At 48.3% G+C, this 56,633-nt stretch carries 57 protein-coding genes and 1 tRNA gene (2 of these 58 only partly in view); 32 read left to right on the forward strand and 26 right to left on the reverse strand.

What is annotated here, in order from left to right:
- A protein-coding gene (locus SK35_RS00285; RefSeq protein ID WP_048215262.1) for a winged helix-turn-helix domain-containing protein crosses the window boundary here: on the reverse strand, positions 1 to 49 show its start. Its footprint begins 725 nt before the window's first position; 49 of the gene's 774 nt are visible here — the first part of the coding sequence; it begins with the start codon at positions 47 to 49; the stop codon falls past the left edge of the window.
- A gap of 577 nt (positions 50 to 626) precedes the next feature.
- Between SK35_RS00285 and SK35_RS00290 the strand changes: the two genes are divergently transcribed.
- On the forward strand, positions 627 to 1,244 hold the full coding sequence (locus tag SK35_RS00290) for a helix-turn-helix transcriptional regulator (protein WP_048215263.1): 618 nt from the start codon (positions 627 to 629) through the stop codon (positions 1,242 to 1,244).
- Between the two features lie 75 nt (positions 1,245 to 1,319).
- On the forward strand, positions 1,320 to 4,124 hold the full coding sequence (gene misL / locus SK35_RS00295; RefSeq protein ID WP_048215264.1) for an intestinal colonization autotransporter adhesin MisL: 2,805 nt from the start codon (positions 1,320 to 1,322) through the stop codon (positions 4,122 to 4,124).
- A 114-nt stretch (positions 4,125 to 4,238) separates the two neighbouring features.
- Here the strand turns inward: misL and SK35_RS00300 are convergent, their stop codons facing one another.
- Positions 4,239 to 4,613, reverse strand: a complete 375-nt coding sequence (locus SK35_RS00300) for a Rap1a/Tai family immunity protein (protein WP_048215265.1) — start codon at positions 4,611 to 4,613, stop codon at positions 4,239 to 4,241.
- Between the two features lie 334 nt (positions 4,614 to 4,947).
- On the opposite strand from SK35_RS00300, the gene SK35_RS00305 reads away from it, so the two are divergent.
- Positions 4,948 to 5,277 carry a hypothetical protein gene (locus tag SK35_RS00305; protein WP_048215266.1) on the forward strand — a complete coding sequence of 110 codons (330 nt, stop codon included), beginning with the start codon at positions 4,948 to 4,950 and terminating at the stop codon, positions 5,275 to 5,277.
- 87 nt (positions 5,278 to 5,364) lie between these two features.
- Here SK35_RS00305 and SK35_RS00310 read toward each other — a convergent pair whose 3' ends face one another.
- Complete coding sequence (locus SK35_RS00310; protein ID WP_048215267.1) at positions 5,365 to 5,655, reverse strand: SymE family type I addiction module toxin; 291 nt, start codon at positions 5,653 to 5,655, stop codon at positions 5,365 to 5,367.
- 128 nt (positions 5,656 to 5,783) lie between these two features.
- On the opposite strand from SK35_RS00310, the gene SK35_RS00315 reads away from it, so the two are divergent.
- The 3 genes from SK35_RS00315 (at position 5,784) to SK35_RS00325 (ending at position 8,733) form a co-directional block, all read left to right on the forward strand.
- The gene (locus SK35_RS00315) at positions 5,784 to 5,969 is read left to right on the forward strand and encodes a YlcI/YnfO family protein (protein ID WP_048215268.1); all 186 of its coding nucleotides are present in this window, start codon (positions 5,784 to 5,786) and stop codon (positions 5,967 to 5,969) included.
- A 94-nt stretch (positions 5,970 to 6,063) separates the two neighbouring features.
- Positions 6,064 to 7,098, forward strand: a complete 1,035-nt coding sequence (locus tag SK35_RS00320; protein WP_048215269.1) for a DNA cytosine methyltransferase — start codon at positions 6,064 to 6,066, stop codon at positions 7,096 to 7,098.
- 15 nt (positions 7,099 to 7,113) lie between these two features.
- Positions 7,114 to 8,733 carry a TIGR02391 family protein gene (locus tag SK35_RS00325; RefSeq protein WP_048215270.1) on the forward strand — a complete coding sequence of 540 codons (1,620 nt, stop codon included), beginning with the start codon at positions 7,114 to 7,116 and terminating at the stop codon, positions 8,731 to 8,733.
- Between the two features lie 151 nt (positions 8,734 to 8,884).
- Here SK35_RS00325 and SK35_RS00330 read toward each other — a convergent pair whose 3' ends face one another.
- From SK35_RS00330 to SK35_RS00365, 8 genes are all read right to left on the reverse strand, one after another.
- On the reverse strand, positions 8,885 to 9,205 hold the full coding sequence (locus tag SK35_RS00330) for a TA system toxin CbtA family protein (RefSeq protein WP_048215271.1): 321 nt from the start codon (positions 9,203 to 9,205) through the stop codon (positions 8,885 to 8,887).
- A gap of 20 nt (positions 9,206 to 9,225) precedes the next feature.
- The gene (locus tag SK35_RS00335) at positions 9,226 to 9,543 is read right to left on the reverse strand and encodes a type IV toxin-antitoxin system YeeU family antitoxin (protein ID WP_031607426.1); all 318 of its coding nucleotides are present in this window, start codon (positions 9,541 to 9,543) and stop codon (positions 9,226 to 9,228) included.
- Between the two features lie 21 nt (positions 9,544 to 9,564).
- Positions 9,565 to 10,035, reverse strand: coding sequence for a RadC family protein (gene radC, locus SK35_RS00340; protein ID WP_015703840.1), 471 nt, complete (start codon positions 10,033 to 10,035; stop codon positions 9,565 to 9,567).
- A gap of 68 nt (positions 10,036 to 10,103) precedes the next feature.
- Positions 10,104 to 10,925, reverse strand: coding sequence for a DUF932 domain-containing protein (locus SK35_RS00345; RefSeq protein ID WP_048215273.1), 822 nt, complete (start codon positions 10,923 to 10,925; stop codon positions 10,104 to 10,106).
- Positions 10,926 to 10,996: 71 nt separating this feature from the next.
- Positions 10,997 to 11,446 (reverse strand): hypothetical protein, encoded by a 450-nt coding sequence (locus tag SK35_RS00350; protein WP_048215274.1) that lies wholly within the window; start codon positions 11,444 to 11,446, stop codon positions 10,997 to 10,999.
- Between the two features lie 243 nt (positions 11,447 to 11,689).
- Positions 11,690 to 12,493, reverse strand: a complete 804-nt coding sequence (locus SK35_RS00355) for a hypothetical protein (protein ID WP_048215275.1) — start codon at positions 12,491 to 12,493, stop codon at positions 11,690 to 11,692.
- A 19-nt stretch (positions 12,494 to 12,512) separates the two neighbouring features.
- Positions 12,513 to 12,947: a hypothetical protein gene (locus SK35_RS00360; protein WP_048215276.1), complete on the reverse strand. Its 435-nt coding sequence runs from the start codon at positions 12,945 to 12,947 to the stop codon at positions 12,513 to 12,515.
- A 402-nt stretch (positions 12,948 to 13,349) separates the two neighbouring features.
- Positions 13,350 to 14,504: a hypothetical protein gene (locus tag SK35_RS00365; RefSeq protein ID WP_244586125.1), complete on the reverse strand. Its 1,155-nt coding sequence runs from the start codon at positions 14,502 to 14,504 to the stop codon at positions 13,350 to 13,352.
- Positions 14,505 to 14,873: 369 nt separating this feature from the next.
- Here SK35_RS00365 and SK35_RS00370 point away from each other — a divergent pair, with 369 nt between their 5' ends.
- The 9 genes from SK35_RS00370 (at position 14,874) to SK35_RS00405 (ending at position 23,473) form a co-directional block, all read left to right on the forward strand.
- Complete coding sequence (locus tag SK35_RS00370; RefSeq protein WP_023181603.1) at positions 14,874 to 15,077, forward strand: helix-turn-helix transcriptional regulator; 204 nt, start codon at positions 14,874 to 14,876, stop codon at positions 15,075 to 15,077.
- Between the two features lie 349 nt (positions 15,078 to 15,426).
- Positions 15,427 to 16,458 carry a YagK/YfjJ domain-containing protein gene (locus SK35_RS00375; protein ID WP_048215278.1) on the forward strand — a complete coding sequence of 344 codons (1,032 nt, stop codon included), beginning with the start codon at positions 15,427 to 15,429 and terminating at the stop codon, positions 16,456 to 16,458.
- A gap of 367 nt (positions 16,459 to 16,825) precedes the next feature.
- The gene (locus tag SK35_RS27095) at positions 16,826 to 16,948 is read left to right on the forward strand and encodes a putative zinc ribbon protein (protein WP_435896773.1); all 123 of its coding nucleotides are present in this window, start codon (positions 16,826 to 16,828) and stop codon (positions 16,946 to 16,948) included.
- 213 nt (positions 16,949 to 17,161) lie between these two features.
- Complete coding sequence (locus SK35_RS00380; protein ID WP_053071028.1) at positions 17,162 to 18,745, forward strand: hypothetical protein; 1,584 nt, start codon at positions 17,162 to 17,164, stop codon at positions 18,743 to 18,745.
- Positions 18,746 to 18,813: 68 nt separating this feature from the next.
- A complete protein-coding gene (locus SK35_RS00385) occupies positions 18,814 to 18,984 on the forward strand; it encodes a hypothetical protein (RefSeq protein WP_156174787.1) in 171 nt (56 codons plus the stop codon).
- Positions 18,985 to 19,422: 438 nt separating this feature from the next.
- On the forward strand, positions 19,423 to 20,802 hold the full coding sequence (locus SK35_RS00390) for an FRG domain-containing protein (protein WP_157920876.1): 1,380 nt from the start codon (positions 19,423 to 19,425) through the stop codon (positions 20,800 to 20,802).
- A gap of 350 nt (positions 20,803 to 21,152) precedes the next feature.
- A complete protein-coding gene (locus SK35_RS00395; RefSeq protein WP_048215279.1) occupies positions 21,153 to 21,866 on the forward strand; it encodes a hypothetical protein in 714 nt (237 codons plus the stop codon).
- Complete coding sequence (locus tag SK35_RS00400) at positions 21,853 to 22,398, forward strand: ImmA/IrrE family metallo-endopeptidase (protein ID WP_053071030.1); 546 nt, start codon at positions 21,853 to 21,855, stop codon at positions 22,396 to 22,398. The genes SK35_RS00395 and SK35_RS00400 overlap by 14 nt, the downstream gene beginning before the upstream one ends.
- A complete protein-coding gene (locus tag SK35_RS00405; RefSeq protein ID WP_048215280.1) occupies positions 22,388 to 23,473 on the forward strand; it encodes a beta family protein in 1,086 nt (361 codons plus the stop codon). The genes SK35_RS00400 and SK35_RS00405 overlap by 11 nt, the downstream gene beginning before the upstream one ends.
- On the opposite strand, the gene SK35_RS00410 is transcribed toward SK35_RS00405, so the two are convergent.
- The 3 genes from SK35_RS00410 to SK35_RS00420 form a co-directional block, all read right to left on the reverse strand.
- Positions 23,470 to 24,075 carry a sce7726 family protein gene (locus SK35_RS00410; protein ID WP_053071031.1) on the reverse strand — a complete coding sequence of 202 codons (606 nt, stop codon included), beginning with the start codon at positions 24,073 to 24,075 and terminating at the stop codon, positions 23,470 to 23,472. The genes SK35_RS00405 and SK35_RS00410 overlap by 4 nt on opposite strands.
- Positions 24,076 to 24,297: 222 nt before the next feature.
- Positions 24,298 to 25,515: a tyrosine-type recombinase/integrase gene (locus SK35_RS00415; RefSeq protein ID WP_048215281.1), complete on the reverse strand. Its 1,218-nt coding sequence runs from the start codon at positions 25,513 to 25,515 to the stop codon at positions 24,298 to 24,300.
- Positions 25,516 to 25,677: 162 nt separating this feature from the next.
- Positions 25,678 to 25,772 (reverse strand) — tRNA-Sec (locus SK35_RS00420).
- Between the two features lie 290 nt (positions 25,773 to 26,062).
- Here SK35_RS00420 and SK35_RS00425 point away from each other — a divergent pair.
- The 9 genes from SK35_RS00425 to SK35_RS00465 all read left to right on the forward strand — a co-directional run bounded on the left by SK35_RS00425 (position 26,063) and on the right by SK35_RS00465 (position 36,270).
- Positions 26,063 to 27,445: a glycoside-pentoside-hexuronide family transporter gene (locus tag SK35_RS00425; protein ID WP_048215282.1), complete on the forward strand. Its 1,383-nt coding sequence runs from the start codon at positions 26,063 to 26,065 to the stop codon at positions 27,443 to 27,445.
- A gap of 10 nt (positions 27,446 to 27,455) precedes the next feature.
- Positions 27,456 to 29,774, forward strand: coding sequence for an alpha-xylosidase (gene yicI, locus SK35_RS00430; protein ID WP_048215283.1), 2,319 nt, complete (start codon positions 27,456 to 27,458; stop codon positions 29,772 to 29,774).
- 456 nt (positions 29,775 to 30,230) lie between these two features.
- Positions 30,231 to 31,784, forward strand: coding sequence for a BglG family transcription antiterminator (locus SK35_RS00435; protein WP_048215284.1), 1,554 nt, complete (start codon positions 30,231 to 30,233; stop codon positions 31,782 to 31,784).
- A gap of 26 nt (positions 31,785 to 31,810) precedes the next feature.
- Positions 31,811 to 32,281: a PTS sugar transporter subunit IIA gene (locus SK35_RS00440; RefSeq protein ID WP_008786490.1), complete on the forward strand. Its 471-nt coding sequence runs from the start codon at positions 31,811 to 31,813 to the stop codon at positions 32,279 to 32,281.
- Between the two features lie 19 nt (positions 32,282 to 32,300).
- Positions 32,301 to 32,621 carry a PTS fructose transporter subunit IIB gene (locus SK35_RS00445; protein ID WP_003827230.1) on the forward strand — a complete coding sequence of 107 codons (321 nt, stop codon included), beginning with the start codon at positions 32,301 to 32,303 and terminating at the stop codon, positions 32,619 to 32,621.
- A gap of 26 nt (positions 32,622 to 32,647) precedes the next feature.
- On the forward strand, positions 32,648 to 33,739 hold the full coding sequence (locus SK35_RS00450; RefSeq protein WP_003827232.1) for a PTS fructose transporter subunit IIC: 1,092 nt from the start codon (positions 32,648 to 32,650) through the stop codon (positions 33,737 to 33,739).
- Positions 33,740 to 33,750: 11 nt separating this feature from the next.
- Positions 33,751 to 34,602 carry a class II fructose-bisphosphate aldolase gene (locus SK35_RS00455; protein WP_048215285.1) on the forward strand — a complete coding sequence of 284 codons (852 nt, stop codon included), beginning with the start codon at positions 33,751 to 33,753 and terminating at the stop codon, positions 34,600 to 34,602.
- Between the two features lie 80 nt (positions 34,603 to 34,682).
- On the forward strand, positions 34,683 to 35,543 hold the full coding sequence (locus SK35_RS00460) for a ketose-bisphosphate aldolase (protein ID WP_003024018.1): 861 nt from the start codon (positions 34,683 to 34,685) through the stop codon (positions 35,541 to 35,543).
- 49 nt (positions 35,544 to 35,592) lie between these two features.
- Positions 35,593 to 36,270, forward strand: a complete 678-nt coding sequence (locus SK35_RS00465; protein WP_048215286.1) for a D-lyxose/D-mannose family sugar isomerase — start codon at positions 35,593 to 35,595, stop codon at positions 36,268 to 36,270.
- Between the two features lie 42 nt (positions 36,271 to 36,312).
- Here the strand turns inward: SK35_RS00465 and SK35_RS00470 are convergent, their stop codons facing one another.
- Together SK35_RS00470 and xanP are read right to left on the reverse strand one after the other, a co-directional pair.
- Positions 36,313 to 38,022, reverse strand: a complete 1,710-nt coding sequence (locus SK35_RS00470; protein ID WP_048215287.1) for an AsmA family protein — start codon at positions 38,020 to 38,022, stop codon at positions 36,313 to 36,315.
- Positions 38,023 to 38,143: 121 nt separating this feature from the next.
- Positions 38,144 to 39,535 carry a xanthine/proton symporter XanP gene (gene xanP, locus SK35_RS00475; protein ID WP_003024026.1) on the reverse strand — a complete coding sequence of 464 codons (1,392 nt, stop codon included), beginning with the start codon at positions 39,533 to 39,535 and terminating at the stop codon, positions 38,144 to 38,146.
- 225 nt (positions 39,536 to 39,760) lie between these two features.
- On the opposite strand from xanP, the gene gltS reads away from it, so the two are divergent.
- The gene (gltS, locus tag SK35_RS00480; RefSeq protein ID WP_003024029.1) at positions 39,761 to 40,966 is read left to right on the forward strand and encodes a sodium/glutamate symporter; all 1,206 of its coding nucleotides are present in this window, start codon (positions 39,761 to 39,763) and stop codon (positions 40,964 to 40,966) included.
- Between the two features lie 42 nt (positions 40,967 to 41,008).
- Here gltS and recG read toward each other — a convergent pair whose 3' ends face one another.
- From recG to gmk, 5 genes are read right to left on the reverse strand one after another with little or no spacing between them, the layout of a single operon-like run.
- The gene (gene recG, locus SK35_RS00485) at positions 41,009 to 43,090 is read right to left on the reverse strand and encodes an ATP-dependent DNA helicase RecG (RefSeq protein WP_048215288.1); all 2,082 of its coding nucleotides are present in this window, start codon (positions 43,088 to 43,090) and stop codon (positions 41,009 to 41,011) included.
- Positions 43,091 to 43,095: 5 nt separating this feature from the next.
- Positions 43,096 to 43,785, reverse strand: a complete 690-nt coding sequence (trmH, locus tag SK35_RS00490; RefSeq protein ID WP_032945382.1) for a tRNA (guanosine(18)-2'-O)-methyltransferase TrmH — start codon at positions 43,783 to 43,785, stop codon at positions 43,096 to 43,098.
- A 4-nt stretch (positions 43,786 to 43,789) separates the two neighbouring features.
- A complete protein-coding gene (spoT, locus tag SK35_RS00495; RefSeq protein WP_048215289.1) occupies positions 43,790 to 45,904 on the reverse strand; it encodes a bifunctional GTP diphosphokinase/guanosine-3',5'-bis pyrophosphate 3'-pyrophosphohydrolase in 2,115 nt (704 codons plus the stop codon).
- Between the two features lie 18 nt (positions 45,905 to 45,922).
- Complete coding sequence (rpoZ, locus tag SK35_RS00500; protein ID WP_000135058.1) at positions 45,923 to 46,198, reverse strand: DNA-directed RNA polymerase subunit omega; 276 nt, start codon at positions 46,196 to 46,198, stop codon at positions 45,923 to 45,925.
- A gap of 54 nt (positions 46,199 to 46,252) precedes the next feature.
- Positions 46,253 to 46,876, reverse strand: a complete 624-nt coding sequence (gene gmk / locus SK35_RS00505; protein WP_003024042.1) for a guanylate kinase — start codon at positions 46,874 to 46,876, stop codon at positions 46,253 to 46,255.
- A 261-nt stretch (positions 46,877 to 47,137) separates the two neighbouring features.
- On the opposite strand from gmk, the gene ligB reads away from it, so the two are divergent.
- Complete coding sequence (ligB, locus tag SK35_RS00510) at positions 47,138 to 48,817, forward strand: NAD-dependent DNA ligase LigB (RefSeq protein ID WP_048215290.1); 1,680 nt, start codon at positions 47,138 to 47,140, stop codon at positions 48,815 to 48,817.
- Here ligB and SK35_RS00515 read toward each other — a convergent pair.
- Positions 48,814 to 49,431 (reverse strand): trimeric intracellular cation channel family protein, encoded by a 618-nt coding sequence (locus SK35_RS00515; protein WP_003024049.1) that lies wholly within the window; start codon positions 49,429 to 49,431, stop codon positions 48,814 to 48,816. The genes ligB and SK35_RS00515 overlap by 4 nt on opposite strands.
- A 258-nt stretch (positions 49,432 to 49,689) precedes the next feature.
- The gene (locus tag SK35_RS00520) at positions 49,690 to 50,553 is read right to left on the reverse strand and encodes a YicC/YloC family endoribonuclease (protein WP_003024052.1); all 864 of its coding nucleotides are present in this window, start codon (positions 50,551 to 50,553) and stop codon (positions 49,690 to 49,692) included.
- 125 nt (positions 50,554 to 50,678) lie between these two features.
- Between SK35_RS00520 and rph the strand changes: the two genes are divergently transcribed.
- Both rph and pyrE read left to right on the forward strand, forming a co-directional pair.
- Entirely contained in the window at positions 50,679 to 51,395 is a 717-nt protein-coding gene (rph, locus tag SK35_RS00525) for a ribonuclease PH (protein WP_003024054.1), read from the forward strand.
- Positions 51,396 to 51,460: 65 nt separating this feature from the next.
- Positions 51,461 to 52,102: an orotate phosphoribosyltransferase gene (pyrE, locus tag SK35_RS00530; RefSeq protein WP_048215291.1), complete on the forward strand. Its 642-nt coding sequence runs from the start codon at positions 51,461 to 51,463 to the stop codon at positions 52,100 to 52,102.
- Between the two features lie 66 nt (positions 52,103 to 52,168).
- On the opposite strand, the gene slmA is transcribed toward pyrE, so the two are convergent.
- The 3 genes from slmA to coaBC all read right to left on the reverse strand — a co-directional run bounded on the left by slmA (position 52,169) and on the right by coaBC (position 54,538).
- Complete coding sequence (slmA, locus tag SK35_RS00535; RefSeq protein ID WP_003827257.1) at positions 52,169 to 52,765, reverse strand: nucleoid occlusion factor SlmA; 597 nt, start codon at positions 52,763 to 52,765, stop codon at positions 52,169 to 52,171.
- Between the two features lie 116 nt (positions 52,766 to 52,881).
- A complete protein-coding gene (dut, locus tag SK35_RS00540; protein WP_003827259.1) occupies positions 52,882 to 53,340 on the reverse strand; it encodes a dUTP diphosphatase in 459 nt (152 codons plus the stop codon).
- Positions 53,318 to 54,538: a bifunctional phosphopantothenoylcysteine decarboxylase/phosphopantothenate--cysteine ligase CoaBC gene (coaBC, locus tag SK35_RS00545; protein WP_095533115.1), complete on the reverse strand. Its 1,221-nt coding sequence runs from the start codon at positions 54,536 to 54,538 to the stop codon at positions 53,318 to 53,320. Before coaBC ends, dut begins: the two co-directional genes overlap by 23 nt.
- 171 nt (positions 54,539 to 54,709) lie before the next feature.
- Here coaBC and radC (SK35_RS00550) point away from each other — a divergent pair, with 171 nt between their 5' ends.
- The 4 genes from radC (SK35_RS00550) to mutM form a co-directional block, all read left to right on the forward strand.
- A complete protein-coding gene (radC, locus tag SK35_RS00550; protein ID WP_048215293.1) occupies positions 54,710 to 55,375 on the forward strand; it encodes a RadC family protein in 666 nt (221 codons plus the stop codon).
- 276 nt (positions 55,376 to 55,651) lie between these two features.
- Positions 55,652 to 55,888 carry a 50S ribosomal protein L28 gene (gene rpmB, locus SK35_RS00555; protein ID WP_003024071.1) on the forward strand — a complete coding sequence of 79 codons (237 nt, stop codon included), beginning with the start codon at positions 55,652 to 55,654 and terminating at the stop codon, positions 55,886 to 55,888.
- A gap of 20 nt (positions 55,889 to 55,908) precedes the next feature.
- Positions 55,909 to 56,076 carry a 50S ribosomal protein L33 gene (gene rpmG, locus SK35_RS00560; RefSeq protein ID WP_003024094.1) on the forward strand — a complete coding sequence of 56 codons (168 nt, stop codon included), beginning with the start codon at positions 55,909 to 55,911 and terminating at the stop codon, positions 56,074 to 56,076.
- Between the two features lie 98 nt (positions 56,077 to 56,174).
- Positions 56,175 to 56,633, forward strand: the 5' portion of a protein-coding gene (mutM, locus tag SK35_RS00565; protein ID WP_048215294.1) for a bifunctional DNA-formamidopyrimidine glycosylase/DNA-(apurinic or apyrimidinic site) lyase. 351 nt of this gene lie beyond the right edge of the window; only the first 459 of its 810 coding nucleotides appear in the window; the start codon lies at positions 56,175 to 56,177; its stop codon lies off the right edge, out of view.

The following is a 56,633-nucleotide window of genomic DNA, read 5'->3' on the forward strand; positions in this document are numbered from 1 at the left end:
GACTTTTGCTATCAGGATTAAATTCGACCAACTGATTGATAAGGTACAATTGCCCAGCCCTCAGTAACCAAAACGAATCACAGCGTGCGCTAACGCATCCTTTAAATTTTACATCCAAATCGAAAATGCGCCTCACTCTTTGTTCATGAACGAAGATAAGAATTTCACTTATTCATTAAAACTTCTTTAAATACAACATGTTAGCAATCTTATTTCTTAGGTGAGAATTAACTAAGGTTAAATAATGAGAATTCATTACAGTTTTATCTGAATTATCTTTATATTTGTCCACAACATGACAAGGGTGATTGAGTTATCAGAATTACGTAATTAGTAAGTAACTTTTATGCAGGTTGTTTTTTAGCAAATAGTGCTTTTTTACTGTTTATCCTGGAACCTGAATTTATGCATAAAATTCCTAATGCATAGGTTGTTATTCTGAGATAAAGCTTAAATAAGCTTAGCGCAATCGTATTACTCACAGACCATACATATTAGTACATCAGGAGTTTATTACATTTTATTAGCGCCACTGTTATTAACTGACAAGGAACGTACAACGTGTTGGATTGACACATTTATTTACCAATGAAATATTTATGGAAAAATAACAGGAGTCATTTTTGATGAAGAGCTCACCGTCACAGACTGTTCGTTGCATAAGCTGTGAATTATCCTGTCAATTATTTCCGGATACTGCGGTTCGCGCCAGTTACTGCCACCGTGCCGCTTTTGCGATCTGGCCTGAGGGGAATGGTTTTCTGCAAAAAGGAATTATTGAAAAGCTTCTGCTTAATAATCAAAACCATTTGTCGCGTGGGTTTATTTTTGTGGACTTTTCTTTCCCGAATCTGCGCTTGTTTGCCGACCCGCAATGGGTTGACCGGCTTGCCTACAGCGGTATGCATATTGTGTTGATAGCAGACAGGAACCTGGCGCCGTTAGCCAACTACTGGCTGTCCAAAAGCAATAAAATACAAGGGATTATATATTCTGATGATGATGACGAAGTTCAACATCAGAAAATTAGGCGACTCTTTACTGGTCATCTCGCTAACAGCAAACGTGGACGCTCACTTAACTATACTGAAATGATATTACTGAAGCGTTTTGTGTCAGGGAAAAGTATTCAGCAAATTACCAAAATAGATAATATCGATATTAAGAAAATATATGTCTACAAGCTCAGGCTTGAAGATAAGTTAGGCCATAGTATTCATCAAATATTGTCGAATATTTTATAACGTATTTTTGAGTTTTATTATTTTCACATCCTTGCGATGTGGTGGACGCTCTACGCCTGAAAGCAGGAGGCTAATATGCCAAATCCCAAATCTTATTCTCGTATTGCCATAGCGGTTTCAGCCGCATTAACCTCTATGGTATTTTCAGCTCAAGCGGCATGGGTTGACGTTGATAGTCTACCCTCCACCGGACTGGTTAGCAGTCTGCCCCCGGAATTGCAGGCAATAATTCCAGCGCAGGCAAATGCCAGTTTCGCTAAAACCAGCGCCATGCCGAATTATGTTTATCAATGGAGTGCGGGCACTATTCCCGTTTATGGCAATGGATTAACGATTAATGGACCCGGCGCTGAAGCTTTTGAGCACTCTGTTACCGTTATTCAGAACAGTACAACGGGTAGTCCGGGCGTTATTTTTGGGGATGACCTGACGATTCGCACGCAGTCGAAGAATGCCGCCAATAATGGTAAAGATGTTGACGGTATCCGCACGCACGGGGCCAATACGCCGGATAACCCGGTCTTTATCATCACCGGGGATCGCACCAGTATTTATGTGGACGGTCAGGATGGTGACGGTATTAACGCAGGTTACAACTCCTATAGCCAGGGTTGGAAGGGCTCGGCCAGCATTTACGTCGGCGACGATCTGTATATTCAAACCACCGGTTCCCAGGGACGTGGTATCACAGCAAACGCGATGAAAGACGCCACGCAGGCCAAAAATACAATTGTGGTCGGCGACCGGGCACACATTGTGACGACAGGTGACAGTTCAGAGGGTCTTCGCACCGGGCAGAGCGGTTCCTCGATACTGCTTGGCAATGACGCCACCATTGAGACTTCGGGTGCTTCTTCAACGGGGATTTATGCCGCCTCATCGTCCAAAACGGAACTGGGCAACAACGCGACGATTACGGTCAACGGCGTCAGCGCTCATGCGGTTTATTCCACCAACGCGACCGTGAATCTCGGTGAAAACGCAACGATCAACGTGAACAGTTCGGCGAAAGCGGCGTCATACAGCAAAGCGCCACGCGGCCTGTATGCGACTTCACGCGGGGCGATAAACCTGGCAGGCGGTGCCGCCATTACCATGGCGGGCGATCATAGCAACGAAAGTTATGCCATCAGCACTGAAACGGGCGGCATCGTAGACGGTTCTACTGGCGGGCGTTTCCTTATCGACGGCGATCTTCATGCCGCTGGCGCGACTGCTGCAACCAGCAGCCTGCCGCAGCAAAACAGTACCATTAAGCTCAACATGACCGACAACTCGTTGTGGAGCGGGGCGTCATACATCACCAGCGCCACTGCCGGGACGGGCGTTATCTCGCTGCAAATGAGCGACGCGACCTGGAACATGACTAACAGCTCAACGCTCACCGACCTGACGCTGAACGGCGGGTCAGTGGTGAACTTTGGGCATGCTGACGGCGAACCGTGGCAGACGCTTACCATCAATGAAGATTTTACCGGGAACGGCGGCAAACTGGTTTTCAATACTGTCCTGAATGACGATACCTCCGAAACCGACAAGCTGAAAGTGCTCGGCAACACCGCGGGTAATGCGTTTGTGGCGGTGAATAACATTGGCGGAACTGGGGCGCAGACCATTGAAGGTATTGAGATTATCGAAGTAGCTGGTAATTCTGACGGTACTTTTGAGAAAACGGGCCGTATTGTTGCCGGTGCGTACGACTATAACGTTGTGCAGAAAGGCAGTAACTGGTATCTGACCAGCTTTATTCCTGCTCCTCCGGATCCGGAAGACCCGGACCCCGTCGATCCGCATGACCCTGACCCTGTTGATCCGGACCCGGTTGACCCTATTGATCCAGACCCGGTCGATCCTGTAGACCCGATTATCCCTGAGCCGGAAGAACCTGTTGCGCCTCCTGTCACTGAGCAGCAATACCGTCCGGAAGCAGGCAGTTATCTGGCGAACAACTATGCGGCTAACACGCTGTTTATGACCCGACTGCACGATCGTCTGGGTGAAACGCAGTACGTCGATATGCTGACAGGCGAGAAGAAAGTTACCAGCCTGTGGATGCGTAACGTTGGGGCGCATACCCGCTTCAAAGACGGTAGCGGGCAGTTGAAAACCCAAAGCAACAGCTATGTGATGCAGCTAGGCGGCGACCTGGCGCAGTGGAGTAGCGACGGTCTTGACCGCTGGCACCTCGGCGCGATGGCCGGTTATGCCAACAGCCAGAACCGTACGCGGTCCAGCCTGACCGGCTACCATTCACGTGGCCAGGTCACCGGTTACAGCGTGGGGCTGTATGGCACATGGTATGCCAATGACGCCGACAAGACCGGCACCTACGTGGATACCTGGGCCCTGTACAACTGGTTTGATAACAAAGTGATGGGCCAGGAGCAGGCAGCAGAGAAATACAAATCCAGCGGGATAACCGCTTCGGTTGAAGCCGGTTACAGTTTCAAACTGGGTGAAAGCGAGCGCAACAGCTACTGGCTGCAACCGAAAGCGCAGGTGGTATGGATGGACGTGCAAGCCGACAGTCACCGCGAAGCGAACGGTACCCGCGTGAAGGACAACACCGATGGCAACCTGATGACCCGTCTGGGTGTGAAAGCCTTTATCAACGGGCACAACGCCATCGACGACGGTAAATCTCGCGAGTTCCAGCCGTTTGTTGAAGCCAACTGGATCCACAATACGCAGACAACCAGCGTGAAGATGGACGATGTGAGCAATGACATGCGCGGCACCAAAAACATCGGCGAGCTGAAAGTCGGCGTTGAAGGTCAAATCACTCCGCGCCTCAATGTGTGGAGCAACGTGGCCCAACAGGTCGGGGATAAAGGTTACAGCGATACCCGCGGTATGCTCGGCGTGAAATATAACTTCTGATGCATTGCAGTAATGTAAATGCCGCTGATTAACCGATCGGCGGCTTTGTTTTTTGGGGGAATCGTAGGCCGGATAAGCGCAAGCGCCATCCGGCAACACAAGCAGAGTGCAGCGCTAGCTATTACTATTTTTGCTACAAGCAAGTTCTTTGCCTAAAGCGATCATGGCCAACTCAGAAGGACTGTATTTTGTTCGTTCTTTAGGATGGGTTTGGAGGTAATTACCAACAATATCAGCTTCCTGTCCAATGGTTATGCTCTCATTACAGATGATTTTTTCTTTTGACAGTGTCCCCGCTACACCGGCAACAAAAGACATATACATCACTGCTGTCTGTTCATCCCGAATATTCAAATAATCAAAATCTTTCTCATACAACTGATAGCCGTGATATAGCGAGTTGCCGTCGATATTCAATGTCGATTTTGCCAGCACAGGTGTTGAAAAACAGAGCAATAACAAGACAGGAATGGCAATTTTACTGATCATATGAGCACCAGCCGCCCTTATGGTGTGAGCCAGTACCGCCGTGCGGGTGTTCTCCTTTCGGGCATGCGAAAACAGTGGATGATGCGGTGATAGTGACGAGAGCGATAATCATCGCTATAAATACGTTTTTCATTAGTCGTCCATTGTTGCAATTATTTATAAATAAAAATACACATATCATTTAAGCTGGGATGGTATTGTGCCTGTCAATTTAATTGACATTATAATGCGTGCTTCACTGTGATGTCATTTATACCTTTTGGAATAGGCTATCAGGAGAGTGTTTTGAATATGACGTTCAGTGTATGGTATGAGACAATTAAAATGAGTGTATATGAATAGTCTAACAACAGGAAAACATGCACGTGTACACGCGCTACGCCTGGGATATGAAGAATTTCCAGATGAGAATGCTTATGGCGGTGCATATTATATTAAAGATGGTCTGAAATGGATATTTACTATTGTAGGGCTAAAGAAACATTTAGGTATCTATAATGATGATGATTTACGCAATGAGAAATATGATGTAGATACCTATTATCGTCTAGAGTCAGAAGATAATGAAATGCAATCGCTATATGATGATTTGAAGATAAGTGACGGTGAGCCTGTTTATCTGGAAGGGGGGATGTACCTTTATCCCGATGGCTCTATTCGGTGATTCATTTGATAGCGTAGGCCGGATAAACGTTATCGCCATCCGGCACCAGGTGAACCTGTAAGTACCGCTTGCAGGTTCAGCCGTACTTCACTGAAGAGTCGCCAGCGTGCTCTCAATTCTATTTAACTTCTGATTGGCCTCTTTCAGCTCATCCTGCAACTGTTGCTCCTGCTCGCCATAGACCATCAGGACGATACAGCCATTCATCACTTTTACGGTAATCTGTTGCCCCGTATCAAACCCCGCTTCGCGTAGCCACTTGCCTGAAAGAATAATTTTGGGTGTAGATTTGTCGAAAACATTAGGGCGGTATCCCACAATTACCGAACGTTCGGTTCCGGATTGGTCGATGTCTGGGGTAGAATGCGAATCAGCCATAATCAACTCCTTGATAGTTGATGAGGTTAGACGCCCTTTGGTGTTGGGGCACCTTAGGGTGTTGTCAGATTTCATTGCTCGTGTGGTAGGTACCACATGATGATAAACTAACCTAAGTGGTACCTACCATGCAAGAAAAAAAGAAGCCAAATTTTGACCGCACGAAGAGCACGATGAAGAACATCAGGTTCGAGGATGAGCTTTTGGAGCAGATTGAGAAGGCTGCGGGGAAAGGGAATTTTAGTAAGTGGGTGAAGGAGGCGTGCATAATGCGACTTGGATCGCAGATTAAAATTTTGTATGACAATAAATAATTATCCACTGTATACAAGATTTATCGTAACACGTTGAATGTTATTAAATTGATGGAAATATCATATATTTGTTAATTTTAAAGTGGGTTCTAAAATGGTTCTGACAGCTATTGATCTTTTTTGTGGTGCTGGCGGTTTAACTTGTGGTTTAAAAAAAGCTGGTTTTGAGGTTAAGTTAGGTGTTGAGTTGGAACATGTTGCAGCTGAAACATATAGAGTTAACCATCCAGAGCACCCTTTGTATGAAGCTGATATTCGTACACTTGATCCCTACGCAATCATGTTGGAACTAAATATCAAGCCAGGTGAATTAGATTTATTAGCAGGGTGTCCACCTTGCCAAGGTTTTTCATCCCATCGCACAAGAAATAAAGTAACATCTATAGATGACAGTAGAAACGATTTAATCTTTGATCTTATGAGGTTTGTTCAAGCTTTCGAACCGAAAGTTGTTATGATCGAGAATGTGCCCGCATTAGCAAAAGATGAAAGAATAACAAGAGTTTTGAATGAATTATGTGAAATGGGTTATAACGTAGGTCCTTTGAGTTTACAAGTTAAAAATACAGCATTCTATGGCGTACCTCAAAGGCGCAAACGAATGATACTTGTTGTGTCAAAATTGGGCGTAGTTAATGAACCTGAAATTGTTACACCACAACCTACAGTAAAAGATGCTATTTTTAATTTTCCAATTCCGGGTAAGAGTAATGACAAATTACATGATATTATAGAAAATAGGTCTGACAGAGTAAAAAAGATGATAAGCCTTGTGCCTAAAAATGGTGGTTCGAGGGCCGACTTACCTAAAGAATATTGGTTGCCTTGCCACATTCGAAATCCTAATAGCTACAGGGATGTGTATGGCAGAATGGCTTGGGACGCAGTTTCACCTACAATTACTGGAGGGTGTATAAATCCTTCAAAAGGACGTTTCCTTCATCCTGAGCAAGATCGGGCAATAACTCTTAGAGAAGCGGCTGCTCTACAAACATTCCCTGTTGGATATTTTTTCTCTCTCGCTAAAGGAAGGGATTTTGCAGCATTGATGATTGGGAATGCGTTACCTCCATCATTTATTCATGCCCATGCTATAAAGATTAAAGAGCATATAGAATCCACATGTTAGATAAAGGATTGTTTCATGATACAGAATTTTAGAATGACCTTTGATCCTAAAACAATTGAGCATTTAGGTGTTAAAATGTATTCGACCTTACCTCCTGCTCTTGCTGAGTTAATTTCGAATGCTTATGATGCTGATGCAGAAAATGTTACGCTAGAATTTTTAGAAATAGGCTCAAAGAAATTCATTAGTGTCAAAGACGATGGTATCGGTATGGATTCAAATGATATTCAGAACCGATTCTTAGTTATTGGCAGGAATCGGCGTAAGGATGATGGAGATAAACCTACTCCTCGGTTTGGTCGATTTGCCACAGGAAAGAAAGGACTCGGAAAGTTAGCTTTATTTGGACTTGCAAAAGAAATCACCATTGATACCATCAGGAATGGTTTAAGAAATCGTTTTGTATTAAACTGGGATGATTTATTAAATGCAAGTGGGGAATATAAACCTATTATACAGATCAACAATGAGGCGACTAAACTGCCTAACGGTACAAAAATAAAATTATCAGAATTAAAACGTCAATCGCCTTTTGATGTTGAATCCCTTGCTGATAGTCTTTCAAAAATATTTATTGTTGATAATAGTTTCAAGATATCATTAAAAAAACAAAATGGTGATTTGATAATAGTTGATAACTATAGAAGATATAGTGAATTTAATCAACAGTTTGTTTGGGATGTTGAGGATATCCTTCCAGAAGAGTCAGAGTATAAAAACAAAATATCAGGAAAGTTATATACATCTGAAACACCAATAAGGCCTAACTCCGGTCTTCGTGGAGTTTCATTATTCTCTAGAGGAAAATTGGTAAATAACCCTGAGTTTTTTTCAAATAGTACATCAAGCCACTTTTTTCAGTATTTGACAGGATGGTTTGCTGTAGATTTTATCGATGAGTTAGATGATGACGTTATCTCAACAAACAGACAATCTGTTGATTGGGATAATGATGAAATGGCAAAGTTAAGAGATTTTCTTTCAACATTAATTAGTAGGGTTAACAATGAGTGGCGTAATAAGAGGAAGGAAAAAAAAGATGATGAAATAAAAAAGGTTACAGGTATTGATACTAATCACTGGATGAATACCATGCCAAAAAATATGCGTGAGCAAACTTCTAAAATAATAGATTTTCTTGGTAAAGAAGATGCATTAGAAACATATTCTCCAGTAATAAATGCATTGCATAATATTATCCCTGAGTATCCAATGCTTCATTGGCGCCATCTGAATGGAAAAGTTAAAGATAGAATTCAACAATATTATATTAATAAACAGTATGGGTTAGCAGCGGATCAAGGAACAAAAATCTATTGTGAGATTATTAGAGAACTAACTGGCTGTGATTTAGATGGAAGAAAACTAACAGATAGAATATTTCCTGGTAATTCTCCCGCAATCAAAGTTAGTAATTTATCTACTGATACGGGAAAAAGTATGCAAGAAGGTCAGCACTTTCTTTCTAGCGGGGTTATGGCTGCTTTTAGAAATCCTGCCTCACATATGCCGGCAGATAAATTAGTACCAGATCAATTTTCAGAATTAGATTGCTTAAATATTTTAGGTTTGATTTCCTATCTTTTAGAGAGGATCGATGGGGCTGAAATTACGAGAGTTGATACTGAAAAATAAAGATAATTGTAATAAGAATTTTGGCGGAGATCACAGGAGTCGCATTTGATAAGTAATCACCTTGAATTTATTGATTATTTTTCTATGCGATTTTTAAGTGTGCCCCCAATTATGCCCCCACATGTTTTTCCTTGTCAGTTAACTGGTTAAATTATAAACGTTCCACGTTGAGTTTAAATCGTTCTCGGTGGACATCCATAGAAGTTAACCAAGGTTCTTGATCTTGCACAGAGAAGCCTTTTTGGTCAATACGAACTAGCTCATAGCGTTCAACCAGAAAGTTTACGGCATCGGCCAAGGTAATACCTGCCTCAATGTGTTTCTGAATAACAGTTTCATCACTGAATGGCGTGTCGTTTAGCGTGAAACCATAGTGCTGGTCTAGCAGGCTTGTCAGTAACATTTGCCAGACAGCCAGGGGCGACAGACATGGCTTCGCCGCCTGCGGAGTTGTTGCAGGTTGAGTTTTCATTTTTGATCTCAGGAAATTAGTTAGCGTTGAGTGGGATAAACCGCGATGTACACGTAGCCGCAACTGCCAAGGGTGTCGGCTTCGCAGGTAAAATCGTTGTGGTAGAGAGTGACACAGTGATGGTGACAGGGGATCAGTTCACCAGTAGTCAGCATCGATTCCATCTGACTGATAAAGTGTGGAAATGCGTCATCCAATTTGAAGCATTCCGTATCGCTGAAAATGCCCATCAAATTAGCCCTGTCAGCCAGATAATGCAGCCGGTTGCCTTCCTGAACTAATCTGGCACCAAACCGTGGAACAATTTCTCTTTGTAGTCCCCATTCATGGGCTGATATTAATGACATGAGAACCTCCTTTTAAAGTAATCCCAGCTCAGCAAATGAAATTGTCTCATTCCCGACTACGAGATGATCGAGTACGCGCACTTCCACCAGCGCCAACGCTTTCACGATACGCTGAGTAATATGTTTATCTTGCTGGCTGATTTCTGTCGTACCAGATGGATGGTTGTGCGCCAGAATTACCGCAGCAGCATTATGCTTCAGTGCCGATTTCACCACTTCGCGGGGATGTACTTCGGTATGGCTCAGTGTGCCGGTAAACAGTGTTTCGCGTTCCAGCAAACAGTGCTGATTGTCGAGATACATCACGATGAAAGCTTCACGCTCAAGGTGTGCCATCCTGAGTTGAAGCCAGGCTTTAGTAACGCTGGTGCTAGTAAATGATTCACTGGGTTGACGCTGATACTTCTCCAGCAATCGCAGTGCGCGTTGTATAACACGTTGCTCGTTTACAGGAAATTCCGGGAATAAATTGGGCGCAGACATAATTGTTCCTTAAAGCAAAAAGCCCTACCAGTTTAGTCGTAGGGGCAAAAGAGCCTTCGTGATAGAGTTCATGAAGCAAATTGCAGCATATTCTCAGCCATAACCCACAGTGCTCGATTGAGCTTCACATCACCGTCGATACCTTTCACTGCGCGTGTATGAGCGCGTTTACCTTTGATGGTTCGTCCCGATAGCCCACCTTTAATCAGGTTTTCCTGAATGCGTTGGTAGGTAGTCCAAAGATCGTTACTTTCATCCTGCCATCGGCGCGGGGAAAGTATCTGTGATTCCGTCACTGGTTGATGCTCTTCACCAAAACGATAGGTTAATGCCGCTTTCGCAATGGCGTGCTGAGCAGGTGGCGGTAACATAAGCGACTGCATGGCATCGCGCTTCTCTTCTACTCGGTCAAAAATCCCCAGTATTTCGTAAGCCCCTTCAATGACTTTCTCCACTACGTTGCCTTTATGCGGCACACGCACTTCCCCAAAACTTTCACCGCAAATCAGTCCATTTTGGCAAACCGATCTAAATAAACCTGGTAGCATCTGGTATGAGCTTGAACCGTCGTGGCTATTAAGCAGAATAATTTCTGGCACCTGTTTGCCGGTAATTTGCCCTTCGCGACGCAGGCGCAGCATATGTTTGGTGTGCTCTCGCTTACTCAGATCTCGCACTCGGGTCTGGCAGGCAAAGAACGGTTGAAAACCCTCGCGTTGAAGGTTATCGAGGAGGGTAATAGTAGGGATGTATGTGTAACGCTCACTGCGGGATTCATGTTTGTCTTCGCTGAAGACACTCGGCACATAGTGCGCCAGTTCGTCACGGGTTAGCGGGCGGTCGCGGCGAACAAGATTCACCGCACCAAAGCGACTGGCTAAACGGGTCATAAAAACTCCTGTGAAAAATCGGCATAAAAAAGGCCACCCCGAAGGATGGCCTGGATTGAAAGGCAGGATTATTAAGGCAAAATCGAAGGTTGTATCTGCGATGTTGCCTTTTCTGAATCTGGTAACGGCAATGCAGATAGTTCGGCAGAACTAAGCTTTCCTGCGCGGTAAAGTTGCAGTTTCACCAGAATCGGCGCTTTTTGCGACTGAAGGTAACTCAGGCACCATTCCCGCTTCAGGACGATCCTGACCGGGGCAGGCAAAAGCTCATATGCTTTGCTGAAAACAACTTCAACAAAAGCATCATCACTAAGTTTATCCTCGGCAATATTCAGCAAGCCATTGATGACAATATTTTCCAGTAACAATCTGTATTTGTCAGCGCCACTTACCGGAGGTTTAGCCGTGCTTTCCGGTAAACGTTCAGAAGATATATCCTGGTTTTCGGCAGATGCTTTCCTGCGTGGGAAATTCAGCTTTTCTGTAAGGCTGCGAAGTTTTCCTGTGCTATTTTCAGACATCGTATTTTTATCCTGTGGCCTCCGCGTCTTGCCATCAGGCAAGTACGGCGAGTTTTTTTATCGCTTTTATCAGGCTAAAGGTGGTCAAACCTGCACCCAGAGCCTTGACCGTGACCGAATGGCTTCGCATCAACGTAATCCCCGCTACGCACAGGACAAGTTGCCACGTACAATCGGGCCATAGGGGCTCATTAACCGGCATGTTCGTAACCACTTCACTTTGACTATGCACGGAAAACACCTCTACTTGTAGCCATTAGGGAGCCATTGGCCCTGTTTGCGGATATCAGTAATAATGCCCCCCTCTTTGACAGAAATGGTACGCCAGCCTGGTTCTTTGCTGGATGCATTCCCATAGGTGTACCCGACAGTCATTGTCAGGTTTTCGCCTGAAGTTGTGGTGAGATCAGCCTCATATTTGGCTTCGGTATTTTGTTTGCGAATAAAACGCACGGTATTGATTGCAGAACAACGAATACTGCTTTTCGCATATTCAAAGGAATTGTTAGCCATCTGACATCCGTCGTTTTTAATTTCATCCGTCAGGTTTGCAGAAGCATTAAAGTTTTTAGGGGCAGGAACGAAATTAGCCATATCGCTGCGCATTGTTGGAGGATCTGTCTGAAGCACAAGGTAAACAGGACAATCTGATTTTCCGACTTCACAGGCTTTTGCGACGTAATCACGAACAGGCCATCCGGCATTACCGAAATATTCCGCACCACTTTCATCTTTGCATTGTGACCAGGTAGCTTTTTTCCCCATCATAATGCCGTCTACCAGCACACAGGTTACGGCCTTTACAGGCTTACCATCCCACCGGACTGCATCAAAGGGCTGAATGCCTGTATGGTTCACGTCAAGCGTGTAGGCCTGTGGATTCTTGGCTAGTCGATCATTCGCCTGTTTTAGTTGGCTACTGCCTTCCTGGGTCAGGAAAAAGGTATAACGCTCGGGATGTATATCTCCGTGAACTGTCAATGCAGAAGATATAGATGGAATAAGCAGAGCGACTGAACTGAGCGATAAAGCAATTAATTTATGCATTATATTTCCCTTTGATTAATTAGTGATTAATACAGTCTTGCCATGAGATATCGGCCAGCGCTTCATTCAGCCCTTTAGCACTGAATTTTTTAGAGATAGCGGCATTCATTGAGGTTATTTTTATTACTCCTTTATCTCCCGCAGATTTGAGTGCAGTAAAAGCTGTTTCATCCAGAGAATAGTTTGTGCCGTTAATACTCATCCCCGGTTCTGCAAGTCCCGTCAGGGAAGAAACGCGATAGTCTTCTGCGGGAACGCTATAAGCAACAGCTAACTTTCCGCTTGTACAGGTTAGTGTGAGCACTTCACCTGAGTTGTTTTGGGTATTGATTTCAAACTCCATCGCACTGATGTTACCGAACCAGTTCCCCCATTGCTGGTCTTGGATAACGGCGTGTGCAGTGGTACTGAATAAAGCTGCGCTGAAAAGCAAAGTAGAGGTAGTCTTCAACATAGTTGTTCCTTACCGAGTGTTTTATAAAAGAAAAATGGCCTTCAGTTGTACAAAAGGCCATCTGATCGTATGCATTTGTGAGAGGGTGGGATAATCGTTAATACAGATCGGTTTCCAGAAATTGATCGTTAATATCTATGAAAAAAACCATCAATCATTAAATATTGATAGCTGGTAACTATTAAAATTGCGGATATCGATCGGCGTGACAGATCGGTGAGTTAGAACAACTTCGGTAGAGATATGACGTATTGATTCATTCTGATGATATAGAATTGAAAAAATCTGGAGTTTAATTTTCTAATCCTTTGTGGCCAAAGTTAGTGGTGAATATCAAACCAATATATTAATAAAATAAATTAATCAGAAATGAAAATAAAATATTCACCACTTTACTTTTAGTCAAATAAAAGGCCAACCATTTCTACTTAAATCTGGAGGAGTATCGCTACCCTTTTCTGACGATAGTTCCGAGTTTCTGGTTTTGATGTTCTTCATTATCTCATGTGCTTTCTCTCTCATGAGCTCTTTATCAGTTTTAGCTATTTCTTTTTCCGTATTATCAGTAGAATCGGATGGAGTGTCATTGCCGTCAAGTTCTCTTTTCGTTAACTTTAAGGTTTTGTTCTTACTTTTCTTTTTTGCTTTACGAAAGGATGTTAATTCCCAGGCTTTTTTAAATCTGGGTATAAAGTTTTTATCATAATAGTACATGGAAATGTAAATGCAACGTAGCGCCAGATATTTCTCAGTCGTTGTTGATGGTCTAAAGAGACTGAGGAAATGAGGTTGATGAATATATCCTTCAATGCTCGATTTATATATTTCATCAAGAACTGCTTGTGAAATCTGGCCTGTCTCGTCAGTCTTACTCTTTTCAATTAATTTTTCTTGTGCTCTTTTTATCGAGCCATTGATATAATTTATTTTATCTTTGCAGATATAGTCCCATGCCCAGTTTATTTTTCCCTTGTCATTCTTCTTCAACGGCAATATATCTGCTAACTGAGAATGTCTATCCCACGCATCCCTTATACTTAACATAATGGATAACTTAGATGAAAGATCCATTCGTGATCTATCAAAAAAATCCTCTATACACTCAATGCGCTCACGGTGACTTACTGGATGTTCAATTCTAATAAAGCGATGATAAGGTGTTCTGGTATAAATAGAAAATGAGTCATTTCCACCAAAGTTTGCCAAAGAACTATTTTTTTTACTAAAAACCCTGATATATGCCCATGCAAAATAACAGGCATCATTGTTACGTTTAAACCAACCAAACTCTTTTATTGGTAATAATGCTTCTTTCGCTTTTTTAAATCTATAGGCGTATGAGATTAACTCGTCCGAATGCTTATAAAGAATCCGAAAAGCTTCGTTTATTGCCAGTGTTGCTAAATTGTAGTCTTCACCATATATGTGATTCAGGTGGTATGTTTTAATTTCCTTTGTTTGCCGGTAATTTTCAATAGCAACATCGTTTCCTACCATCCATAAAAACAATCTTACATCACGTTTTGTTTTTATATCTATCCACATTTTTCCATTCAAGATTAGCTATCCTTTTACATTCAACTTTAAATGATCTTAAAAGGATACTTCACAGTGAAAATCATAGCAATGTTCATAGTTGAAAACATAGTGTAAAACGTAGGTGTAAAACCTCACGTAGAGCTTGTTATAAGGCATTTTTCACATGAAAAATGACACTTTCATTGAAGTGGAATCATAAGCAAAAAACCACATGCTATGCAAACCCGCCAGCAGAGGAATCCCGGAGGTTGTCAGGGCGTGCTTTATATAGAGACTTAAAGCCTTAACAAAGCACTGAGTGGATGGATAGTAAAGGCGTACATATACGACCTATGACATGAAAGGATGCCGCCCGGTGTCCTCCTGTTACATTCCCGGAGTCCTCTCATGAACACCATTGATATTCATAACGATAAGTTCGTCAGCATGCAGTTCATTACTGAACTGACTGGGTTATCTGATAAATGGTTTTATAAGCTTGCACAGGAAGGTAAGTTTCCAAAACCTGTAAAGTTTGGCCGTAGTTCCCGCTGGATTGAACGTGAAGTAAAAGAATGGTTAGAAGCTCGCATTAATGACTCGAGAGCATAAAGACAATTAAAGATAGTGATAAAAAGGTCACTAACTTTTCACCATGTTTTTATACTTCAGCTCCTTGTTGTACATGGGTTTCATGTGATTTATAAAGACGGTTTATTTATTATTTTATTTAATGCTTTATCAATTATTTTTTAATGCACTCAATCACCATTCAATATCACTTCATATAAACACGTTATATCACACTCATTATAGCTTCACACACTTACACTTTGTTATCACAAAGACAATATCTCTGATACCACTATTCATACTGAATATAAGACAAATACACTCATCCAATAACAACACGAATACATTGCCAGTCAGCCATTACTGATTGGCTTCAGGGAAACACATTATGGACTTATCCGAATCATTCCTGTTATCTCATGCTGAATATCATATTGAGAATAATACTCCCCACATCATCATCACTGATGACAATGAGTTCCGATTCAAATTAGAGCAGTTGGATATCTGCCTTAAAACTGTCAGCAGAGGACGTAAGTTACCTTTCACTATTCTGTATAACCGCTCAGGATACAAAGAGAGTGCAGAGTCAGCCACCATTCTTGATGCTATCCGTCATCTCAATATGTTACCGCAAGATGCGATGAAAGTACGAATAGCTAATCCACGTATAGCTACATTTCAGCGTTTATTTACTCGCGCTGATTTATATGCGCGTGTCCATAACGGGAAAATAGTAGGGGCAGATACCGTTACCACAGCAGAACTGCTGAATAAGCTGGTGCAGGACTACCGGCATGCCGTCAGTCAGGCAGGGTTTAAACAGACATGCAGAAAGTACCAGCGGACTTCGTTGAAGAACCTGAAAGGAGTGTTGAATTACATCAGACATCTGCAGGAGCGTCATTCCCGACTACTTGTGTTGCGGATAGATTTATCATGGGCGAATGAGCATAAGGCTGACATCACTGCTGATGACGCCCGTAAGCACCGTCAGCAGTTGTTTCGCAATATGCAAAAGAATCCATTATTTCGCCATGTTCTCGGGACAGTGTGGAAACTGGAATACGGCCCACAACGTAAGTTTCATTACCACATGCTGTTTATCTTAAATGGCAATAAGGCACAGCAGGATGGCGTGATCGCTCATGCTTTCGGGAAATACTGGAAAGACACCATCACTAGAGGTAAAGGCATCTTCTACAACTGCAACGCTTACAAAGAGCGTTATGAGGACTGCTGCCTCGGCAAACTGGTGCGTGGTGACAACAGTAAGGATAAAGGGTTACTTCAGGCGTTGAGCTACATCACCAAAGTCGATGCCTGTGCCCGACTGGTTCTTCCTGGAAATGCCAGAACCTTTGGTCGTGGGGAAGTACGCTCACTGCAGAAAAGGAAGAGAATAAAAAGAGGCCGGTAAATCTAACCCGTTGTAAAAGGCGTAACGCTTCCTTCCCCCTACTATCCACAAAGCCAGCTAACCATGCTGGCTTTTTTCATTTGTACCGGAGTTCATGATGAATTACTTCGTCTTAGCAATGCACGCCGTCACCGTAGATGGTGAATGGGTTACACCAGAATCTGTTCAACAGGTTGATTTTGATTCATTGCATTGTATTTACTGCAAACTGCAGATCGGTGTTCAGTTTGATCCTCTGACATCTACAAGAACGTTTGTTCACCTACCGGGGCATATCAACAATGTCGCTCGGCTTAAAACATGTCGATTTAACAAGCTCCAAACAGTACCAGAACAAACCTCGCCAAAAACTATCCCACCTTGAGAAATGCGCCTTCGACCTACTAACACGACGATACGGCAATGGCGATGCTGCTGGTGCCATGTCTACTGGCATGGGGAGAAGAGATGTCCTCAATGTGCTGACTGGATTTATGCAACTGATGCGTAAGAGGCTGTATCGACTGCTTTGTGCCAGATATACGCTCTGAATGTGATCAGAATAAAAAACTAAAAATTATCAATCGCGACAAATTAATGACTGCAAGGTGAAATTTCATAAATAAATCATTGATATTAAATAAAATGATTGAGTGTCTTTTTTAAAAGAGAGCCAAGAATGTTATGTTTGTAATTATTAATAGCGCAGTGTGACAAGGAAACTATGACACTCATCTCTCTTTTGAAGCGCGAAGGTCCCTGCCTGAGTTCAACGCTGGCGGATCTGCTGATTCAAAGCAAAAACATCTCTGCTGAAAATGCGAGGAAGGTTATCTCACGGGCTGTCTTAGCCGGTGAGATAAACAGCATTAAAAACGTATTCCCAAAGAGGGAGCAGTTTGTATATATCAGGGACTCCTATGGTAGCGATGAGTTCTGGCAGGTACTGACCGATAAGCTGATAGAGAGTGGTTCAGCATTGGGCCTTGCATTGAGCGCCCTTCTGGCCAGAGGCGGGATCATTCCTAAACGTGATTTTGGTGCTGCAAGTGGTTCACCTGTAGCCATGAAGAAAAAAATTTCGTTCACTGTAGTATGGCAAAGGCTGGTGAAAATCGGTTTATGCACTGAAATTATCCTGCCTGAAATTGGAGAATGCATCGCTCTCAGAGAAAAAGATGAAAGGCGGTACGATTCCGTATCGAGACAGATACACGCGCGTCTGGTGACAGAGAGCATTTTTATCGCGACGATGGTTCAGTGGAGTCAGAACCTCAATCTGATCAGCTATAACCTGGCAAGGACGAGGCTGGATGAAGAAGGGAAGCCACCTGCTATTTCAAACTATCTGTTCGATTTAACAGGTCCCAGCTATTTGTCTCCTTTTGTTACGCCAGGAAGCGATGTAAACAAGCCGGGTTTTTTTGCGTGTGACGTTCTGCTGGGGACCAAAGTCACTCTGGCCCAGGTACAGCCCTTCATAGCTAAATGTAAATCGCTAAGGAGCATAAGAAACGTAGGTAAAAGTCTTTTTATGCTGGCCGCCAGTCAGTTCGATAAAGATGCTTTTCATGCTCTGAAGAAGGAAGGCGTTATCCCCGCTACACCAGAAAATCTGTTCGGTGAAGAGTTTGCAAAGTCACTGCGCGAGCTGAACGATTTTCTGTTCTATTACTTCACAAATGCCAGCTCTAACCTAGAAAAAATTGATTCTATTATGGTTGCGCTAACGAATGTTAAAGGTGCCGCGGCGCAGCTGCAGGGGGCGCTCTTCGAATATCTTGTTGCTGAAGTGATGAAACATGAAGGAGCCGTTGAGATAGGAAAAGTTTTCCGTTCTGCTGACGGTAAAAAAGCTGAAAGTGATGTGTTCATCGCTAAGGGATATCAGGAGGTAAGGTTTATTGAATGCAAAGGCTACAAACCCTATTCCTTTGTCAAACATGAAGATGTTAAACACTGGATAGGAGATCAGGTACCTGTATTTTACGATGCCGCCAAAAAAGAGAAGCCAGAAGCCGACATTCATGTCGAATTCTGGACCACGGGGAAGCTGGGCTTAGACAGCCAATTATCGCTTGAAAAATTTCGTGATAACAACTCAGTCAGGAAACGCTATAAAATACACGTGCTGGAAGCTCATGATGTAAAAAAAAGATTCCATGCGACCAGAAATAAAAACCTGATTAACGTTTATGAAAAACATTTCGCAGAACCTTTCTATAAAGAAAAAAAATTGGATGACCTCAGGGAAAGTTACCGTCTGGCAGGAGGGCCGCAATCATACTTCGAAGATGAAGAAAAATGAGATTTTATTATTAAGTTGATCTTTCTAAATTTATTAAATAATACGCATATTTCTAAAAGGAGATTTCTATGGGGTTTGTGCTCAACTGCTCAGGACGGGATAACACACTTATTGCCAGCAGTAAAGGTTTTGGTTGCACGGTTCCTGAACTAGAAATTGTACTGCTTGATATTGATCTTGAAAAGGTCTTTACAGCGGACCCGTATATTCCGAAAACAGCTAATCAGCTTCTGTTTTAATACACCATCAACAATCTTACCGAGCCTGACGAAGCGATTTCAGCATTATGGTTTCATGGCACCCGTACCGTTGCTGATAATCATTTCTTGGACGGCATTATTCCACTTAACCGATCATTCGCAGCTGTTATCAGAATGCTGGCAGATGCGGCGTCCAGTAGTCAGGTTCGGACGCGGCTCAGTGACTGGGAAAAAAGCGGAGTGCCTGACAGAATGTTCAAGGAGCGTCAAGGAAACTCTATACACTGGAGACCTTATGCATCCCTTATCAGTGAAGCTCAGCTGAATAATGAGGTTACAGGGCACCGTAACTATACGAAGATGTCCTGGCGTTAGGCTTACGGTCCATTACCAGCAGGGATTTCCTGTTTATTTAAAGCTCTTACAGGAATAAAGTTATCTCACCATATGCTCAATGATGAACATGAAGGGAAGCCCGTGATAAATCTGATAATGAAAGTGAGTGATGAAGACTGGAACGTTCCCGTGGGCCAGATTGCCAAAAGCTCGATGCCCCTGAGTCGTTATCTGGAATACACGAATGACAGACTCTCGATCATCTACAGAGAAGTGAATAAAACGGTCCTCGATAAACTTAAGCTCATACCCTGCCTGCTGATGACTGAGTTCGTGAATGAACAGAACCTTGAGGGACGGTCGCGCCTGGTATCCAATATCCGGGTGGGTATGCTTGAGAGTGTAACAGTCAACGGGAAAAATTTAGAGTATGCAGTCCGCATCGATTATGACTACGAGAAAGTGACTGTAGATAACTTCAGAGTGCTGGGCGATCGGTTCTTTTTTCACCTGTTTGAAACGTCGAGGACCCACTGGGCCATCAAGGAAGTCAGCCTTCCTGAAGTCATGAATGCTTTTGGGTTAAGACTTCCGGTCCCCCCGCTTGCCAACGTTCCGCCGCCGCCGCCGCCAGGATTGTATGAACGCGAGCAGAGCGTGACGTCGGTAGAGGCATTCCTGCAGAAAATAAATGAATTTAAGGCTCAGGAAGGGCAGGAAGTCTTTTACCGCGGACACAGCGACTATAAGTACAAGCTGGAACCTTCCCTCTTTCGTGAAGAGGAGGCCGTGCCTCTCTACAGGCATAAAGAAAAAAACATGATTAACGAGATCCTGACGGCCCATCCGGCTGAATTTTATCAGGACCATTTCATGATAGATAAGCTGGTCCGCATGCAGCACTACGGCCTGCCTACCCGCCTGCTGGACGTCACAGCCAATCCGCTGGTCGCCCTATATTTCTGCTGCGCAGACATGCTCGATAAAAACGCGGAGGAAGAGAAAACAGGGGATGTGAAAATTTTTACCGTCCAGGCGGACGACATCAAGTTTTATAACTCTGACACCGTAAGTTGCATCACTAACTTGTCCCTGCTTAGTATGGAAGATAAAAATAAAATCATTCCGGAAACTGACATTCCCATTGATCATCGAAACAAAAAATCTACGGAAATGAAGAGGCTAATTCATTTCATCCGCTCCGAAAAACCGTACTTCGAAGACGCAATACGTCCGGGCGACTTGAGCCGTATCCTTTTTGTGCGCGGGAGAATTGCCAACCAGAGGATTTCATCCCAGTCCGGTGCATTTCTGCTTTTCGGGCATGAGGCTGTCCTGCCGGATACCGGCCACAGCGGTCTTAAGGTAGACCGAATCTATATCAGCAACAAGAAAGCGATCCTGCAGGAACTTAGCAGGCTTAATATCAAACCCAGTACCATCTACCCCGGTATTGAAGAGACGGCGAGAGAAATTGCCCGCAGAACGAAGGGTGAAGAGATCCTTAACCGGCTAAAATGAAAAAAGCCGCTTGTGCTGCTCAGGTGAGATAACCAAGACGCGGTGATTGCGGTTTGTCGCCAGGCATTGCAGCACAGGGAAGTGAAGTTGTGCTGACAGGTGATGATTCGCTTGATGACGATCAGAAGCAGTTTTCAGTTATGGCTGGTTTAGTGTAAGAGTACCTACAACAGGAATGCTGCGTAGCGTCTGGGAAGATAGGGCTCGTTGGAAATAAAATTCCTCAGACCGAAGCACACTAAAGTGCTTCGGTCCTATGGTGGCAACTTAACAAAATCATTAACTTTCTATGTCAACTTGAGATACACTGAACTTAAACACAGGGTTCTGAGTTCCGATTAGGATTTATTATGTCCGAAGATACAAAGAAAAAAGGAGTTTATGACAGTTTTTTCCGACCTGTATTGAAGTTGTTTCTTCAATTATGCTTATTTGTTTTGCTTATCGGGTTTGTTTCTTTCCTGTTTTTTTATTTCTTTAAAAGTCCGATAAAAGAATTTGTTAATACCTTTGGTTGGTATGTTTCAGCTAATTCCGTTTCGGATATGACTGCTAAGGAAACTAAGGCGCTAGCTCATTTGATGAGTAAAGGTTATATATTAAGTACCAATGATTTGCTTTCTCAAATTGGTAGTTTTTATTCATATACAATAACGATATTGATATTTTTTTGCACGTTCTCTGCATTTTTTGCTGTATTGGTAATAAAAATCAATGCGGATGACAAATTTGATATCACTATAGCTGAAAAAGTTAGATACTTTTTTGCAAATGATAAAGGTTTTGACAGCGATGTAAAATCTAAAGTTTCTGATATCTTTGCAGAAGAAGGCGAACAATTATCTGGGATAACTAAAAATGAAGATAATGATATTGTTATCCAACTCAGGCATGAAATTAAATTACTTAAGATGGATTTTTATAAGCTAAAAAATAAGTTGGCTCCTGATGATGAGTCAGAGGTTAATACCGATGACTATTTTAAGAATATGATAGATTCTTTGCAAGAAAAAGGGCAGATAGTAACTGGTGAGAAAGAGGATGTTAACCATGGCAATCCTTAAAAGAAAAGTAAGCAGTACCTCTGCCTTTTTGCCTGTGGATATGATGGATTTAAATAATCCACAAGACGTACTTGATTATGCCATTACACTTAATGTTAAACCAACACCATTTGATCTAGATGATTTTATAAATAAAATTGGAATTGAGTTAAGACGTGTTGTGATGGCTGATGATATTTCTGGTCAACTTCAAAAGAATGACAATGGCAAATGGGTTATATCAGTTAATTCTTTACATCATCAAAAAAGGCAACGTTTTACTTTGGCTCATGAGCTTGGCCATTATTTTTTACATAGAAATAGAGCCATAGAGTTTATTGATAAGGCTTTATATCGTAGTTCGCAGATGGACTCAATGGAATACGAAGCTAACAATTTTGCTGGAGCTTTGCTAATGCCTAAAAAGATACTCATTGAGTTTATTAAAATGAAAGGGGCTAATGCCGAAATAATTTCTGATTACTTTGATGTCTCTGTCCTTGCTGCAAAAATAAGAGTGGAGACTTTACAGAGGAAGTTATATGAATATTAAATATTACCCTATTATAAAAACCACTATTGCTGAAATTAGAGCTTTAAAGAACCTTGATCAAAATACTTGGCAGAGTATGACACCAATCATTGAGCTTACAAAGTCGAGGAAAGGCAAAAACAATCAGGATGCTAGCGTCTACAAGAAAATAGACGAGTTGTGTCAAGTAATTAAATCGGAACAATTGATTCTTGATCTAACGACAATTGACTCTCTTTCTAATGAACAAATTGAAAGTTTTTATGATGATAGTAATTACTTTGAAAACTGGTGCTCTTTTATAGAGTATGTAAAAGGCAAAATACCGGGTGTTTTGCCTGTACTGCTTGCTTATCCTGACTCCAATATTAATGAATTGATTGTTCAGGCTGAAAATTTGTGTAAGCATACTCGCCATGTAGTTATCCGTATACCAATCTTCGAACAAGGATTAAGCTCTTTATTTAATACGTTATTGCAATTGGTTCAGCAGAAACCATATCTCATTCACAGTATCATCTTTGATGCATCATATATTAAGGAAAAAATCGAACAAAAACCATTCGAATATATTGTTGCGTTTATTTCTTATTTTTTCCAAAAAATAAATGGATTCTATACCGGGAAATATATATTTTGCTCTGAGCATTATCCCGGAAATATTACTGAATACTTAGATAAAACTCAAAATCAATATGAAAATAAAGTTTACTATGGTAATCTTTCATTATATGAAAATATTAATTTGGAACTGGCTAAAATAGCTATGCCAAATGTTTTATATGGCGATTATGCATGCATTCACCCATTTAGGAATGATGTTAAAGCTTATAACTGGATTCCTAGAATAGATTTTCCAACAAGAGATTCTATCTTTTTTTCAAAAGTTCGTCGTGATGTTGGTGGATATGATCAATGTGCGAGGAATATTGTCACATTGAATGCTTTTCAAAATGACACCTTAGTTTGCTGGGGAAAAAATGAGATCACACAAGCCAGTTTAACAAAAGCAGGTGGACTCAATCCGTCATATTGGATTTCTGTTCGTTCTAATATTCATATTTCTAGGATGGCAAAGCTTGTAAAAAATAATTAAAATGCACCTAGATTCATTGATTTCAGACTCAGGAGAGTGATATCTTCGCTGGTTATTACATCTCCTTTTTCTGAAAGAAACGCATTATATACTCGCGATACCTTTTCGTGAATAGATAAGTGATAAATTCTATAAATTTCCTCCTTACTAAAATTATTTATTATAGACATGATTAAATCAGATTTATTCTGATATTTTAAATTGCTTAACTTTTCTAAAGATATTTTATCGCACATATCTAGAATGGGCATCAATGCTAGAGATTTTATTATTTTAGCTTTTCTCTTAATTGTTAATGTACCATCAGAGATGAGTATAATTCCGAATCGTCCTTTCATCTGTCTAATTTTCTGATAATGTTTCTTACCACATGCAACGTAAATTTGATTGAAACATTTATAATACGAATTCAGTTGATCCTCTAATCTATCAAGATTATCTAAATCACTTTTTATTTCGACTCCTATAATTGAATCGCAGGTTGAAACAAGTAGATCGCATCTACGTCTATTGAAGTCAAACGGAAATTCAAAATTTAGGGCTGCAGATTTATTTTCCCCAAAATAAGCAGTTAAAGGTATTTTAAAATCAAGTTCATTCATATATGCCCACCTCCCTAGCAAGTCTATCATGTATAAAAACACAGGTAAATGATTTTGGTCTTTCTATTGATAATCAATTGGTTACCAGAATGATACTTTTGACTTTGAATTTTAAAATGAAATAATGAGCAATTTTAGGCCAACTATCTTATAAAAAAACCTTCCTTGGTTACTTGTTACATGTTGTTTTTTAAAAGAAATCCTTACTGGAATTAATTTATATCATGCAGTCTTGTAATTACCCGCTGCATGTATTTCGTTACTAATCCTGGCTAGCTCATAGATATAATCACCATACCATTGCATCATCTCTCTCCGCCCCTCCAGATACTGCGCATGGTTATATGTCCCACGTATCGCGTTCTTATCCACATGCGCAAGCTGTGTTTCAATCCATGCTGAGTTAAAGCCTTCTTCGTGTAGGACGGTACTCATTGTGTGACGGAAACCGTGCCCCGTCAGCCTTCCTTTATATCCCAACAACTCAATCACCTGATTAACGCTTTCCTTTGAGATCGGCTTCGTACGATCATTGCGTCCGACGAATACCAGCGGGTATAGCCCCGTAATAGGCTTCAGTGACCTAAAGAGTTCAACAACCTGATTCGACATCGGAACGATATGAGGTCGTTTCATCTTCATCACTTCAGAAGGAATTTCCCAGAGTCGCTTTTCAAAATTGATATCCTCCCAACGGGCAAAACGTAATTCCTGAGTTCGTACCCCTGTAAGCATGATGATTTGAGTTGCAGTCTTGGTAATAACACTCCCGGTATAGCCTGCAAGATCTCTAAGAAAGTGAGGGAGCTCTTCGGCAGTCAGGAAAGGAAAATGTGTTTTCTTCGGTGTTGCGAGGGCTGTAGCGAGATCGGGTGCAGGATTGTATTCAGCGCGTCCGGTCACGATTGCATGACGGAATACTTCACCGCAGCGCTGTCTGACTTTGCGCATCTTTTCTAATGCACCACGCTTTTCCATACGACGAAGGGTTTCCAGCAATTCCATGGGCTTAATTTCAGCTATGGGACGCTTACCGATGTAGGGGAAAATATCCTTTTCAAAGGTATCAATAATTTCATCACGATAGCGCAATGACCAACGATCCGCTCTCAGCTGGTGCCATTCACGGGCAATAGCCTCGAAGGTATTTTCGTAGTTTAGTTTTTGAGCGATTTTTTCTGCTTTCTTTGCTTCTCCGGGATCGCTTCCAGCAGATAGTAACTTTTTCGCAGCTTCACGCTTTTCACGGGCTTGAGCGAGAGAAACCTCAGGATAAACGCCGAAAGCAAGGCGCTTTTCTTTACCCGCATAACGATACTTTAAACGCCAATAGCGTGAGCCGTTGGTGGTTACTTCAAGATAAAGGCCTCCACCATCAGATAGCTTGTACGGCTTCTCTTTGGGCTTGGCTGTGTCGATTTGTCTGACTGTTAGCTTCATTGGGGGCATCTCAAAATGGGGCTATAAATCATGCCCCCCATTATGCCCCCAGAATGCACTTGATTCTGGTAGAGACAGTTGACCTCGGGAGAACATAATTAGCAGTAGTTGCGGGTATTATAGGGGATTTACTTGAGACAGTGGAGTTCAGGAGAGGCAAATTGGCGGAAGATCACAGGAGTCGAACCTGCCCGGGACCGCTGGCGGCCCCAACTGGATTTGAAGTCCAGCCACCTCACCGGAGATGACGATCTTCCGCGCCTCGATTGCTACATGGAGGCGGGGCGCATTATAGCTACTTCCAAACGTTTCCACACCCCCTCACTCACTTTTTTAACTTCCGTTTCTCCATACCATGACCAGTTTCAAATAAATCCCCGCAAAATCCATTACTTACACTTAGACACATTTTTTGACGCTACTCTGATCACAGAAAACAAGAATCGTAATTTGATAACGAGATATCGGAATACCCGCGCTCACAGGGATGGTTTACAAGAACTGTAACCGGTATCAGTGCGTGTGAAAGTGCTAACAAGGATGCGTAATGAAAAGTGAGATTTTGTCCGTTAAAGAGAAGATTGGCTACGGCATGGGCGATGCTGCCAGCCACATCATCTTTGATAACGTTATGTTATATATGATGTTCTTCTATACCGATATTTTTGGTATCCCGGCCGGTTTTGTCGGCACGATGTTCTTACTGGCTCGCGCGCTGGATGCTATCTCAGACCCTTGCATGGGACTGCTCGCCGACCGCACCCGTTCACGCTGGGGGAAATTCCGCCCATGGGTGCTGTTTGGCGCTCTGCCATTTGGTCTGGTCTGTGTGCTCGCCTACAGCACGCCGGATCTCAGCCTGCACGGCAAAATGATTTATGCCGCAATCACCTACACGCTGCTGACCCTGCTTTATACCGTGGTGAATATTCCCTACTGCGCGCTGGGCGGTGTGATAACCAATGACCCAACGCAGCGTATCTCCCTGCAGTCATGGCGCTTTGTGCTGGCGACGGCGGGCGGCATGCTCTCCACCGTGCTGATGATGCCGCTGGTGAATCTGATTGGCGGTGAAAATAAAGCGCTGGGCTTCCAGGGCGGGATTGCCGTGCTTTCGGTTGTGGCGTTCCTGATGCTGGCGTTTTGCTTCTTTACTACCAAAGAACGTGTGGAAGCGCCGCCGAGCAGCAACTCAATGCGTGAAGACCTGCGCGACATCTGGCAGAACGACCAATGGCGTATCGTCGGCCTGCTGACCATCCTCAACATCCTTGCCGTCTGCGTTCGCGGCGGGGCGATGATGTATTACGTCACCTGGATTCTGGGTACCCCGGAAGTGTTTGTCGCCTTCCTCACCACCTATTGCGTCGGCAATCTTATCGGCTCTGCGCTGGCAAAACCGCTGACTGACTGGAAATGCAAAGTCAGCGTCTTCTGGTGGACGAACGCCCTGCTGGCGGTCGTCAGTCTGGCAATGTTCTTCGTGCCGATGCACGCCAACCTCACCATGTTCGCCTTCATCTTCGTGATTGGCGTACTGCATCAGCTCGTGACGCCAATCCAGTGGGTGATGATGTCCGACACCGTTGATTACGGCGAGTGGTGTAACGGAAAACGTCTGACGGGGATCAGCTTCGCGGGCACGCTGTTCGTGCTCAAGCTGGGTCTGGCGCTCGGCGGGGCGATGATCGGCTGGATGCTGGCGGGCGGCGGTTACGATGCCGCAGCGAAAACCCAGAACAGCGCCACCATTAGCATCATTATCGCATTGTTCACGATTGTCCCGGCTATTTGTTACCTGTTGAGTGCCGTGATTGCCAAACGCTTCTATACCCTGAAAACGCCGTATCTGACGGAAATCATGAGTCAGCTGGCTCAGGGTGCGCACCGCAATCAGCAGGATTTTTCGACGAAAGAATTACAGAACTAAGGAACCAACGATGAAAATTAGCGACGGAAACTGGCTGACGCAGCCTGGCCTGAATTTAACTCACCCGATTCAGGTATTCGAGGTCGAGCAACAGGGTAACGAGATGATTGTCTACGTTGCACCGCGCGATGTGCGTGAACGTACCTGGCAACTGGATACTCCACTCTTCACCCTGCGCTTTTTCTCGCCGCAGGAAGGCGTGGTTGGGGTGCGTATGGAACACTTCCAGGGCGCGTTAGATAACGGTCCGCACTATCCGCTGAACGTGCTGCAGGACGTCAACGTAGAGATTCAAAACACCGCTGAATTTGCCGAACTGAAAAGCGGTAATTTGAGCGTGCGGGTCACTAAAGGCGAGTTCTGGTCGCTGGATTTCCTGCGTAACGGCGAACGTATTACCGGCAGCCAGCTGAAAAATAACGGCTACGTGCAGGACACCAACAGCGGGAAAAACTATATGTTTGAACGCCTGGATCTGGGCGTTGGCGAAACGGTGTACGGTCTGGGTGAGCGCTTTACTGCGCTGGTACGTAACGGCCAGACGGTGGAAACATGGAACCGCGATGGCGGCACCAGTACCGAGCAGTCTTACAAGAACATCCCGTTTTATCTCACCAACCGTGGTTACGGCGTACTGGTAAACCATCCGCAGTGCGTGTCGTTTGAAATCGGCTCTGAGAAAGTGTCAAAAGTGCAGTTCAGCGTTGAAAGCGAGTATCTGGAATATTTCGTCATTGACGGCCCTACGCCGAAAGCGGTGCTGGATCGCTATACCCGCTTTACCGGTCGTCCGGCGCTGCCGCCAGCCTGGTCATTCGGTTTGTGGCTGACTACATCGTTCACCACTAATTACGATGAAGCGACGGTGAACAGTTTTATCGACGGGATGGCCGAGCGCAATCTGCCGCTGCACGTCTTCCATTTCGACTGCTTCTGGATGAAAGCCTTCCAGTGGTGCGACTTTGAGTGGGATCCGGTGACCTTCCCTGACCCGGAAGGTATGATCCGCCGCCTGAAAGAGAAAGGGCTGAAGGTCTGCGTATGGATAAACCCCTATATCGGCCAGAAATCCCCGCTGTTCAATGAACTGAAAGAGAAAGGTTATCTGCTCAAGCGCCTGGACGGCTCCCTGTGGCAATGGGATAAATGGCAGCCGGGCCTGGCGATTTATGACTTTACCAATCCTGAAGCCTGCGAGTGGTATGCCAACAAGCTGAAAGGTCTGGTGGATATCGGCGTTGATTGCTTCAAAACTGACTTTGGTGAACGCATTCCTACTGACGTTCAGTGGTTTGACGGTGCCGATCCGCAGAAAATGCACAACCATTATGCGTACATCTACAACGAACTGGTATGGAACGTGCTGAAAGAGACCGTCGGTGAAGAAGAGGCAGTGCTGTTCGCCCGTTCGGCCTCAGTGGGTGCGCAACAGTTCCCGGTGCACTGGGGCGGCGACTGCTACGCCAACTATGAATCAATGGCCGAAAGCCTGCGTGGCGGCTTGTCCATCGGCCTGTCCGGCTTTGGCTTCTGGAGTCACGATATTGGCGGCTTTGAGAATACCGCCCCGGCGCACGTCTACAAGCGCTGGTGTGCGTTTGGGCTGCTCTCCAGCCACAGCCGCCTGCACGGTAGTAAATCCTACCGTGTGCCATGGGCGTACGATGATGAATCCTGCGATGTGGTACGCTACTTCACTGAGCAGAAATGCCGCATGATGCCGTACCTGTATCGCGAAGCGGCGCGCGCCAATGAACTCGGAACACCGATGATGCGCGCAATGATGCTGGAGTTCCCGGACGATCCGGCATGTGATTATCTCGACCGCCAGTACATGCTGGGCGATAGCGTGATGGTTGCGCCGGTGTTTAGCGAGGCGGGTGATGTGCAGTTCTATCTGCCGGAAGGACGCTGGACGCATCTGTGGCGTAACGACGAGGTGGCGGGCAGCCGCTGGCATAAGCAGCAGCATGACTTCCTGAGTCTGCCGGTTTATGTGCGCGACAATACACTGCTGGCGCTGGGCTGCAATAACCAGAAGCCGGACTACGCCTGGCACGAAGGGACGGCGTTCCAGCTGTTCCATTTGCAGGAGGGTCGGGAGGCGATTTGTGAAGTCCCGGCGGCTGACGGTTCGGTTATCTTCACGCTGAAGGTGACGCGCACGGGTAATACCATCACCGTGCAAGGAAGTGGCGAAGCGCGTAACTGGACGCTGTGTCTGCGTAATATTACGCAGGTTAGCGGCGTGAAGGGCGGCTCATCTGTGGGCAGTGAGTGGGGAACGGTTGTCACGCCGGATGCGGATATGCTGACGATTACCCTGTAAGTAAATCTCAACGTGGGCTGGATGGCGATGCAATGCGTTTTATCCGGCCCACGCTGCGAGCAGTATTCCAGATCTGAAAATCCAAAACATCCTGAATTAAATTTTTATCTCCCCATATTTGCGAGCGATATCACTCTGAATCCCGCGAAAAATGTGATCTGCGCCGTAAATATCTCACTATTTCTCGTTTTTGTCTTATTTCTGTCCGGAATACAGGACACGATTTAGTATTGTTGGCGCATCGTAGTCCTCTTATATTTATCATCACGGATTACACGTGGAGCATAAATGCTTCTTTATAACCTAAATAATTCGAGTTGCAGGAAGGCGGCGACGCAGCGAATCCCCTGAACGTACATAAGTACGTGACTGGGGTGAGCGAGGAAAGCCAACGCACATGCAGCTTGAAGTATGACGGGTATAGATATTTAATCTGGTATGTAATAAGGGTAAATAATGCAAATGATTACCTCGCGACAAAACAGATTATTAAAATTTCTTCTGTCTAAGAAGGAATATGTCACGCTGCTGAAAATTGCCGAATATTTATCTGTTTCAGAGAAAACTGTGCAGCGCGATCTGCGCTTACTGGAACCATGGTTATCAGAATGGAAAATAGCCATCGATAAACGTGCTGGTGCTGGGGTGATATTAAGTGCTGATAATATTACAGACCTTTTATATATGGACCAGTTATTAGGAACGGAGGGTGATGATGCTGACGGCATGATGAATAATTCACGGCGAGTCAAGATAGCCTCACAATTATTAAGCGAAACGCCGCATGAAACGTCGATCAGTAAATTATCCGAACGTTATTTCATTAGTAGCGCATCGATTGTTAACGATCTGAAAGTAATTGAATCCTGGATTACCCCGTTGGGCCTGTCGTTGATTCGTAGTCAGAGCGGCACGCACATTGAAGGCAGCGAGAGCGGTGTGCGCCAGGCGATGGCATCGCTGATTAACGGTGTGATTAACCATAATGAACCCGGCAGCGTGATTTATTCACGCCTGGATCCGGGCAGTTATAAAGCGTTAGTGCATTACTTTGGCGAAGAAGACGTTTTATTTGTCCAGACGTTATTGCAGGAAATGGAGAACGACCTGTGCTGGTCGCTCGGCGAGCCTTATTACGTCAATATCTTTACCCATATTCTGATCATGATGTACCGCATCACGCGGGGCAATGCGCTTCCGAGAAAAGAAGAGAGCATCTCTACCTGTGATGAGAACATATTTTCCATTGCCAGTCGCATGATTCAGCATATCGAAAAACGCATTGCCCACCCGCTGCCGGAAGACGAAGTCTGGTTTATATATCAATACATTATCTCCTCGGGTGTGGTGATTGAAGAGCATAATGACGTGAGTGTGATTGGCCATATGCACTCCAGCGACGAAGCGCGTTTGATTACCCATCGGTTGATTGCCACCTTCGCCGAGATGGTCGACAGCGATCTTAGCCAGGACACGGCGCTGTATGACGGATTGCTGATCCACATTAAGCCGCTGATTAACCGACTGAACTACCAGATCCGCATTCGTAATCCGCTTCTGGAGGATATCAAAGGCGAGTTGCAGGACGTGTGGCGTCTGACCCAGTGTGCGGTGAATCGGGTGTTTAGCGGTTGGGGCGAGCGGGCCGTGTCGGAAGATGAAGTGGGATATTTAACCGTGCATTTTCAGGCCGCAATGGAGCGTCAGATAGCGCGTAAACGCGTACTACTGGTCTGTTCAACGGGTATCGGCACTTCTCACTTACTCAAAAGCCGTATTCTGCGCGCCTTTCCGGACTGGACTATCGTCGGCGTGGTGTCGGCAGGCAGCCTGCCCTCTGTACTGACGGACGATATTGAACTGGTGGTATCGACGATTAATTTACCCGCGGTTGCCATGCCGGTCGTGTATGTCACTGCCTTCTTCAATGATGCGGATATTAAGCGGGTAACAGAAACGGTTATTACGGAAAAATTACATCGGGCGACGTCGCTGGTCGTTGAAAATTAATGTCTGAACTCCATGAGGTATGATTGATGGACATCACGAAAATACTCAATACAAATCGCGTTATTTTGGACATGAAGGCTACAAGCAAAACGGAGGCTATTGAGGAACTGACGGATATTCTGCAAAAAGATGGAGCAATTAGCTGTCGCGAAACGTTTATTCAGGATGTCTGGCAACGTGAGTCAGAAGGCTCGACCGGCTTCGAAAACCATATTGCGATCCCGCACGGAAAATCCTCGGCGGTGGTCAATACCACGCTGGCGATTGGGCGTACCCGCCAGGATATTCCCTGGGAAACCCTGGATGGCAGCAACGTGCGCTGCATTATTCTGTTTGCCGTACGTCTTGAAGATCAAAATACCACCCATATTCGTCTGCTTTCGCAGGTTGCTGGCGCGTTGGCAGATGACGACATTATTGAACAACTATTAGTTGAAAGTAGTCCACAAAAAATTATTGAGCTTTTTAGCCAATATGCTGAATCCAATGTCTGCTAAATAAAATGTGGAGCATGTTATGAATATTGTTTGTGTTGCCGCCTGTACTGCGGGTATTGCGCACACCTATATTGCCCGTGAGAAGTTAATTAAAGGTGCTAAAGCGCTTGGTCATAATATAAAAGTTGAAACCCAGGGCACCATTGGCACAGAAAACGAACTGCTGACAGAAGATATTTCTGCGGCTGATGTCGTGATTCTTGCTGTCGATGTAAAAATAAAAGGGGAGGAGCGATTTTCAAACAAACGCATTGTGCGAGTAAAAACTGAAATCGTCATAAAATCGCCCATTCAGTTTCTTGAAAAGGTCGAAAAATCATTAGTTAATAATAACCAGTAGCGATCCTCATTCTGGAGGGGTTTCACATGAGTGAAAATAAAATTCCGCTATCTCAGGAAATAAAAAAACATTTATTAACGGGAATTTCGTGGATGATCCCGTTAATTGTCGCCGCCGGGATCTGTATTGCTCTCGGGCAAATACTTGGCGGCACTAACGTCGGTGAAAAAACAGGAACCATTCCCTGGATGCTCAACCAGATTGGCGGCTGGGGGATGGGGTTAATCGTACCGCTGATTAGTGCGGCGATTGCGTACTCCATTGCTGACCGTCCGGGATTCGCGCCGGGCCTGATTGTCGGCTTCGTCTGCGGAGAAATTCATACCGGTTTTATCGGTGGGATGCTGGGCGGATTTCTGGTCGGTTATACCGTCCTGCTGCTCAAGCGCTATATCCGTTTGCCGCAGTCGATGCAGGGGTTGATGCCCATCATGGTGCTGCCGGTACTGAGTACCGTCATTGGCGGTCTGTTGATGATGACGCTGATTGGCAAGCCGATTGCCTGGCTGCAGGACGCGTTGATTCATCTGCTGGAGTCCATGCAGGGCGGATCCCGCTTTCTGATGGGCGCTATCCTCGGTGCGATGGCGACATTCGACTTCGGTGGGCCGGTGAATAAAACCATGTCGCTGTTTGCTGACGGCATGCTGGTCAGCGGCGTGTACGGTCCGGAAGCGGTGAAGTTTGTCGGTTCGATGATCCCTCCATTTGGCATTACGCTCTCTTTCCTGCTGACGCGTCACAAGTACACCCGTGCGGAACGTGAGGCGCTGAAGGCTGCATTCCCGATGGGGATCTGCATGATTACCGAAGGGGTTATTCCGATTGCGGCGCGCGACCTGCTGCGCGTGGTGGGCTCCTGCGTGGTGGCCTCGGCGATTGCGGGTGGCCTGATTATGGTGTGGGGTGTCGAAAGCCCGGTACCGCACGGCGGCATGTTTGTGGTTCCGCTCTTTACGCATCCGCTGCTGTTTTGCCTGGCGCTGGGGATCGGTACGGTGATTTGTGGCGTCATGCTGTCGCTGTGGAAGAAACCGGTAACCGAGCGTGATGAAGAGTTTGACGAACTCAGCGATCAAAAGCTGAAAGACGAAGAAATCACCTTCACCCTGGAATAACCGGAGGCCGTATGTTTGCCGATATGAAAAGCATGGTGACCAAAGCCTGGCGCGAACAGTACGCGCTGCTGGCCATCAACTGTATGAACCTGGAAAGCGCCCGCGCAGCGGTGCGAGTGGCGGAGAAACACCATGCGCCCATCATTCTGAATTTGTATCAGGGGCATCTGGAGCATTTTCCGGCCCCGATAGCGGCAGCGGTGGTCAAAACGCTGGCAGAGGAAGCCTCGGTTCCGGTCGCGCTGGCGCTGGATCATGGAAAGGATCCTGTACGCATTCGCCAGGCTTTTCGCGCCGGATTCAGCGGCTTAATGATCGACGCCTCCGCCTTTGCGCTGGAGGAGAACATTCGCCAGACCCGGGCGGTGGTTGAGCTTGCCGCCAGCGTTTCTCTGTGCGTGGAAGGCGAGCTGGGCCATCTGGCCGATGCTCCGTGCTATGACCACGCAGCTAACGCTGATTTGATGACCCTGGCCGCCGACGTGGAACCCTTTATCCAACAGACCGGGATCGATTTGCTGGCGGTGTCGGTGGGTACGGCACACGGCATGTACGCGCCGGGTATCACTCCTGCTATTGATTTCCAGCGGCTGGAGGAAATAGCCCGGTTATCAACGGTGCCGCTGGCGCTGCATGGCGGCAGCGGGACGCCGTTTGACCAGCTACAGCGCTGTCCGACGTTTGGTGTCGCCAAGATAAACGTTGGTGCGGCGGTTTTCGAAGCCGGAAAGGCTGCGCTACTGCATACCCTGTGTCGCGACACATCCGGTGAACTCGTTGATGCCCTGGCCCTGATGGAGCAGGCCTGCGAGGAAGCCATTATTCCGTACCTGCAGGCCAGCGGCGCTATCGGCAAAGCCTGATTCATTTTCTGTAACGCCTTCTATGCCTCTGCGATGACGCACTGGCAGGGCTTTCTACACCCTGAAACTGGAGAATTAACATGTTAGTTTCGATGAAAGAATTACTGCAACCTACCCGTCAGCACGGTTTTGCCATCGGCGCATTCAACGTGGCGGACAGCTGCTTTGTACGCGCAGTAGTGGAAGAAGCGGAAGCGACCAATACCCCGGCGATTATCTCCATTCACCCCAGCGAACATGATTTTGTCGGCGATGCGTTTTTTAGCTATGTCCGTGATATCACCCTGCGCAGCCCGGTTCCCTTTACTCTGCATCTGGACCACGGCGCTTCGGTTGAGCATGTCCTGCGGGCGATTCAGTGTGGGTTTACCTCGGTGATGATTGATGGCTCGCTGCTACCATATGAAGAGAACGTGGCGCTGACCCGCGAAGTGGTCAAACTGGCGCATGCGGTAGGTGTTTCGGTGGAAGGGGAGTTGGGAACGATTGGCCAGACCGGGACGTCAGTGGAAGGCGGCGTGTCGAAGGTTACTTATACCGATCCTGCTCAGGCAGAGGATTTTATCGCCCGAACGGGTGCAGACACGCTGGCGGTGGCGATTGGAACCGCGCACGGGATCTACCCGAAAGGGATGCAGCCAGAGCTGCAAATGAACATCCTGCGCGACATCGCCGGGCGTGTGGATATTCCGCTGGTGCTGCACGGTGGTTCCGCGAACCCGGATGCGGAAATTGCCGAATCCGTGACGCTAGGCGTTGGCAAAATCAACATTTCCAGCGATATGAAATACGCCTACTTCCAGAAAGTCCGCGAAATCCTGGCGAAAGAAACCTGGTGGGACCCGAACGTAATCTATCCGGAAGCCATTAGCGCCGCGCGGGACGTGATCCGCCACAAAATGAAACTGTTCGGTTCAACCGGCAAAGCATCACTTTACTAACGGCATGCAGGCGGGGCGACCCGCCTCTTTCGCAACAAGGAAAAGTGGAATGAAGCGTTCACACATTAATTATGCCGTCGATAAAGCGCATGCCATCGCTGAGACTTTTCGGGTCTGCCTGCCTGATTTCGCATATTTTACGGTCGATGCCTGGCGGCAACAGGATCAAACTCTGTGGCGTGAAGTGCGCGATCTCCAGTTGGGCTGGGATATTACCGACTTCGGGCACGGAGATTTTGCGCAAACGGGGCTGACGTTACTAACGTTGCGCAATGGTCTGATGGGGTCAGCGGATTACCCCAAATCGTATGCCGAAAAGATGCTGCAAATTCAGCAGGATCAGCAAACGCCATGGCATTTTCATCGCCATAAAATGGAAGATATCGTTAATCGCGGCGGCGGTGATTTATGTATGCAGCTGGCGTGGGTCACGCCTGATGATGAGTATGACGCCCGACGCGTTGTTGAGGTTAGCGTGGATGGTCAGCGGCGTACCGTTAACGCTGGCGAGACGCTGGTATTGAAACCGGGACAAGGAGTGTGCCTGCCACCGCGCTTGTATCATCGCTTTTGGGCGGAGAAGGCGTTCGTGCTGGGCTGGGAAATCTCGATGGTCAATGACGACCAGCATGACAACCACTTTCTGGAATCTGGCGGTCGCTTCCCGGTGATTGAAGAAGACGAGCCGGTGAAGTGGCTGTTGTGCAGTGAATATATTCGCTTATGAGCGTGAGTAGGCCCGGTAAGCGAAGCGCCACCGGGCAATAAATCATTGTGCAGGTGGTGGTGCAGTGACTTCACTCCCCGAAACCACGCCCGCCTGCATGGTTTGCGTTACCTGCTGTTTCTCCACGTTCACCGCATGCAACTGACCGTTGACCGTTGGCTTGAGAGGCGCATCGGCCTGAATATTGCCGCTGGCAGTAAGCTGGATGTTGCCATCTCCGGAAAGCGGCAGTGCGGGCCAGCCCCACTGCTGCAGGATCGTCATTGGCACGCCGCGCCCGTTCAGGCTGACCTGCGTCTGGCGCTGAGGTAGCTGCGAAATGCTGGCGGTGGCCTCCAGCAGTCCTTTTTCCGTATAGGCGCTCAGTTCGCTGATATTGATGGTGCTGCTGTTTGCCATTAGCGCCAGAGAAGGACGACGCACATCGGTACGGTTAAAGGTAGCGGCAGCGGCGTTGAGGGTGGCGCTACCGCTCCAGATCCCCCACTGATTGTTCTGTACCAGTCCGAGGTTAGCGCCGTAGCCGTCCAGCGCGGTGAGCTGCCACGGGAAATTCGGGTCGATATCTATCACCAGATTGCGGCTGGCACTGAATTTCTTCAGCGTCAGGCTGTTTAGCCACGCTGGCAGGGGTTTCATCCACAGCTGCTTCCAGTTTTCCGGCAGCGTGTATTCCAGACCAGCAATCGCGGCATCGTCAAGGACCAGCGCTTTGTTGCTGCGCATCCAGTTTCCGGATGTTCTGACCATACCGCCTTCCCAGCGGGTGGTGAACTGGCGCAGCGCAATGCCCTGCGGTGAGAACTCGGCGTTCAGAATCGGATCGAAGAAGTGCAGAGAGCCGTAAATAAACTCGCTGGCGTTCATCGACAATTTTCCTTCCTGAGTTTGCCAGTCGTCCTTACTGAAGGTCATGTTGCGCAAGCTCAGATCGAGATCCGTCACCGCCCAGTCGGGGCCTTGCAGACGGGCATCCGTCACTTCCAGACGACCAATTTGCAGGGAAGGAATAGTGCTTAACGGGGCAAAAAAGTCGGCCAGCGATTTGTCGCTTTGCAGCCGGATATCGTTCAGGCGCAGATTCTCCACAACCCAACTTCCGTCTGCATTGCGTTGCGCTACGCCGGTTAATGCCCCACGCGCCACGTCAGCGCCAATATTGCTTAGCGTCACCCGGTCATGGTCGATGCTGCCTTCAATCAAGACGTTGGTAGTTGGAACATCGTTGAGCGTCAACGAACTGGCGCTGAGCTGAATTTGCGCTTTGCTCCCGAGAATTTTACCTGCCTCAGGGCTCCAGGGAATGACGCCGCCGTTAACGCGCTGGGCGCTGAGGTTCCACTCGCTGCCGGGGCTGTTAAGCGCCATATCCTGCAATTGCAGGCGATCGGCCTGGAACGGTAGCGGCGCGGTTTGCTGGGAAAGATTCAGTGTGCCGTTTTGCAACAAAATGGTGTCTACGTGCAGCGGGTCGGTGATTTGGCGGCTACTCAGCCCAATATCGACCGTTTTAGCGACCAGCGTTGCGGGCTGACCATCCCGGCCAAAGGTGACGTTTTCCAGCAGAATATGGGAAGGGGAGGAAAACCGGTGATCGATGGCATCAAACGCCAGATGGTAGCTGCTGTTCTCCGAAACCCAGGCGCTGACGTGCTCTGCCCCCCAGCGGGTTTGCAGTAGAAAATAAAGGCCGAGAATCGCCACTGCAAGGGCGATCAGCACGTAAAGAAGCAGCTTTCCAATAAATTTCATGGTCTTCCATCCCGCGAAGTGCACATAGTCAAGTTATGCACGATTTAGGCGCAATGCTCAAGGCGGGAATGGTGAAAGAGCGTTACAGCGGCGTTGATTCAGAACCAACGCCGCATTTTGCTTATTGCTTTTCTGGCGGGAATACCAGATTCAGAACGATTGCGGTAATACCGCCAGCGGCGATACCGGAAGAGAGCAGGTTTTTCACCCAATCCGGGGCGAACTGGAGAATCAGCGGCTGCTGGGAAACACCCAGACCAACGGCCAGCGACAGCGCGATAATCAGAATCGCGCGGCGGTTCAACGGCTCGCGGGATACGATACGCACACCGGATGCTGCGATAGTACCGAACATCACCAGTGTTGCGCCGCCCAGTACCGGCTCAGGAATATGCTGTACAAAACCGCTGACTGCCGGGAACAGGCCCAGCGCGATCAACATCAGCGCCACCACAAAACCAACGTAGCGGCTGGCAACGCCTGTTAACTGAATAACCCCATTGTTCTGGCCAAAACAGGAGTTCGGAAAGGTGTTGAACACGGCGGAAACAAACGAGTTCAGACCGTTCGCCAGCACGCCGCCTTTCAGGCGCTTCATATACAGCGGACCCGAAACCGGCTGCTCGGAGACATCAGAGGTGGCCGTAATATCGCCGATGGTTTCCAGTGAGGTAATCATAAAGACCAGCATCAGCGGCAGCAGTAAACTCCAGTCGATGCCCAGGCCATAATACAGCGGCGTTGGCACCATCAGCAGGTCCTGGCTTACCGGTGCGGTATTTTGCGGCAGCATGTCCATAAACCAGGCCAGCAGATAGCCTGCCGCCATCGCAATCACCAATGACGCAACGCGCAGGTACGGGTTGCGTTGACGGTTAAGCAGGATGATTAGCGCCAGCACCACGCCTGCCAACAGTAAATTCTTCGGCGCACCAAAGGTGTTGTCGCTCATTGCGGCATAGCCACCGCCAATCGATGTCAGACCTACCTGAATCAGCGACAGGCCGATAATCATCACCACCACCCCTGAGACCAGCGGAGTAATAATACGACGCGCCAGGTGCAGGACACGCGAGATAACCATCTCGGTGCAGCTTGCCAGCATCAGCGTACCGAACAGCGCCGCCATCATGGTTGGGACATCTGCGCCACCGGTTTTTAGCGCCGTACCGCCCATAATCAGTGGCGCAACAAAGTTAAAGCTGGTGCCCTGAATGGATAGCAGCCCTGAGCCGACCGGCCCCCAGGCTTTGATCTGAATGATAGAAGCCACGCCGGAGGCGAACAGCGACATACTGATAATGTGTTGAGTATCCTGAGCCGGTAAACCAAGCGCCTGGCAAATTAACAGAGCAGGGGTGATCACCGCGACGAACATGGCCAGCAGATGCTGGCAGGCGGCAAACAGGGTCTGGGCTAACGGGGGGCGATCTTCAAGACGGTAAATCAGTTCACTGTTGTGAGTCTGCGCAACCGGTTGCGCATTTGTTGACTCTACGGCGTTAACGGACATCAGAGGCAATCCCATGGTGGAAAAGCGGTGATTTTATCTGACCAGGGCAGAAAAGCAAACGTTTGCTAGCAGGTATTCTTAATATTTAAAACGGATAAACAAACATTTTTATATAACTTTTCATCATTTTCTGCTTAAAATCCACTCCGAAAACTCAATAAGAGCTAAAAATCGGTCTGGAATGCATCGTGCGTGATTGTGCTAAACGCACTAATGGAGCTGTAAATGTTTTATCTCGATACGTTATCAACGCTGGTTGCGGCAACCCTTGTGTTGCTGCTGGGACGTAAGCTCGTCCAGTCTGTTTCCTTCCTGAAAAAATACACCATTCCCGAACCCGTTGCAGGCGGATTGCTGGTGGCGATTGCGCTGCTGGTGCTGAAAAAAAGCATGGGTTGGGAAGTGAATTTCGATATGACCCTGCGCGACCCGTTGATGCTGGCCTTCTTCGCCACTATCGGTCTGAACGCCAATATCGCCAGTTTGCGTGCCGGTGGCCGCGTGGTGGGTATCTTTCTGATTGTGGTTGTTGGCCTGTTGCTGATGCAAAACGCCATCGGTATTGGTATGGCGACCCTGCTGGGTCTGGACCCGCTGATGGGTCTGATCGCTGGCTCGATCACCCTCTCTGGTGGACACGGAACCGGGGCCGCGTGGAGCAAGCTGTTTATTGAACGTTATGGCTTCACCAATGCAACTGAAGTGGCAATGGCTTGCGCAACGTTTGGTCTGGTGTTGGGTGGGCTGATTGGCGGCCCGGTGGCACGCTATCTGGTCAAACACTCCACCACGCCAGACGGTATGCCGGACGATCAGGCCGTGCCGACCGCATTTGAAAAGCCGGACGTTGGGCGCATGATCACTTCGCTGGTGCTGATTGAAACCATTGCTCTGATCGCTATCTGTCTGACGGTGGGTAAAATCGTTGCGCAAATGCTGGTTGGAACAGTGCTGGAATTGCCGACCTTCGTCTGCGTGCTGTTTGTTGGGGTGATCCTCAGTAACGGTCTGGCGCTACTGGGTTTTTATCGGGTGTTCGAACGTGCAGTTTCGGTGCTGGGTAACGTAAGTCTGTCGCTGTTCCTGGCGATGGCGCTGATGAGTCTGAAGCTGTGGGAACTGGCTTCACTGGCCTTGCCGATGCTGGCAATCCTGGTTGTGCAGACTATTTTCATGGCGCTGTACGCGATATTCGTCACCTGGCGCATGATGGGTAAGAACTACGATGCCGCCGTGCTGGCAGCCGGACACTGTGGTTTTGGTCTCGGCGCGACGCCGACGGCGATTGCCAACATGCAGGCGATTACCGAACGTTTTGGACCATCCCATATGGCGTTTCTGGTGGTGCCGATGGTGGGGGCGTTCTTTATCGATATCGTCAACGCGCTGGTGATTAAGCTGTATCTGCTGTTACCGATTTTCGCGCAATAACGGCTGTGCGGCGGGGTAACATCCGCCGCCGCTATGAATTAACTACGCGTTGGAGTAGCGTTCGGTTTCCGGCATCCAGCGCTCTATCAGTGCCACGGCCTGTTGCGGATAACGTTCGTGAATATGGCGGGCAATGCGCTGAACTTCCGGGATAATCGCCTGATCGCGCAGTAAATCTGCGACCTTGAATTCTGCCGTTCCGGTCTGGCGAGTACCTAACAGCTCGCCGGGGCCGCGAATCTCTAAATCTTTTTGCGCAATTACGAACCCGTCGTTGCTGTCTCGCAGAACCTGCAGGCGTTGCTGCGCGGTTTTAGACAGCGGTGATTTGTAGAGCAGAACGCAGTGGGAAGCCACCGCGCCACGGCCTACGCGACCACGCAACTGGTGCAACTGGGCCAGACCTAAGCGTTCCGGATTTTCAATAATCATCAGGCTGGCGTTTGGCACGTCCACGCCCACTTCAATCACCGTGGTGGCAACCAGCAGATGCAGTTCACCCTGCTTAAAGGCCGCCATTACTGACTGCTTCTCGGCGGGCTTCATGCGCCCATGTACCAGGCCAATATTGAGTTCTGGCAGCGCCAGTTTAAGCTCTTCCCACGTCGCTTCTGCCGCCTGAGCTTCCAACAAGTCAGACTCTTCAATCAGCGTACAGACCCAGTATGCTTGACGTCCTTCGTGGGTACAGGCGTTGCGCACGCGATCAATGATATCGCTGCGGCGGGTATCCGGAATGGCGACCGTAGTGACCGGCGTACGCCCCGGAGGGAGTTCGTCAATGACCGACGTGTCGAGGTCAGCATAGGCCGTCATCGCCAGGGTACGTGGAATCGGCGTGGCGGTCATGATTAGCTGGTGTGGGTGGAAACCCTGCTGCTGACCTTTCTCCCACAGTGCCAGACGCTGATGAACGCCGAAGCGGTGCTGTTCGTCGATGATAACCAGCGCCAGCCCGTTGAACTGCACCTGTTCCTGGAAAATCGCGTGCGTGCCGACAATCATCTGCACCTGACCGCTGGCGATAGCTTCCTGTTGCGCCAGACGCGCTTTACCTTTCTGCTTGCCCGCCAGCCAGCCCACTTCAACGCCCAGTGGCGCGAACCAGTTGCGGAAGTTATTCGCATGCTGTTCAGCCAATAGTTCGGTAGGAGCCATTAGCGCAACCTGCTTACCATGTGCGATAGCCCGCAGCGCGGCCAGCGCGGCAACCAGCGTTTTACCGGAGCCGACATCACCCTGTACCAGGCGCATCATCGGCACATCCAGTGCCATATTGCGTTCAATCTCAGCGGTAACACGGGCCTGTGCGCCAGTAGGTTTGAACGGCAATGCTGCCAGCAGCTTATCTTTTAGCGCGTTGTTAGCACTTAACGGCTGGGCGTGAAAACGCTGTGCCCCGGCACGTAGTGCCAGCATGCTGAGATTATGCGCCAGCAGTTCTTCGAGAATCAGACGTCGCTGCGCCGGATGTTGTCCGGTTTCCAGATCGCTGAGTTGCAGCGAAGGTGGGGGGCGGTGCAATGTGCGCAGTGCTTCGGGTAGGCTCATCATGCCCTGTAACAGCTCTGGCGGCAGCAGTTCGGCAATGGCGCAGGTATCGAGCAGATCCAGTGCCTGATCGGTCAGCTTGCGCAGCGTGGCCTGCTTCACACCTTCGGTGGTTGGATATACTGGTGTGAGTGTTTCCTGCAATTCTGGCGTGCTGAGATCGCCTTGTACGCGGTATTCCGGGTGAATCATCTCTGCGCCGTATTTCCCGCGTTTGGCTTCGCCGTAGGCCAGTACCCTACGCCCGGTAGCAAGGCTGTTTTTCATCGCTGCGCTGAAGTTGAAAAAGCGCATGGTGAGAATCCCCGAGCCATCGCTGATTTGACAGGTCATCATCCGGCGGCCGCCGAAGGTGATATTGCAGTTCAGCACTTCGCCTTCAACGGTGGCATAGACACCCGGCAGCAGTTCGCCAATTGGGTACAGATGGGTACGGTCTTCGTAACGCAAAGGGAGGTGGAGCAGGAGGTCCTGCACGGTGTGCAGGCCAATTTTAGCCAGTTTACTGCTTTGCGCTGCGCCAACGCCGGTCAGAGAGTTGAGTGGGATGGCATCCAGTAAACGGCCTTTCATCGCGTTTATCTCGCAGATTGCATAGTGGCCCACCACGTTGCATCGGCTTCAATTTCGCCCTGCGTGTTTACGTGAGGGTAGGGAAGACCTTTGCGCTTAGCGACATTCGCCAGCACCGGATAACCGCCTTCAAACAGTAAGCGCTGCTGCTCTTCTTGTGGCAGCATGCTGTTTTCTCGTCGGTACATCCCCGCGTTTTGCCGCTGGCGCTGTGCTTCGTACAGAATCAGCGCGGAGGCGACAGAAACGTTCAGTGACTGCACCATGCCAGTCATGGGAATGATGATGTCCTGATCAGCCAGATCCAATGCTTCCTGAGTGATGCCGGTTTTCTCCTGGCCCATCAGGATGCAGGTGGGGCGCGTGTAATCAATCTCGCGAAAATCCACGGCTTTATCTGACAGATGGGTTGCCAGGACCTGCATGCCCCGGCTTTTTAAATGTGTGACCGCATCGCCAATGGTAAGGTGAGTTTTCACCTGCACCCAACTGTTGCTGCCTGCGGCAGAAGAGGCCATGGTGCGCATACGGCTACCCGGCCAGACGGCGTGGACTTCATGCACGCCGACCGCATCTGCAGTACGAATAATCGCAGAAACGTTATGAGGTTTGTGAACCTGCTCCATGCAGACGGTCAGATCGGGCTGACGACGTGCGAGCATCTCGCGGATACGTGCATAGCGCTGTTCATTCATAAGACTAGTTTCGGTTACGGTTGACTTTTATCACGTCCGGCATGACGCGGATTTTGCGCATGATATTCGCCAGGTGCACACGATCGCGAGCGGTCAGGCGAATAAAGGCGCTATAAACGCGGCCATCTTTCTCTTCCGTATTCAAACTTTGAATATTGGAGGTGGTCGTGTTGATTGCCGCCGTCAGGTTCGCCAGAGCACCCTGGTGGTTAAACATATCCACCTTAATCTCGGTGATGAATTCCTGCTCCGTCTCTTTATCCCATTCCACCGCCATAAACTTCTCTGGCTCTTTCTGGTAGCCACGAATATTACGGCAGGACTCATGGTGGATCACCAGACCTTTACCCGGACTGACGTGGGCAATGATTGGATCGCCTGGAATTGGACGACAGCATTTCGCGAAGGTGATCAGCACGCCGTCTGCGCCTTTGATTGGCAGATGACCATGGCCAGATTGTGCTGGTACGTTCGCTGTTGCTTCGCCCTGCTGGAGGTTTTTCGCTACCACCACGCTCATGGCGTTACCCAGACCGATTTCTGCGAGCAGATCGTCAAGCGTGGCGAGCTTCATACGCTCAAGCTCACGCTGGATGCTCTCTGGGGGGATCTCAGCCAGTTTACGGCTACCGCCCAGGGCATGGTTGAGCAGTCGACGACCCAGACTGACGGAATCATCGCGCTTGAGGTTTTTCAACAGTTGGCGAATCTTGGCGCGCGCTTTCGAACTGACGACGAAGTTTAGCCACGCTGCGTTCGGACGTGCGCCCGGCGCGGTGATAATCTCAACGGTCTGGCCGCTAAAGAGCGGTTGTGAAAGCGGGTAAGGCTGTCTGTCGACGCGCGCGCCGACGCAGGCGTGACCGATATCGGTATGCACGGCGTAGGCGAAGTCGACAGGCGTTGCACCGGCGGGCAGTTCGACAATGCGCCCTTCCGGTGTGAAAACATAAATCTCATCCGGGAAGAGATCAGATTTGACGCTTTCAATAAATTCAAACGAGCTACCGGCGCTCTGCTGCAGTTCCAGCAAGCTTTGCATCCAGCGCTGAGCGCGGATTTGCGCAGTGGTGCTGCTTTCGCCGCCGTGCTCTTTGTAAGCCCAGTGCGCTGCGACACCCATCTCTGCCATCTGGTCCATGTCTTCAGTACGAATCTGTACTTCAACCGGGACGCCATGAGGGCCGATCATTGAGGTGTGCAAAGACTGATATCCGTTCGCTTTCGGAATGGCGATATAGTCTTTCACGCGACCAGGGCGTGGTTTGTACAGGCTGTGCATCTGGCCGAGTACGCGATAGCAGGTATCGGAATCATGAACGATGACGCGAAATGCGTAGATATCCATGATGGAGTGAAAACGCTGCTCTTTGAGCACCATTTTGCAGTAAATAGAGTACAGGTGCTTCTCACGCCCGCTTACGCGACACGGAATACCTGCCTCCTGCAAACGCCCTTCGATTTCCGAGAGGATTTTTTGGATCATCTCTTTGCGGTTGCCGCGAGCGGCTTTAACCACTTCTTTAATCACGCGATAGCGGTTTGGGTACAGCGCTTCAAAACCCAGCTCTTCCAGCTCGGTTTTAATGTGATGAATACCTAAACGGTGTGCCAGCGGACTATAGATTTCGAGGGTTTCACGGGCGATGCGGCGACGTTTGTCCGGGCGTAATGAGCCCAGCGTGCGCATGTTGTGGGTGCGGTCGGCAAGTTTGATGAGAATGACGCGGATATCCTGCACCATCGCCATAATCATCTTGCGAAAGTTTTCAGCTTGCGCCTCTTTCTTATCGCGAAACTTAAGCTTATCAAGTTTCGATACCCCTTCTACCAGCTCTGCAACGCTTTTACCAAAAAGCTGTTCCATGTCCTGATAGGTGGCTGGGGTATCTTCAATCACGTCATGCAGCAGCGCAGCCATCAGCGTTTCGTAGTCGAGTTTCATCTCGGCCAGAATGCAGGCTACCGCTACCGGGTGCGTGATATAGGGTTCACCGCTTGAACGTGTCTGGCCCTCGTGAGCGTCACGTGCAACGAGATACGCCTGCCGAAGACGCTTAATCTGGTCTTCCGGCAGGTAGTTTTGAATCAGTTGATTCAGGCTTTCAAACAGATACAAGGGCGACCCGCTTTGTGATTAACGACGACCTTCAGCAATAGCGGTAACGGCTTGTAATTCAGCGGCTTCCTGCTCTTGCTGCTCCTGGCGCTCACGCACGTCGAGGATCTGGTTGTTGATCAGACCTTCTTCGATTTCGCGCAGCGCGATAACGGTAGTTTTATCGTTTTCTTCCGGTACGAGCGGATCCTTTCCGCCTACCTGCATCTGACGAGCGCGACGCGCGGCGACCAGTACCAGGTCAAAACGGTTACCAATTTTCTCTACAGCGTCCTGAACAGTTACGCGTGCCATACTTAAAATGCTCCACAGGTGAAGAAATGACTGGGCATGATACTGAATGTGGGTTCAGTCTGCCAACAGTTTGCTGATTAAAGCGTCATGACGCTGCTTTTGGCGGCTCATGCGCAGACGTTCGGCGCGAATGATGGTTTTCAAATCGCCCAGGGCGGTGTCGAAATCATCATTCACAATAAGATAATCATATTCGGCGTAATGGCTCATTTCTGCAACAGCTTGCGCCATACGTTTCGCGATCACGTCTTCGCTATCCTGACCGCGGCCACGCAGGCGGCGGTCCAGCTCAATCTTAGACGGTGGCAAAATAAAAATACTGCGCGCATGCGGCATTTTTTCACGAATTTGCTGCGCACCTTGCCAGTCGATATCTAAAAAGACGTCTACGCCGGATGCTAATACTTGCTCAATGGTTTCACGCGAGGTGCCGTAGTAATTACCGAAAACCTCCGCGTGTTCCAGGAACGCGTCTCTGCCAATCATGGTTCTGAATTCGTCATGGTTCACAAAGAAATAGTGTTCACCGTGCACTTCCCCCGGGCGCGGTGCGCGCGTGGTGTGCGAAACAGAAACCTGGGTGTCATACAACGGTTGGGTCTTTAATAAAGCCTGAATCAGGCTGGATTTACCCGCGCCACTGGGGGCAGAAACAATATAAAGCGTGCCTTGAGCCATGAGTATCTTAATGTATGTGATTGTCGAAAGAGAGCCTACATACGGGCTTATTATACACGTAGCCGCTATGTGACGTAGCCCTTGTCACACTTTTTGCGCATGTTTATTGCGTTTTGCGTACCAGTTTCCTGTTTTATCGGTGATTTGCAGCAATACATGCAAATGTCCGGAAAGCTGTTCGCAGGATGAATTTTTGCCGCTCTGTTTCTATTTCACTTCGCGCTATACCTGCAGGGAAACGTATCGTTCAGCGGAGATAGCATGGGATTATGGAAATGCATAGGGCTGGTTTTACTGGTGTGGCATTTACCTGCGTGGGCGGTATGCCCCGTCTGGTCGCCTGCCAGGGCAAACGAGGAAATTTCACGACTACAGCAACAGATTACACAGTGGAATGACAGTTACTGGAAACAAGGGGAAAGTGCCGTAGACGACGGCGTTTATGACCAGCTCAATGCGCAACTAATTCAATGGCAGCGCTGTTTTGGCGATGAAGTCCCACCAGATCTGTCTGTGCCCCCAATAAGTGGCACCGTCTCGCATCCTGTTCCCCACACGGGCGTTCGAAAACTTGCTGATAAGCAAGCGCTACAGCAATGGATGCTCGCTCGCAGCGATCTCTGGGTGCAACCGAAGGTGGATGGCGTGGCGGTGACGTTAGTCTATCGCAATGGCAATCTGGTACGGGCGATTAGCCGTGGTAATGGCCTGAAAGGCGAAGACTGGACGCAAAAGGTTCTGCAGATCCCTTCCGTACCACATTCCACCAAGGGGAAACTCGCTAACAGTACGTTGCAGGGTGAGATATTTTTGCAGCAAGAGGGGCATATTCAGAAGCAGAGAGGGGGAATGAACGCCCGCTCGAAGGTTGCTGGATTAATGATGCGCCAGGGCAATCCGGAAATGTTACGCTCGCTGGCAATTTTTATCTGGGCCTGGCCTGATGGTCCGGCGGTCATGCCTGAAAGACTGGAGCAGCTCACGGCTGCCGGGTTCAGTTACACGCAACGTTATACTCACGCCGTGAAGAATGCGGATGACGTCGAAAAGTTGCGCGCCAGGTGGTGGAGTTCAGCATTACCTTTTGTGACAGATGGTGTCGTGGTGCGAACGGCAAAAGAGCCACGGGCAAAGTATTGGCTACCCGGGCAGGGTGAGTGGCTGGCGGCGTGGAAATATCCTCCCGTGACGAGGGTATCTGAGGTTACTGGTATTCAGTTCTCCGTTGGTAAAAGCGGGAAAATTGCGGTGGTTGCATTGCTGACTCCCGTCATGCTGGATGATAAACGCGTACAGCGCGTCAATATTGGCTCCGTCCGACGCTGGAATGAATGGGATATCGCGCCTGGCGATCAGATTCTGGTGAGCCTGGCTGGACAAGGGATACCCCGTATAGACGAGGTGGTCTGGCGCAGCACTCAGCGTACTAAGCCAATACCCCCCGAGGGGCGCTTCAATTCATTAACCTGTTTTTATGCTACAGCGGAGTGCCAGGAACAGTTTGTTGCCAGACTGGTCTGGCTGGGCGGCAAAGAGGTGCTGGGGCTGGAGGGGATCGGCGAGGCGGGATGGCGAGAGCTCAACCAGGTGTATCGCTTTGAACATATCTTTTCCTGGCTTGGGTTAACTCAGGAACAGTTAGAGTCTGCACTTGGTGTAATCAAAGGGGAGAAGATGTGGCATCAGTTCAACCTGTCGCGCCATCTTCCGTTCACACGTTGGGTTATTGCCATGGGAATACCGTTAACACAGGCAACCCTGAATGCCAGTCGGGATGCTTCGTGGCAACAATTGCAGGACCGTGATGAGCAAAGCTGGCGGCAGCTCCCTTTAATGGGGGAACGCCGGGCACGACAGATCATTCAGTGGCTGGAGACCAGGGAGGTCATAGCGCTGAGCAACTGGCTGGCTGCTCAGCGGATCGCGGGCTTTATGCCTTAATGGCCTTCATGGCGATAGTAAAATACCGGTAGCCCTAACTTCAGGCGCAGCGCCAGCAGTCGGGCGGTAAAGCCGAAGAGCAGGGTAGAGATAACCACTACATCGTGACTGGAGACATAATGTTGCAGCACGATGTACAACACAGCAGCGGCGAATGATACGCCAGCATACAGCTCTTTCTGGAACACTAACGGGATGCGTTTGCAGAACATGTCGCGTAATACGCCACCGAAGACGCCGGTCGTGACCGCAGCGACCACGGCGATAATCGGTCCATGGCCCATATCCAGTGCCACCTGAGCACCGATAATAGAAAAGACCACAAGGCCCAGCGCATCCAGTACGAGGAATATTTTGCGCAGATAGGGCATGACGGGAGCAATAATGGTGGTGAGTACCGCAGCGGTCGCCACGATAATGACGTATTCAGGGTGCTTTACCCAGCCAAGAGGATAGTGGCCGAGAAGAATGTCGCGTACCGATCCGCCGCCAATGGCCGTCGCGGTGGCAATGATGATGACGCCAAATGTATCCATACGACGACGCCCAGCAGCAAGCGCACCGGTCATGGCTTCGGCAGTAATACCAATTAAATATAAAACGTGTAACAGCATGTATTCCCCCTGATTTGCTGGGGGCTAAGGTTAACGATTTGTGCGCCTTGTCACGATTGAGATTTTCTAAGGTGAAGTGATTTTAATAACTACAGCTAATGCGAATTTGCTGAAAATGCGTGGTGATATGCGCTTTGTATTATGAGCTTCAATAAAGAATGATGAGAAAATATAATTCGAATTGAACAAGGGAGTATCAAAGCGTCGGGAAAAATACATAGCCTCGCCATTTATTGGCGGGCTACGTAGAATGGTTGCTTACTCGATGTTCTGAATTTGCTCGCGCATTTGCTCGATCAGTACCTTCAGTTCAATCGCGGAATTCGTCACTTCGGCATTGATAGACTTCGATGCCAGAGTGTTCGACTCACGGTTGAATTCCTGCATCATGAAGTCCAGACGACGGCCAACCGCCTCTTTTTTCTTCAGAATGTTGTAGGTTTCTTTGACGTGGGCTTCCAGACGATCTAATTCTTCTGCCACATCGATACGCTGCGCCATCAGCACCAGTTCTTGCTCAAGGCGGTTATTCTCCAACTGCACCTGGGCGTCTTCCAGTTTGGCTACCAGACGCTCGCGCTGCCATTGCAGGATTTCCGGCATATGAGCACGCACTTTTGTGACTTCAGCGCTGACGCCTTCCAGACGCTGCTCGATCAGCGCTTTCAGCGCCTGACCTTCGGTTTCACGCGCAACGATGAAGTCATCCAGCGTACCGTCAAGCGCGGCGAGGATTTCGGCGGCAATGGCGTCCAGATCCTGCTCCTGGGCAGCCATTACGCCTGGCCAGCGCAGGATATCAACCGGGTTGATTTCACCTTCATCGCTCTGCATTTTGACCCAGTTAGCAGCGCTAACGAGCTGTTTAGCGAGTTTTTCATTCAGAATCAGCTCGCCTTGCGCGCTGGCATCAGGCTCAAAACGCAGGGTACATTCGACTTTACCGCGCGTCAGACGCGTGCGAATACGTTCGCGAACAACGGGTTCGAGACTACGGAACTGCTCCGGCAGGCGAAAATAAGTTTCCAGATAACGCTGGTTTACCGAGCGCATTTCCCAGGTGGCGCTACCCCATTCACCCTTGATTTCACGCCGGGCGTAGGCGGTCATGCTGCGGATCATAGACGTTCCTGTTTTTAAAGATGAGATGGGAGGATTATAGCCATCCGCGTCTTGTCAGGATAGGAATAACAGTCGGAAGTCCGTATAATGCGCAGCCACATTCGTTTCAAGCCGGAGATTTTATCATGCGTCCAGCAGGTCGTAGTGCCAATCAGGTGCGTCCCGTCACCCTGACCCGTAATTATACAAAACACGCTGAAGGCTCCGTGCTGGTCGAATTTGGTGATACCAAAGTGCTGTGTACCGCTTCTATTGATGAAGGCGTCCCACGTTTTTTGAAAGGTCAGGGCCAGGGCTGGATCACCGCAGAATATGGCATGCTGCCACGCGCCACGCACACCCGTAACGCCCGTGAAGCGGCGAAAGGTAAGCAGGGCGGTCGTACCATGGAAATCCAGCGTCTGATCGCCCGCGCGCTGCGCGCAGCTGTTGATCTGAAAACGCTCGGCGAATTCACAATTACGCTGGACTGCGATGTTATTCAGGCCGATGGCGGTACGCGCACCGCATCAATTACCGGCGCATGCGTTGCGTTGGCTGATGCGCTGAACAAGCTGGTGGCGAGCGGTAAGCTGAAAACTAACCCGATGAAAGGGATGGTCGCCGCGGTTTCCGTGGGCATTGTGAACGGTGAAGCACTCTGTGACCTTGAGTACGTTGAAGACTCTGCTGCTGAAACCGACATGAACGTAGTGATGACTGAGGACGGTCGCATTATAGAGGTTCAGGGTACGGCGGAAGGCGAACCGTTCAGCCATGAAGAACTTCTCACCCTACTGGCATTGGCCCGAGGGGGAATCGAATCCATTGTAGCGACGCAGAAGGCGGCGTTAGAAAATTGATTTTAAAGGCGACTGATGAGTCGCCTTTTTTTTGTCTGTAATAAAGTGAGATGAGGAGCGAATCCATGAAACCGTATCAGCGCCAGTTTATTGAGTTTGCGCTTAGCAAGCAGGTACTAAAGTTTGGCGAATTTACGCTGAAATCCGGGCGCAAAAGCCCCTATTTCTTCAACGCCGGGCTGTTTTATACCGGGCGCGACCTGGCACTGTTAGGCCGTTTTTATGCCGAAGCGCTGGTGGATTCCGGTATTGAGTTCGATTTGCTGTTTGGCCCTGCCTACAAAGGTATTCCGATTGCGACCACAACGGCCGTTGCGCTGGCGGAACACCACGATAAAGATTTGCCGTACTGCTTTAACCGTAAAGAGGCGAAGACCCACGGTGAAGGCGGCAATCTGGTCGGTAGCGCACTAGAGGGACGTGTGATGCTGGTGGATGATGTTATCACCGCAGGTACGGCGATTCGTGAGTCGATGGAGATTATTCAGGCGAATGGCGCCACTCTGGCGGGGGTACTGATTTCTCTCGATCGTCAGGAACGCGGTCGCGGCGAGATTTCCGCGATTCAGGAAGTGGAACGTGATTATGGCTGCAAGGTGATTTCTATCATTACCCTGAAAGATCTGATTGCGTATCTGGAAGAGAAACCAGAGATGGCGGAGCATCTGGTGGCAGTACGGGCCTATCGCGAAGCGTACGGCGTTTAAGAACTGCCGGATGGCGCTGTGCTTATCTGGCCTACGTAACCCCGTAGGCCAGATAAGACGAAATCGCTATTGCAATTGAGCGGCGACCAACGGCCAGCGGGTGTCAAAATCATCCGTTGGGCGGTATTTAAATTCGCTACGTACAAACCGGGACAGCATACCTTCGCAGAAAGCCAGTAACTGGCTGGCCAGCAGCGTTTCATCCACGGTGTAGCCTTCACCTTCACGCATTCTTTTTTCTCGCAGAACCTGGCGCAACTGCGCTTCAATGCGCTCAAAAAGTTGGTTAATGCGACCTTGCAGACGGTCTTGCTCGAACATCAATGCGTGTCCGGTCAGAATTCGTGTCAGGCCTGGATTACGCTCACCAAATCCTAAAATCAGCAGAACGATCAGACGCAGACGCGCGTTGGTGTCTTTTTCATCTTTCAAAATCAGATTGATACGCGTAATCAGACTATCTTCGATAAACTCAATCAGGCTATCGAACATACGGGTCTTGCTGGGGAAATGGCGATACAATGCCGCTTCGGATACGCCAACTGAGGCTGCCAGCTTTGCTGTGGTGATGCGTTGGCTACCATCGCTGGACTCAAGCATCAGTGCCAGAGACTGAAGTATTTCTTCGCGACGATTCCTTTTCGCAGTTTGCTTTTCTACCATGTTACAAAATACCCCTGAAAATAAGCTCTTGCCAGGCAGGCATCCACACAGCGACCGCAAACTGTTGTTTGCGGTGTGTTATTGCGTTATTACGCTATGGGATACTTTTCTGCGGGTTACTTGCGCCCGGAATGGCCGAAGCCACCTTCGCCACGATCGGTGGCTTCAAATTCTTCCACCAGATTAAATTCAGCCTGCACGACCGGTACAAATACCATCTGCGCGATACGTTCGCCCGGCTCAATAGTGAAGCTGTCCTGACCACGGTTCCAGACGGACACCATCAGTTGGCCCTGGTAGTCGGAATCAATCAAACCAACCAGATTGCCCAACACGATACCGTGCTTATGGCCCAGCCCGGAGCGCGGGAGCATTACCGCTGCCAGAGAAGGATCGGCAATGTGGATAGCTAACCCGGTTGGCACCAGCGTTGTTGCGCCCGGCGCCAGCTCTACGGCGTCATCAAGACAAGCACGCAGGTCAAGTCCGGCAGAACCAGAAGTGGCGTACGTCGGGAGCGGAAATTGTTGCCCTACGCGCGGGTCCAGAATCTTAACGTCGATTTTTTTCATCATAACGGGTCACGATCTCGTCGAGTAATAATTGGCCCAGGAGTTCTTTACGCTCAAGCGGTAAGACTTTGTCTCCATCCTGCCAAAAAAGGTGTAATGCGTTGCTATCGCTGTTAAACCCTTGAGTTGACAGCGAAACGTCGTTCGCACAGATCACATCAAGGTTTTTGCGGATGCGTTTTTGCCGGGCATATTCTTCCACATTATTTGTTTCGGCGGCAAACCCAACGACAAAAGGACGGTTAGCATCCAGTGCGGCAACACCGGCGATAATGTCCGGGTTTTTGACCATTTTTACTGTTAATTCATCACCCTGCGTCGCTTGTTTTTTTATTTTTTCGTGGGCGACAGTTTCAGCGCGATAATCAGCGACTGCAGCGCAACCGATAAAAATATGCTGTTGTTGAACCGCAGATTGCACAGCGGCTTCCATTTCCAGCGCGGTCATCACATCAACCCGCTGAACAAATGGTGGTGTGGATAACGAAACCGGACCCGATACCAGTGTGACGTTTGCACCGCGCTTTGCGGCAGCGGCCGCGATCGCAAACCCCATCTTCCCGGAACTGTGGTTGGAAATATAACGCACGGGATCAAGCGGTTCACGCGTCGGGCCCGCCGTAATCATGATGTTGAGATGTTGCAGATCGTTGACAGGTGAAAAATGTTCTGCCGCCATATCCACAATCGTTAACGGATCCAGCATACGTCCAGGGCCGATATCACCACATGCCTGACTACCGCTGTCAGGACCCCAAATGAGCAAACCGCGTGAGGCAAGAATACCCAGATTGTGCTGGGTCGCGGCAGCGCGATACATCTGCTGGTTCATGGCTGGCAGTACAGCAACAGGAGCAGGCGTTGCCAGACAAATCGTTGACACCAGGTCGTTGGCCATACCTGCGGCGACACGAGCAATCAGGTCTGCTGTAGCGGGTGCCAGGATGACCAAATCGGCCCATTTTCCCAGCTCAATGTGGCCCATCGCGGCTTCGGCTGCGGGGTCAAGCAGGCTGTCGGAAACGGGATAACCTGAAACCGCCTGTAAACTCAGGGGAGTAATAAATGCTTTTGCCGCTTCGGTCATCGCCACGCGGACGTCAGCGCCGCGTTCCCGTAAACGACGCACCAACTCAGGGGTCTTGTACGCAGCAATACCGCCACTGACGCCAAGTACGATTTTTTTACCGGCCAGGCTCATCATGATCTTTCCTGTTGGATTTCACCAGAAGGCGGATATTTTATCACAATCCGCAATTTGTCGTGCTTTTGACCGTACTCCACTTTGCGAGGCGCTACGAAGAAGTGAAAACAACGCGTCGAATCACCGTCGGTGTTATGCCACTATGCGGACGCGAAAGGAGGGAGAAGCATGGAAAATACAGGAAGTATGATGCCCCGGGAAAAGCTATTGGCGCAGGGGGCCAGTTCTCTGACCGATGTTGAGCTTTTGGCTCTTTTTTTACGCACCGGCCTGCAGGGTAAAGATGTGCTTACGCTGGCGAAAGAGATGCTTCAGCATTTTGAGTCGCTGTATGGCCTGTTGTCTGCTGATTACATGGATTTTAGCTATGTTCAGGGAATCGGTATCGCGAAGTACGCACAGTTGAAGGGGATTGCGGAGCTGGCAAGACGCTACTACAACGTGCGAATGATAGAGGAGCGGGCTCTACTTAGTCCGGAAATGGCGCGTGAATTTCTGCAAAGCCAGCTTTCGCAAGAGGAACGCGAGATCTTTCTGGTGATCTTTATGGATTCTCAACATCGCGTGATTAAACACAGCAAACTTTTTTCCGGTACGCTTAGCCATGTCGAGGTACATCCGAGAGAAATTGTCCGTGAAGCGATAAAAATGAATGCTTCTGCGGTGATCCTTGCGCATAATCACCCTTCGGGGTGTGCAGAGCCCAGTAAAGCAGATAAACTCATCACCGAGCGTGTTGTGAAATGCTGTCAGTTCATGGATATCCGGGTGCTTGATCATCTGGTCATTGGGCGCGGAGAGTACGTTTCTTTTGCGGAACGCGGTTGGATTTAACGCACTTTACGCGATCCATCGGGATCTTTGTCTGTTCGGGACTTGAGCACATCGCTGACTCAGCGTATACTACGCCACCTTTGAGAATCTCGGGTTTGGCATTTGGGCCTGGCAATCGAGAGTTCGCAAATACGCAAAATCATTCTTGTTGCGTCCAATGACGAGGCAACATTGAAAGATTAAGTGTATTGAACTGCGATAACCGGGCTGAGAAGCCTGACGAGGCGCCAATACCCCATACGAAGCTCGAGCTAATTTGATTTTTGGAGAATAGACATGTCCCGAGTCTGCCAAGTTACTGGCAAGCGTCCGGTGACCGGTAACAACCGTTCCCACGCACTGAACGCGACTAAACGCCGTTTCCTGCCTAACCTGCACTCTCACCGTTTTTGGGTTGAGAGCGAGAAGCGTTTTGTCACCCTGCGTGTATCTGCTAAAGGTATGCGTGTTATTGATAAGAAAGGCATCGAAACAGTTCTGTCTGAACTGCGTGCCCGTGGCGAAAAGTACTAAGTACTAAGAGGAAATAAATCATGGCTAAAGGTATTCGTGAGAAAATCAAGCTGGTTTCTTCTGCTGGTACTGGTCACTTCTATACCACTACGAAGAACAAACGTACTAAGCCGGAAAAACTGGAACTGAAAAAGTTCGATCCAGTTGTTCGTCAGCACGTTTTATACAAAGAAGCGAAAATCAAATAATTTTCGTTTTAATGTAAAGAAAAACCCTGCCTCGGCGGGGTTTTTTGTTTTCTGGCCGTCCCCATATTAATGAGACCTGACATACCGCCGGAGATACTATGCCTGAATTACCTGAAGTCGAAACCAGCCGCCGTGGTATTGAGCCGCATCTGGTGGGGGCAACGATTGTGCACGCGACGGTGCGTAACGGTCGTTTACGTTGGCCAGTATCTGAGGAAATCTATCGTCTGAGTGATCAACCTGTCCTCAGCGTACAGCGGCGCGCGAAATACCTGCTGCTAGAACTGGCGGATGGCTGGATAATCATTCATCTGGGGATGTCGGGTAGCTTGCGTATCCTTCTTGAAGAGCTTCCGGCAGACAAGCACGACCACGTTGACTTAGTGATGAGCAACGGCAAAGTTCTGCGTTATACCGATCCCCGTCGCTTTGGCGCCTGGCTGTGGACTAAAGAACTGGATGGACATAATGTCCTCGCTCATCTTGGCCCTGAGCCGCTGAGCGACGATTTCAACGCCAATTATCTACAGCAGAAATGTGCGAAGAAGAAAACGGCG

Origin of the sequence: Citrobacter sp. MGH105 (assembly GCF_001037485.2) — a bacterium.
Classification (GTDB): Bacteria; Pseudomonadota; Gammaproteobacteria; order Enterobacterales; family Enterobacteriaceae; genus Citrobacter; species Citrobacter portucalensis.

What these genes read in the sequence shown, in the direction of transcription:
- SK35_RS00450 (WP_003827232.1), top strand. Translation starts at nt 32,648, where the DNA reads ATGAGTGAAAATAAAATTCCGCTATCTCAGGAAATAAAAAAACATTTA.
- rpmG (WP_003024094.1), top strand. Translation starts at nt 55,909, where the DNA reads ATGGCTAAAGGTATTCGTGAGAAAATCAAGCTGGTTTCTTCTGCTGGT.
- SK35_RS00325 (WP_048215270.1), top strand. Translation starts at nt 7,114, where the DNA reads ATGATACAGAATTTTAGAATGACCTTTGATCCTAAAACAATTGAGCAT.
- SK35_RS00315 (WP_048215268.1), top strand. Translation starts at nt 5,784, where the DNA reads ATGCAAGAAAAAAAGAAGCCAAATTTTGACCGCACGAAGAGCACGATG.
- radC (WP_015703840.1), bottom strand. Translation starts at nt 10,035, where the DNA reads ATGTCTGCGCCCAATTTATTCCCGGAATTTCCTGTAAACGAGCAACGT.
- SK35_RS00350 (WP_048215274.1), bottom strand. Translation starts at nt 11,446, where the DNA reads ATGTCTGAAAATAGCACAGGAAAACTTCGCAGCCTTACAGAAAAGCTG.
- pyrE (WP_048215291.1), top strand. Translation starts at nt 51,461, where the DNA reads ATGAAACCGTATCAGCGCCAGTTTATTGAGTTTGCGCTTAGCAAGCAG.
- SK35_RS00400 (WP_053071030.1), top strand. Translation starts at nt 21,853, where the DNA reads ATGGCAATCCTTAAAAGAAAAGTAAGCAGTACCTCTGCCTTTTTGCCT.
- SK35_RS00345 (WP_048215273.1), bottom strand. Translation starts at nt 10,925, where the DNA reads ATGACCCGTTTAGCCAGTCGCTTTGGTGCGGTGAATCTTGTTCGCCGC.
- SK35_RS00435 (WP_048215284.1), top strand. Translation starts at nt 30,231, where the DNA reads ATGCAAATGATTACCTCGCGACAAAACAGATTATTAAAATTTCTTCTG.
- SK35_RS00520 (WP_003024052.1), bottom strand. Translation starts at nt 50,553, where the DNA reads ATGATCCGCAGCATGACCGCCTACGCCCGGCGTGAAATCAAGGGTGAA.
- SK35_RS00515 (WP_003024049.1), bottom strand. Translation starts at nt 49,431, where the DNA reads ATGCTGTTACACGTTTTATATTTAATTGGTATTACTGCCGAAGCCATG.
- SK35_RS00385 (WP_156174787.1), top strand. Translation starts at nt 18,814, where the DNA reads ATGGGGTTTGTGCTCAACTGCTCAGGACGGGATAACACACTTATTGCC.
- SK35_RS00440 (WP_008786490.1), top strand. Translation starts at nt 31,811, where the DNA reads ATGGACATCACGAAAATACTCAATACAAATCGCGTTATTTTGGACATG.
- SK35_RS00395 (WP_048215279.1), top strand. Translation starts at nt 21,153, where the DNA reads ATGTCCGAAGATACAAAGAAAAAAGGAGTTTATGACAGTTTTTTCCGA.
- SK35_RS00330 (WP_048215271.1), bottom strand. Translation starts at nt 9,205, where the DNA reads ATGAAAACTCAACCTGCAACAACTCCGCAGGCGGCGAAGCCATGTCTG.
- SK35_RS00470 (WP_048215287.1), bottom strand. Translation starts at nt 38,022, where the DNA reads ATGAAATTTATTGGAAAGCTGCTTCTTTACGTGCTGATCGCCCTTGCA.
- gmk (WP_003024042.1), bottom strand. Translation starts at nt 46,876, where the DNA reads ATGGCTCAAGGCACGCTTTATATTGTTTCTGCCCCCAGTGGCGCGGGT.
- radC (WP_048215293.1), top strand. Translation starts at nt 54,710, where the DNA reads ATGGAAAATACAGGAAGTATGATGCCCCGGGAAAAGCTATTGGCGCAG.
- SK35_RS00370 (WP_023181603.1), top strand. Translation starts at nt 14,874, where the DNA reads ATGAACACCATTGATATTCATAACGATAAGTTCGTCAGCATGCAGTTC.
- SK35_RS00320 (WP_048215269.1), top strand. Translation starts at nt 6,064, where the DNA reads ATGGTTCTGACAGCTATTGATCTTTTTTGTGGTGCTGGCGGTTTAACT.
- slmA (WP_003827257.1), bottom strand. Translation starts at nt 52,765, where the DNA reads ATGGTAGAAAAGCAAACTGCGAAAAGGAATCGTCGCGAAGAAATACTT.
- SK35_RS00375 (WP_048215278.1), top strand. Translation starts at nt 15,427, where the DNA reads ATGGACTTATCCGAATCATTCCTGTTATCTCATGCTGAATATCATATT.
- SK35_RS00410 (WP_053071031.1), bottom strand. Translation starts at nt 24,075, where the DNA reads ATGAATGAACTTGATTTTAAAATACCTTTAACTGCTTATTTTGGGGAA.
- SK35_RS00455 (WP_048215285.1), top strand. Translation starts at nt 33,751, where the DNA reads ATGTTTGCCGATATGAAAAGCATGGTGACCAAAGCCTGGCGCGAACAG.
- gltS (WP_003024029.1), top strand. Translation starts at nt 39,761, where the DNA reads ATGTTTTATCTCGATACGTTATCAACGCTGGTTGCGGCAACCCTTGTG.
- SK35_RS00290 (WP_048215263.1), top strand. Translation starts at nt 627, where the DNA reads ATGAAGAGCTCACCGTCACAGACTGTTCGTTGCATAAGCTGTGAATTA.
- recG (WP_048215288.1), bottom strand. Translation starts at nt 43,090, where the DNA reads ATGAAAGGCCGTTTACTGGATGCCATCCCACTCAACTCTCTGACCGGC.
- SK35_RS00405 (WP_048215280.1), top strand. Translation starts at nt 22,388, where the DNA reads ATGAATATTAAATATTACCCTATTATAAAAACCACTATTGCTGAAATT.
- SK35_RS00300 (WP_048215265.1), bottom strand. Translation starts at nt 4,613, where the DNA reads ATGATCAGTAAAATTGCCATTCCTGTCTTGTTATTGCTCTGTTTTTCA.
- yicI (WP_048215283.1), top strand. Translation starts at nt 27,456, where the DNA reads ATGAAAATTAGCGACGGAAACTGGCTGACGCAGCCTGGCCTGAATTTA.
- ligB (WP_048215290.1), top strand. Translation starts at nt 47,138, where the DNA reads ATGGGATTATGGAAATGCATAGGGCTGGTTTTACTGGTGTGGCATTTA.
- SK35_RS00355 (WP_048215275.1), bottom strand. Translation starts at nt 12,493, where the DNA reads ATGCATAAATTAATTGCTTTATCGCTCAGTTCAGTCGCTCTGCTTATT.
- rph (WP_003024054.1), top strand. Translation starts at nt 50,679, where the DNA reads ATGCGTCCAGCAGGTCGTAGTGCCAATCAGGTGCGTCCCGTCACCCTG.
- SK35_RS00460 (WP_003024018.1), top strand. Translation starts at nt 34,683, where the DNA reads ATGTTAGTTTCGATGAAAGAATTACTGCAACCTACCCGTCAGCACGGT.
- xanP (WP_003024026.1), bottom strand. Translation starts at nt 39,535, where the DNA reads ATGTCCGTTAACGCCGTAGAGTCAACAAATGCGCAACCGGTTGCGCAG.
- rpoZ (WP_000135058.1), bottom strand. Translation starts at nt 46,198, where the DNA reads ATGGCACGCGTAACTGTTCAGGACGCTGTAGAGAAAATTGGTAACCGT.
- SK35_RS27095 (WP_435896773.1), top strand. Translation starts at nt 16,826, where the DNA reads ATGCGCCTTCGACCTACTAACACGACGATACGGCAATGGCGATGCTGC.
- SK35_RS00415 (WP_048215281.1), bottom strand. Translation starts at nt 25,515, where the DNA reads ATGAAGCTAACAGTCAGACAAATCGACACAGCCAAGCCCAAAGAGAAG.
- SK35_RS00445 (WP_003827230.1), top strand. Translation starts at nt 32,301, where the DNA reads ATGAATATTGTTTGTGTTGCCGCCTGTACTGCGGGTATTGCGCACACC.
- dut (WP_003827259.1), bottom strand. Translation starts at nt 53,340, where the DNA reads ATGATGAAAAAAATCGACGTTAAGATTCTGGACCCGCGCGTAGGGCAA.
- rpmB (WP_003024071.1), top strand. Translation starts at nt 55,652, where the DNA reads ATGTCCCGAGTCTGCCAAGTTACTGGCAAGCGTCCGGTGACCGGTAAC.
- SK35_RS00425 (WP_048215282.1), top strand. Translation starts at nt 26,063, where the DNA reads ATGAAAAGTGAGATTTTGTCCGTTAAAGAGAAGATTGGCTACGGCATG.
- SK35_RS00310 (WP_048215267.1), bottom strand. Translation starts at nt 5,655, where the DNA reads ATGGCTGATTCGCATTCTACCCCAGACATCGACCAATCCGGAACCGAA.
- SK35_RS00360 (WP_048215276.1), bottom strand. Translation starts at nt 12,947, where the DNA reads ATGTTGAAGACTACCTCTACTTTGCTTTTCAGCGCAGCTTTATTCAGT.
- SK35_RS00380 (WP_053071028.1), top strand. Translation starts at nt 17,162, where the DNA reads ATGACACTCATCTCTCTTTTGAAGCGCGAAGGTCCCTGCCTGAGTTCA.
- coaBC (WP_095533115.1), bottom strand. Translation starts at nt 54,538, where the DNA reads ATGAGCCTGGCCGGTAAAAAAATCGTACTTGGCGTCAGTGGCGGTATT.
- trmH (WP_032945382.1), bottom strand. Translation starts at nt 43,785, where the DNA reads ATGAATGAACAGCGCTATGCACGTATCCGCGAGATGCTCGCACGTCGT.
- SK35_RS00305 (WP_048215266.1), top strand. Translation starts at nt 4,948, where the DNA reads ATGAATAGTCTAACAACAGGAAAACATGCACGTGTACACGCGCTACGC.
- SK35_RS00465 (WP_048215286.1), top strand. Translation starts at nt 35,593, where the DNA reads ATGAAGCGTTCACACATTAATTATGCCGTCGATAAAGCGCATGCCATC.
- misL (WP_048215264.1), top strand. Translation starts at nt 1,320, where the DNA reads ATGCCAAATCCCAAATCTTATTCTCGTATTGCCATAGCGGTTTCAGCC.